The sequence below is a fragment of the Herbaspirillum sp. 1130 genome, assembly GCF_017833835.1.
Lineage (GTDB): Bacteria > Pseudomonadota > Gammaproteobacteria > Burkholderiales > Burkholderiaceae_D > Herbaspirillum > Herbaspirillum huttiense.
Window position 1 is genome coordinate 1,666,026 of record NZ_JAFICQ010000001.1, and the last position, 54,791, is coordinate 1,720,816.

At 61.0% G+C, this 54,791-nt stretch carries 63 protein-coding genes and 2 tRNA genes (2 of these 65 cut by a window edge); 55 read left to right on the forward strand and 10 right to left on the reverse strand.

What is annotated here, in order from left to right; all coding sequences use genetic code 11:
* A protein-coding gene (locus tag JOD78_RS07330) for a permease (RefSeq protein WP_121042145.1) crosses the window boundary here: on the forward strand, window positions 1-438 show its final stretch. Its footprint begins 621 nt before the window's first position; 438 of the gene's 1,059 nt are visible here — the last part of the coding sequence; its start codon lies beyond the left edge, outside the window; the stop codon is at window positions 436-438.
* A gap of 6 nt (window positions 439-444) precedes the next feature.
* Here JOD78_RS07330 and mnmH read toward each other — a convergent pair whose 3' ends face one another.
* The 3 genes from mnmH to JOD78_RS07345 all read right to left on the reverse strand — a co-directional run bounded on the left by mnmH (window position 445) and on the right by JOD78_RS07345 (window position 3,274).
* Window positions 445-1,536: a tRNA 2-selenouridine(34) synthase MnmH gene (mnmH, locus tag JOD78_RS07335; protein WP_209566996.1), complete on the reverse strand. Its 1,092-nt coding sequence runs from the start codon at window positions 1,534-1,536 to the stop codon at window positions 445-447.
* Window positions 1,536-2,570, reverse strand: coding sequence for a selenide, water dikinase SelD (selD, locus tag JOD78_RS07340; RefSeq protein WP_134136117.1), 1,035 nt, complete (start codon window positions 2,568-2,570; stop codon window positions 1,536-1,538). Before selD ends, mnmH begins: the two co-directional genes overlap by 1 nt.
* Before the next feature lie 422 nt (window positions 2,571-2,992).
* The gene (locus JOD78_RS07345) at window positions 2,993-3,274 is read right to left on the reverse strand and encodes a hypothetical protein (RefSeq protein WP_209570745.1); all 282 of its coding nucleotides are present in this window, start codon (window positions 3,272-3,274) and stop codon (window positions 2,993-2,995) included.
* A gap of 242 nt (window positions 3,275-3,516) precedes the next feature.
* Between JOD78_RS07345 and JOD78_RS07350 the strand changes: the two genes are divergently transcribed.
* The 34 genes from JOD78_RS07350 (at window position 3,517) to JOD78_RS07515 (ending at window position 31,549) form a co-directional block, all read left to right on the forward strand.
* Entirely contained in the window at window positions 3,517-3,732 is a 216-nt protein-coding gene (locus JOD78_RS07350) for a Com family DNA-binding transcriptional regulator (RefSeq protein ID WP_209570746.1), read from the forward strand.
* Window positions 3,677-4,417, forward strand: coding sequence for a site-specific DNA-methyltransferase (locus tag JOD78_RS07355; RefSeq protein WP_209570747.1), 741 nt, complete (start codon window positions 3,677-3,679; stop codon window positions 4,415-4,417). The genes JOD78_RS07350 and JOD78_RS07355 overlap by 56 nt, the downstream gene beginning before the upstream one ends.
* Before the next feature lie 74 nt (window positions 4,418-4,491).
* A complete protein-coding gene (locus tag JOD78_RS07360) occupies window positions 4,492-5,487 on the forward strand; it encodes a hypothetical protein (protein ID WP_209570748.1) in 996 nt (331 codons plus the stop codon).
* Window positions 5,484-7,079, forward strand: coding sequence for a hypothetical protein (locus tag JOD78_RS07365; RefSeq protein ID WP_209570749.1), 1,596 nt, complete (start codon window positions 5,484-5,486; stop codon window positions 7,077-7,079). The genes JOD78_RS07360 and JOD78_RS07365 overlap by 4 nt, the downstream gene beginning before the upstream one ends.
* Window positions 7,069-7,308 carry a hypothetical protein gene (locus tag JOD78_RS07370; protein ID WP_209570750.1) on the forward strand — a complete coding sequence of 80 codons (240 nt, stop codon included), beginning with the start codon at window positions 7,069-7,071 and terminating at the stop codon, window positions 7,306-7,308. Before JOD78_RS07365 ends, JOD78_RS07370 begins: the two co-directional genes overlap by 11 nt.
* The gene (locus JOD78_RS07375) at window positions 7,295-8,635 is read left to right on the forward strand and encodes a portal protein (protein ID WP_209570751.1); all 1,341 of its coding nucleotides are present in this window, start codon (window positions 7,295-7,297) and stop codon (window positions 8,633-8,635) included. Before JOD78_RS07370 ends, JOD78_RS07375 begins: the two co-directional genes overlap by 14 nt.
* The gene (locus tag JOD78_RS07380; RefSeq protein ID WP_209570752.1) at window positions 8,635-9,699 is read left to right on the forward strand and encodes a hypothetical protein; all 1,065 of its coding nucleotides are present in this window, start codon (window positions 8,635-8,637) and stop codon (window positions 9,697-9,699) included. Before JOD78_RS07375 ends, JOD78_RS07380 begins: the two co-directional genes overlap by 1 nt.
* 174 nt (window positions 9,700-9,873) lie before the next feature.
* Complete coding sequence (locus JOD78_RS07385) at window positions 9,874-12,387, forward strand: phage protease (RefSeq protein WP_209570753.1); 2,514 nt, start codon at window positions 9,874-9,876, stop codon at window positions 12,385-12,387.
* Window positions 12,388-12,465: 78 nt separating this feature from the next.
* Entirely contained in the window at window positions 12,466-12,831 is a 366-nt protein-coding gene (locus tag JOD78_RS07390) for a hypothetical protein (RefSeq protein WP_209570754.1), read from the forward strand.
* A gap of 16 nt (window positions 12,832-12,847) precedes the next feature.
* Window positions 12,848-13,477, forward strand: a complete 630-nt coding sequence (locus JOD78_RS07395) for a hypothetical protein (protein WP_209570755.1) — start codon at window positions 12,848-12,850, stop codon at window positions 13,475-13,477.
* Window positions 13,474-13,956: a hypothetical protein gene (locus JOD78_RS07400; RefSeq protein WP_209570756.1), complete on the forward strand. Its 483-nt coding sequence runs from the start codon at window positions 13,474-13,476 to the stop codon at window positions 13,954-13,956. The genes JOD78_RS07395 and JOD78_RS07400 overlap by 4 nt, the downstream gene beginning before the upstream one ends.
* Window positions 13,953-14,552, forward strand: a complete 600-nt coding sequence (locus tag JOD78_RS07405; RefSeq protein WP_209570757.1) for a hypothetical protein — start codon at window positions 13,953-13,955, stop codon at window positions 14,550-14,552. The genes JOD78_RS07400 and JOD78_RS07405 overlap by 4 nt, the downstream gene beginning before the upstream one ends.
* Window positions 14,549-14,743, forward strand: a complete 195-nt coding sequence (locus tag JOD78_RS07410; RefSeq protein ID WP_209570758.1) for a hypothetical protein — start codon at window positions 14,549-14,551, stop codon at window positions 14,741-14,743. Before JOD78_RS07405 ends, JOD78_RS07410 begins: the two co-directional genes overlap by 4 nt.
* Window positions 14,744-14,782: 39 nt before the next feature.
* Window positions 14,783-16,264 carry a phage tail sheath C-terminal domain-containing protein gene (locus JOD78_RS07415; protein WP_209570759.1) on the forward strand — a complete coding sequence of 494 codons (1,482 nt, stop codon included), beginning with the start codon at window positions 14,783-14,785 and terminating at the stop codon, window positions 16,262-16,264.
* Window positions 16,265-16,321: 57 nt separating this feature from the next.
* On the forward strand, window positions 16,322-16,672 hold the full coding sequence (locus JOD78_RS07420; RefSeq protein WP_209570760.1) for a phage tail tube protein: 351 nt from the start codon (window positions 16,322-16,324) through the stop codon (window positions 16,670-16,672).
* Between the two features lie 2 nt (window positions 16,673-16,674).
* On the forward strand, window positions 16,675-17,007 hold the full coding sequence (locus JOD78_RS07425) for a hypothetical protein (RefSeq protein ID WP_209570761.1): 333 nt from the start codon (window positions 16,675-16,677) through the stop codon (window positions 17,005-17,007).
* 109 nt (window positions 17,008-17,116) lie between these two features.
* Window positions 17,117-19,375: a phage tail tape measure protein gene (locus tag JOD78_RS07430; protein ID WP_209570762.1), complete on the forward strand. Its 2,259-nt coding sequence runs from the start codon at window positions 17,117-17,119 to the stop codon at window positions 19,373-19,375.
* Between the two features lie 43 nt (window positions 19,376-19,418).
* Window positions 19,419-20,309, forward strand: a complete 891-nt coding sequence (locus tag JOD78_RS07435; RefSeq protein WP_209570763.1) for a hypothetical protein — start codon at window positions 19,419-19,421, stop codon at window positions 20,307-20,309.
* 285 nt (window positions 20,310-20,594) lie between these two features.
* Window positions 20,595-20,837, forward strand: coding sequence for a hypothetical protein (locus JOD78_RS07440; RefSeq protein WP_209570764.1), 243 nt, complete (start codon window positions 20,595-20,597; stop codon window positions 20,835-20,837).
* Window positions 20,838-20,893: 56 nt separating this feature from the next.
* Window positions 20,894-22,156 (forward strand): DNA circularization N-terminal domain-containing protein, encoded by a 1,263-nt coding sequence (locus tag JOD78_RS07445; protein ID WP_209570765.1) that lies wholly within the window; start codon window positions 20,894-20,896, stop codon window positions 22,154-22,156.
* A complete protein-coding gene (locus tag JOD78_RS07450; RefSeq protein ID WP_209570766.1) occupies window positions 22,149-23,327 on the forward strand; it encodes a phage baseplate assembly protein in 1,179 nt (392 codons plus the stop codon). Before JOD78_RS07445 ends, JOD78_RS07450 begins: the two co-directional genes overlap by 8 nt.
* On the forward strand, window positions 23,317-23,865 hold the full coding sequence (locus JOD78_RS07455) for a phage baseplate assembly protein V (RefSeq protein WP_209570767.1): 549 nt from the start codon (window positions 23,317-23,319) through the stop codon (window positions 23,863-23,865). The genes JOD78_RS07450 and JOD78_RS07455 overlap by 11 nt, the downstream gene beginning before the upstream one ends.
* Window positions 23,862-24,323 (forward strand): phage GP46 family protein, encoded by a 462-nt coding sequence (locus JOD78_RS07460; protein WP_209570768.1) that lies wholly within the window; start codon window positions 23,862-23,864, stop codon window positions 24,321-24,323. The genes JOD78_RS07455 and JOD78_RS07460 overlap by 4 nt, the downstream gene beginning before the upstream one ends.
* Entirely contained in the window at window positions 24,316-25,383 is a 1,068-nt protein-coding gene (locus JOD78_RS07465) for a baseplate J/gp47 family protein (protein ID WP_209570769.1), read from the forward strand. Before JOD78_RS07460 ends, JOD78_RS07465 begins: the two co-directional genes overlap by 8 nt.
* A gap of 1 nt (window position 25,384) precedes the next feature.
* Window positions 25,385-25,975 carry a putative phage tail protein gene (locus JOD78_RS07470; protein WP_209570770.1) on the forward strand — a complete coding sequence of 197 codons (591 nt, stop codon included), beginning with the start codon at window positions 25,385-25,387 and terminating at the stop codon, window positions 25,973-25,975.
* A gap of 107 nt (window positions 25,976-26,082) precedes the next feature.
* On the forward strand, window positions 26,083-27,231 hold the full coding sequence (locus JOD78_RS07475) for a hypothetical protein (RefSeq protein ID WP_209570771.1): 1,149 nt from the start codon (window positions 26,083-26,085) through the stop codon (window positions 27,229-27,231).
* A 10-nt stretch (window positions 27,232-27,241) separates the two neighbouring features.
* Window positions 27,242-27,424: a hypothetical protein gene (locus tag JOD78_RS07480; RefSeq protein WP_209570772.1), complete on the forward strand. Its 183-nt coding sequence runs from the start codon at window positions 27,242-27,244 to the stop codon at window positions 27,422-27,424.
* Between the two features lie 50 nt (window positions 27,425-27,474).
* Window positions 27,475-27,849 (forward strand): hypothetical protein, encoded by a 375-nt coding sequence (locus JOD78_RS07485; protein ID WP_209570773.1) that lies wholly within the window; start codon window positions 27,475-27,477, stop codon window positions 27,847-27,849.
* A complete protein-coding gene (locus JOD78_RS07490; RefSeq protein ID WP_209570774.1) occupies window positions 27,846-28,133 on the forward strand; it encodes a hypothetical protein in 288 nt (95 codons plus the stop codon). The genes JOD78_RS07485 and JOD78_RS07490 overlap by 4 nt, the downstream gene beginning before the upstream one ends.
* Complete coding sequence (locus tag JOD78_RS07495; RefSeq protein WP_209570775.1) at window positions 28,117-28,590, forward strand: lysozyme; 474 nt, start codon at window positions 28,117-28,119, stop codon at window positions 28,588-28,590. Before JOD78_RS07490 ends, JOD78_RS07495 begins: the two co-directional genes overlap by 17 nt.
* Window positions 28,587-28,934, forward strand: a complete 348-nt coding sequence (locus JOD78_RS07500) for a DUF6527 family protein (protein WP_209570776.1) — start codon at window positions 28,587-28,589, stop codon at window positions 28,932-28,934. The genes JOD78_RS07495 and JOD78_RS07500 overlap by 4 nt, the downstream gene beginning before the upstream one ends.
* Window positions 28,931-29,200 (forward strand): hypothetical protein, encoded by a 270-nt coding sequence (locus tag JOD78_RS07505; RefSeq protein WP_209570777.1) that lies wholly within the window; start codon window positions 28,931-28,933, stop codon window positions 29,198-29,200. The genes JOD78_RS07500 and JOD78_RS07505 overlap by 4 nt, the downstream gene beginning before the upstream one ends.
* 277 nt (window positions 29,201-29,477) lie before the next feature.
* Complete coding sequence (locus JOD78_RS07510; protein ID WP_209570778.1) at window positions 29,478-29,762, forward strand: hypothetical protein; 285 nt, start codon at window positions 29,478-29,480, stop codon at window positions 29,760-29,762.
* Window positions 29,759-31,549, forward strand: coding sequence for a hypothetical protein (locus tag JOD78_RS07515; RefSeq protein WP_209570779.1), 1,791 nt, complete (start codon window positions 29,759-29,761; stop codon window positions 31,547-31,549). Before JOD78_RS07510 ends, JOD78_RS07515 begins: the two co-directional genes overlap by 4 nt.
* Before the next feature lie 88 nt (window positions 31,550-31,637).
* Here the strand turns inward: JOD78_RS07515 and JOD78_RS07520 are convergent, their stop codons facing one another.
* Complete coding sequence (locus tag JOD78_RS07520; RefSeq protein ID WP_209570780.1) at window positions 31,638-32,393, reverse strand: hypothetical protein; 756 nt, start codon at window positions 32,391-32,393, stop codon at window positions 31,638-31,640.
* A 127-nt stretch (window positions 32,394-32,520) separates the two neighbouring features.
* Here JOD78_RS07520 and JOD78_RS07525 point away from each other — a divergent pair, with 127 nt between their 5' ends.
* The 17 genes from JOD78_RS07525 (at window position 32,521) to JOD78_RS07605 (ending at window position 44,483) form a co-directional block, all read left to right on the forward strand.
* The gene (locus JOD78_RS07525) at window positions 32,521-32,715 is read left to right on the forward strand and encodes a hypothetical protein (RefSeq protein WP_209570781.1); all 195 of its coding nucleotides are present in this window, start codon (window positions 32,521-32,523) and stop codon (window positions 32,713-32,715) included.
* A 127-nt stretch (window positions 32,716-32,842) separates the two neighbouring features.
* Window positions 32,843-33,304 (forward strand): phage regulatory CII family protein, encoded by a 462-nt coding sequence (locus tag JOD78_RS07530; RefSeq protein ID WP_209570782.1) that lies wholly within the window; start codon window positions 32,843-32,845, stop codon window positions 33,302-33,304.
* Between the two features lie 149 nt (window positions 33,305-33,453).
* A complete protein-coding gene (locus JOD78_RS07535) occupies window positions 33,454-33,660 on the forward strand; it encodes a hypothetical protein (protein ID WP_209570783.1) in 207 nt (68 codons plus the stop codon).
* Between the two features lie 156 nt (window positions 33,661-33,816).
* Entirely contained in the window at window positions 33,817-34,488 is a 672-nt protein-coding gene (locus tag JOD78_RS07540; RefSeq protein ID WP_209570784.1) for a tyrosine-type recombinase/integrase, read from the forward strand.
* Entirely contained in the window at window positions 34,481-34,726 is a 246-nt protein-coding gene (locus JOD78_RS07545) for a hypothetical protein (protein ID WP_209570785.1), read from the forward strand. The genes JOD78_RS07540 and JOD78_RS07545 overlap by 8 nt, the downstream gene beginning before the upstream one ends.
* A 2-nt stretch (window positions 34,727-34,728) precedes the next feature.
* Window positions 34,729-34,974, forward strand: a complete 246-nt coding sequence (locus tag JOD78_RS07550; protein ID WP_209570786.1) for a hypothetical protein — start codon at window positions 34,729-34,731, stop codon at window positions 34,972-34,974.
* Window positions 34,971-35,192: a hypothetical protein gene (locus JOD78_RS07555; protein ID WP_209570787.1), complete on the forward strand. Its 222-nt coding sequence runs from the start codon at window positions 34,971-34,973 to the stop codon at window positions 35,190-35,192. The genes JOD78_RS07550 and JOD78_RS07555 overlap by 4 nt, the downstream gene beginning before the upstream one ends.
* Window positions 35,193-35,208: 16 nt before the next feature.
* Window positions 35,209-35,757, forward strand: coding sequence for a hypothetical protein (locus tag JOD78_RS07560; RefSeq protein WP_209570788.1), 549 nt, complete (start codon window positions 35,209-35,211; stop codon window positions 35,755-35,757).
* Between the two features lie 10 nt (window positions 35,758-35,767).
* A complete protein-coding gene (locus JOD78_RS07565) occupies window positions 35,768-36,007 on the forward strand; it encodes a hypothetical protein (protein WP_209570789.1) in 240 nt (79 codons plus the stop codon).
* Window positions 36,004-36,354 (forward strand): hypothetical protein, encoded by a 351-nt coding sequence (locus tag JOD78_RS07570; protein ID WP_209570790.1) that lies wholly within the window; start codon window positions 36,004-36,006, stop codon window positions 36,352-36,354. The genes JOD78_RS07565 and JOD78_RS07570 overlap by 4 nt, the downstream gene beginning before the upstream one ends.
* A gap of 19 nt (window positions 36,355-36,373) precedes the next feature.
* A complete protein-coding gene (locus JOD78_RS07575) occupies window positions 36,374-38,311 on the forward strand; it encodes a DNA cytosine methyltransferase (protein ID WP_209570791.1) in 1,938 nt (645 codons plus the stop codon).
* Window positions 38,295-38,621 carry a hypothetical protein gene (locus JOD78_RS07580; RefSeq protein WP_209570792.1) on the forward strand — a complete coding sequence of 109 codons (327 nt, stop codon included), beginning with the start codon at window positions 38,295-38,297 and terminating at the stop codon, window positions 38,619-38,621. The genes JOD78_RS07575 and JOD78_RS07580 overlap by 17 nt, the downstream gene beginning before the upstream one ends.
* Window positions 38,618-38,860: a hypothetical protein gene (locus JOD78_RS07585; protein WP_209570793.1), complete on the forward strand. Its 243-nt coding sequence runs from the start codon at window positions 38,618-38,620 to the stop codon at window positions 38,858-38,860. The genes JOD78_RS07580 and JOD78_RS07585 overlap by 4 nt, the downstream gene beginning before the upstream one ends.
* A gap of 5 nt (window positions 38,861-38,865) precedes the next feature.
* Window positions 38,866-41,619 carry a toprim domain-containing protein gene (locus JOD78_RS07590; protein WP_209570794.1) on the forward strand — a complete coding sequence of 918 codons (2,754 nt, stop codon included), beginning with the start codon at window positions 38,866-38,868 and terminating at the stop codon, window positions 41,617-41,619.
* Window positions 41,620-41,675: 56 nt separating this feature from the next.
* Window positions 41,676-42,233, forward strand: coding sequence for an ASCH domain-containing protein (locus tag JOD78_RS07595; protein ID WP_209570795.1), 558 nt, complete (start codon window positions 41,676-41,678; stop codon window positions 42,231-42,233).
* A gap of 385 nt (window positions 42,234-42,618) precedes the next feature.
* Window positions 42,619-43,677, forward strand: coding sequence for a tyrosine-type recombinase/integrase (locus JOD78_RS07600; RefSeq protein ID WP_209570796.1), 1,059 nt, complete (start codon window positions 42,619-42,621; stop codon window positions 43,675-43,677).
* A gap of 314 nt (window positions 43,678-43,991) precedes the next feature.
* Window positions 43,992-44,483: a hypothetical protein gene (locus tag JOD78_RS07605; RefSeq protein ID WP_209570797.1), complete on the forward strand. Its 492-nt coding sequence runs from the start codon at window positions 43,992-43,994 to the stop codon at window positions 44,481-44,483.
* Here the strand turns inward: JOD78_RS07605 and JOD78_RS27905 are convergent.
* The 4 genes from JOD78_RS27905 to JOD78_RS07630 all read right to left on the reverse strand — a co-directional run bounded on the left by JOD78_RS27905 (window position 44,396) and on the right by JOD78_RS07630 (window position 47,679).
* Window positions 44,396-45,787: a hypothetical protein gene (locus tag JOD78_RS27905; RefSeq protein ID WP_245201997.1), complete on the reverse strand. Its 1,392-nt coding sequence runs from the start codon at window positions 45,785-45,787 to the stop codon at window positions 44,396-44,398. The two genes, JOD78_RS07605 and JOD78_RS27905, sit on opposite strands and share 88 nt — an antisense overlap.
* A gap of 216 nt (window positions 45,788-46,003) precedes the next feature.
* Window positions 46,004-46,079: transfer RNA gene (locus JOD78_RS07620), tRNA-Asn, on the reverse strand.
* A 180-nt stretch (window positions 46,080-46,259) separates the two neighbouring features.
* Window positions 46,260-46,335: transfer RNA gene (locus JOD78_RS07625), tRNA-Asn, on the reverse strand.
* Between the two features lie 126 nt (window positions 46,336-46,461).
* Window positions 46,462-47,679 carry an amino acid aminotransferase gene (locus JOD78_RS07630; protein WP_121042151.1) on the reverse strand — a complete coding sequence of 406 codons (1,218 nt, stop codon included), beginning with the start codon at window positions 47,677-47,679 and terminating at the stop codon, window positions 46,462-46,464.
* Between the two features lie 433 nt (window positions 47,680-48,112).
* Here JOD78_RS07630 and uvrB point away from each other — a divergent pair, with 433 nt between their 5' ends.
* Together uvrB and JOD78_RS07640 are read left to right on the forward strand one after the other, a co-directional pair.
* A complete protein-coding gene (gene uvrB / locus JOD78_RS07635) occupies window positions 48,113-50,194 on the forward strand; it encodes an excinuclease ABC subunit UvrB (RefSeq protein WP_034334595.1) in 2,082 nt (693 codons plus the stop codon).
* Window positions 50,195-50,270: 76 nt separating this feature from the next.
* A complete protein-coding gene (locus tag JOD78_RS07640) occupies window positions 50,271-51,068 on the forward strand; it encodes a uracil-DNA glycosylase (protein WP_121042155.1) in 798 nt (265 codons plus the stop codon).
* A gap of 24 nt (window positions 51,069-51,092) precedes the next feature.
* Here JOD78_RS07640 and JOD78_RS07645 read toward each other — a convergent pair whose 3' ends face one another.
* Together JOD78_RS07645 and JOD78_RS07650 are read right to left on the reverse strand one after the other, a co-directional pair.
* A complete protein-coding gene (locus tag JOD78_RS07645) occupies window positions 51,093-53,108 on the reverse strand; it encodes a methyl-accepting chemotaxis protein (RefSeq protein ID WP_134136119.1) in 2,016 nt (671 codons plus the stop codon).
* 462 nt (window positions 53,109-53,570) lie between these two features.
* On the reverse strand, window positions 53,571-53,825 hold the full coding sequence (locus JOD78_RS07650) for a hypothetical protein (RefSeq protein ID WP_039785006.1): 255 nt from the start codon (window positions 53,823-53,825) through the stop codon (window positions 53,571-53,573).
* A 103-nt stretch (window positions 53,826-53,928) separates the two neighbouring features.
* On the opposite strand from JOD78_RS07650, the gene JOD78_RS07655 reads away from it, so the two are divergent.
* Window positions 53,929-54,791: the 5' portion of a LysR substrate-binding domain-containing protein gene (locus tag JOD78_RS07655; RefSeq protein ID WP_034335739.1), read on the forward strand. The gene runs 76 nt beyond the window's last position; only the first 863 of its 939 coding nucleotides appear in the window; the start codon lies at window positions 53,929-53,931; the stop codon falls past the right edge of the window.

Genomic DNA, 54,791 nt, shown 5'->3' on the forward strand with positions numbered 1-54,791 from the left:
GCCGCCGCCGAATATGAACCGATGGACGATGGCCGTCATTTCCTGGTGCGTTGGGGCAGCAAGCTGTGGCAACTGTTCTGGACCACGGCACCGGTCTACATCGTGGTGGTGCTGGCGCTGGGTGCGGCCCGGGTGTGGCTGTTCCCGCAGGTCGATGCCAGCATGGGCAACAGTCTGCTGTGGATCGTGGCGCTGGCGGTAGTGGGCACGCTCTTCGTGATTCCGACGGCCGCCGAGATCCCCATCGTGCAATCCATGCTTTCGCTGGGCATGGGCGTGGGGCCGGCCGTGGCGTTGCTGATGACCCTGCCCAGCATCAGCCTGCCGTCGCTGCTGATGCTGCGCAAATCCTTCACGCCGCGCGTACTCACGACCGTCACCCTGCTGACCATGCTCATCGGCGTGGTCAGCGGGCTGGTGGCGGTGGTGCTGCTGTAAATTGATTCAGGGCCGATACTGGCGCAGGAAGCCGACCACCTCGGTCTGCTGCCCTGCGAACAGCAGGCGGGAGCGCTTGGACTCCCGCTGGAAGGCATAGATGGGATCGTAGTATTCCGCCAGCAAGGCATCGATCCAGGCGCGGTGCAGGTCGACCACGCCGTCTTGTTCCTGGCGCGCCAGCGCCGTTTCCATCATCTGCAGCAGGCGGCGGTAGCGCTGGTCGCCGAGGCGCTTGACCAGCTTGCCCAATGCAGCAAGCAGATGCGCGCGATAGCGTTCAAACCCGTGGCGCGGATCCAGCGCCACGTATTCCTCGCACAGGCCACTGACGTAATCGCGCAGGATACGTTCCACGCGCCCTTCCCTGCTGTCTTCCAGCCACACCATGGGCAGGCTCTGCATGCGCTGGTGCAAGGCCAGCGGCAAGGCGCAGGCACCGATCAGGCGGCTCTCGTCTTCCAGCGCAAACCAGTGATGGCCCTGCGCTTGCAGTTTGATGAGGGCAATGGCCAGACGGTGTTCGAAATCGATGGGCGCAGGCTGCGGGCTGGCGCGCTTGCCGAAACTGGAGCCACGATGATTGGCGCAAGCCTCCAGGTCCAGCGCGTTGTCGAGCTGCAGCAGCACGTCGGTCTTGCCGCAGCCGGTCATGCCGCCCACCACCACAAAGGAACACTCGGCCAAAGCCTGATCGATGGCTTCCATCAGGAAGTGGCGCAGCGCCTTGTAACCGCCGGCCACGCGCGGATAGGCAATGCCGGCTTCGCTCTTCAGCCACTGCTGCGTGATCTGCGAGCGCAGGCCGCCGCGGAAGCAATACAGGCAGCCTTCCGGATGCTCTTTTGCGAACGCCGCCCAAGCCGCAATCCGTTCGTCCTTCACCGCTCCGCTGACCAGTTGATGACCCAGTTCGATGGCGGACTGCTGGCCTTGCTCCTTGTAGCGCAGGCCGACCTGATGCCGCTCGCTGTCGTTCATCAGCGGCAGGTTCACCGCAGTCGGAAAGGCACCCTTGCCGAACTCCACCGGTGCCCGGGCATCCAGCATGGGCGTATCGGCGAGAAAGAGTTCGCGGCTGGGCTGCAGATCGGCCATCAGAGCACCTCGACCGCGTAACGCTGTCGTTCCACCAGTTCGCCGATGGGGGCCAGTTCCAGTCCGAGGGCAGCGGCGGTGGCCAGGAATTCCGGATTGGCTTCGGGCCGCACCGCTACCAGCAGGCCGCCGCTGGTCTGGGGATCGCACAGCAGGTTCTTCTGGGCTTCGCTGAGCGGGCTGATCTTGCTGCCGTAGCTCTCGACATTGCGCCCGGTGCCACCCGGCACGCAGCCTTCAGCCAGGTAGTAAGGCACGCCTGGCAGGCTGGGCACCAGCGCGTGCTGGATGCGTGCGCTCACGCCGCTGCCTTCGCACATTTCCACCAGATGGCCCAGCAGGCCGAAGCCGGTCACGTCGGTCATTGCGGCCACGCCCGCCAGCTTGCCGAAGCGGCGGCCGGGCTGGTTGAGCTGGCACATCCAGTCGCGCGCCGTGCCGACGTCTTCGGGGCGCAGCTTGCCCTTCTTTTCTGCGGTGGTGAGGATGCCGATGCCCAGCGGCTTGGTGAGGTAGAGCAGGCAGCCGGCACTGGCGGTGTCGTTGCGCTTCATGTGGCGCTTCTCGACCACGCCGGTCACGGCCAGGCCGAAGATGGGTTCCGGGGCATCGATGGAATGGCCGCCGGCCAGCGGGATGCCGGCCGCGTCGCAGGCGGCGCGGCCACCGCGCACGACTTCGCGTGCCACTTCCGGCGGCAGCACGTTGACCGGCCAGCCGAGGATGGCGATGGCCATGAGCGGATCGCCGCCCATGGCGTAGATGTCACTGATGGCATTGGTGGCGGCGATGCGGCCGAAGTCGAAGGGATCATCGACGATGGGCATGAAGAAATCGGTGGTCGAGACCACGCCACGCTCTTCATCGATGGCATAGACCGCAGCGTCATCGCGCGAGGCATTGCCAACCCAGAGTTTGGGATCGAGATGCTGGGCACCGCTGCCGGCCAGGATGACTTCCAGCACCTGCGGCGAAATCTTGCAGCCGCAACCGGCGCCATGGCTGTATTGGGTCAGACGAATGGGGTCGCTCATCGGAAAGTCCTGGCTGATCGGGGGGGATGCCGATTCTAGCAGCGTTTAATTGACAGGAAGTGAAACGGAAAAGGCCGGTAGCGACTGCTACGAGATGAAGACACGCTGGGCGAAGCAGATATCTGGTGAGCTAAAACCCAGCTCAACTGTGCTCGTTTCCAGCGCAGTGCGTGAGCATCACAAGATACGAAGCCAAAAACAAAAAAGCCCCGCAAGAAACTTGCGAGGCTTTCGTATTCTGGCTCCCCGACCTGTTCACACAACGAACCAGCCGGCCGCAATTTATTCGCATTCCATTGCCACAGAAATTCCACAGTTTGAGCGCAGCATGATGAAGATTTTCACGAGAGCGCGATAAGACCCCTCATCAATCACCCAATACCAGTGCGACATTCAGACGCGCAGCCCCCGTCCTAAGCACTCTACGAATCGCCCGTTCCGCGTTTTGCAGGCCTCGGCCAAGCCTCCTTCACCTCCTCCTTTAGCTCGCTTTTAATCCACGACAGAGTGCCCGGCGCATCGGGAAAATAGAGGTATTCGGCATGCTTCACATCCCAGTAGCGCTGGTTGATGAAGAACTTAAGACGGCGAATTTCCCACAGAGCAATTCTCATCTCGGGGGACTTGCTCTGCTCCCAGAGCAGACGCAGCTCAGCAGAGTTCAAGGGGTGAAGGTCGGGCGGAAAGTTGGGAGGGAGCTTCATGGGATGTAAACTACTGTATTTTTAAACAGTAGTCATCAGCCCCCCCTGTGTTTGCCCCGTTATCGGGGCTATTCTTGGACGTCGGCCTCAAAGGCCAATCCGGCAGGAGCCGGGAAAAGGACGGGCGATCGATGCAAGTGTTGCAGCACCGGCATCAACCACCTCCCGCTGAAACCGCCAGCGTTTAGCCAAGGCCCGTCACCGTCGCGACGGCAGCCGAAGCCTAACACAAGGCTCGTATCTTGAAAGAAATTCGATGCGCTAATTGCAATAAAAAACTTGCCACAGGTGAATATATTCACTTGAACATAAAATGCCCCCGATGCGGGGCATTCAATCATTTGAGCACCACGCGTGCCGAATATGAGCGCCACGGAGCGTCTAGCAGAAAGGACCTGCTCGATGACCTCACCGCGCGTTCGCAAAGCCACTCAACTCGTCCGCCTCCCCGGCGCTGAACTTCATCGCGGGGACTGCCTGGCAGTCCTCCCAACCTTATCTCCTGGCTTTGACGCCATCGTCACTGACCCTCCCTACTCCAGCGGTGGCCAGTCCAAGGGAAGCCGTGCCGCGTCCACCGGGCAAAAGTATTTGAATACTGGTGGCACGGCCTTTCCTGACTTCGCGGGCGACAGCAAGGATCAGCGCAGCTATCTCCACTGGTCTGCTCTTTGGATGGCCTTGTGCTACGACAAGCTCAAGGACGGCGGCCTGGCCATCGTCTTCACCGACTGGCGCCAGCTGCCTGTAACTAGCGATGCCTTCCAAGCAGCGGGTTTCACCTGGCGCGGGGTCGGCGTCTGGGACAAGGGGAGCAGCAGCCGCCCCTATAAGGGCGGATTCCGCGCGCAGACAGAGTTCTTCGTGTGGGGAAGCAAAGGCATGCTGGCCGGCGACACCTACTCGCCGGGTGTCTTCAACGTCCAGCAACAACGCGGCGGGAAACTTCACCAGGTCGGGAAGCCTTTGCCTCTGATGGACGCGCTGTTGAAAGCCTGCGGCCCTCGGGTCTTGGATCCGTTCATGGGCAGCGCCACCACCGGTGTTGCGGCGATCGCCCAAGGCAAGCACTTCACTGGCATCGAATTGACCGAGCACTATTTTGATGTGGCGGTCGAACGCATCCGGAGCAAGGACGCGTAGGTCCGCTCCCCCCCTCCTTATGTATTGACGGAGGGGGCACACTGGCTCAGTCACCAGTACTGCATCTGAGCCCAGTGTCCAAACGCAACCAAAATCAAGCCCTCAACGAAGTTACCTTCCAATGTGGCTGCGGGAAATTCAAAGCCGCGCCGGATCGGATCGAGGACGCGCCCGAGGATGAATATCATCCCTGGCGCTATTTCGCTGAATGCCCGCGCTGCGGTAGCGAGAGCACCCAGGCAGCGTGGGAACGCGCTTTGCTCAAGGCATGGATCAATTCCACCGGGCCCAAGACGGCAGCAGGAAAAGCCGCCAGCGCGTCCAATCTAGAGGGCCATCCGACGAAGGAAGAATCCCTGCGCACCCGCTTCAATGCCATGAAGCACGGCGCATCCGCGAAGGTCGCCACCTACTTCCCTGCACGCCCGGGGAAATATGCCCTCTGCAACACCTGCGATGTAGACCGCATCTGGTGCCGACAGCAGCCCTGCTGCGTCAAGCAGACGCAGAACTTCATGCTCCACCAGGCAGCTTTCGAGCAACGCAAGCCAGGCGTACTGCAAGGTATGTATTCAGAGATGCAGGCGGCGGTCTATTCCATCCTGCAGCAGATCATCCTGACGATCATCAACGATGGGGTGAAAGTCGAGCGCCCCGAGTTTCATTTTGATGCGAACGGCACGCTTGCACTGGCCCGTTACACCGACGAGTATGGCGAGCAACGGACCATCACTGAAATTTCAGCTCACCCGCTCCTCAAGCCTCTGACTGACTTCCTGAGCAAGAACAACCTGACGCTCGCGGACATGGGCATGACCAACAAGGTGGTCGACGAAGAGGATATCTTCCCCGGGCACCTCGGCGGCTCCACCGCTGCACCAGCGATCAGCGTCGACGAGTATCAACGCAGGAAGCTGGAAGCCCTGGAAGACCTCCGAAACAAGGTCATGCGGGCGAACGCGTCGACTGCCGCCGATCCCATCCTGCTGGAGCATGAAGCAGAAAATGCCGGTGTCCAGGCACGGGGATCGGTCGATGTGATCGATGTCCAGGCCGTTGAGAAAAAATGACCGGCCAGCGCGTTTCATCGCGGCAGCGCATCACCGTCTCAAATCGAGCGGAGGTGGAGATTCACCGTTACAAGGATGACCACGCGCTGTGGCATAAGCATGTGCATGGCGTGGACTTGGACCCGGTGCAGATCTTGAAACAGATCGAGATGGACGAGCACCGCAACACGGTCGACTATTCCTGCCGCCGCGGCCGAAAGACCTCCGCCAAGGAAATGTATGCACTGAAATTCCTCGCGTGCCACCCTCACCAGGAGGAAGGCATCTTCGCTCCGCGCCAACAGCAGTCTCAAGCGAATCTCCGGTACCACCTGGAGGCCATCGAGCGCTCACCTATTCTCAGCGCCTACATCAACTACAAGAACGGACGTCCCCAGAAGTCCGACACTAAGTACGAATTTTTCAATAAGAGCCGTGCGCAGGCATACGGGATCATGTCCCAGATTGACGGCGATGGCCTCTCGCTCGCGTCCCTGGAAGAGATCGACGATATGCCCGCCGATCGCCTCTACTCTCGCCTCTTCCCTATGCTGGCCGGCACACAGCGCCTCGGCGCTCCTGATGGCACCGTCTTCGAGCCACAGATCCGCATCACCGGCGTATTCAAAGGCGCGGACACCCTCTCCGGCCTTATCGAGTCAGGGGGGTACCACGTGCTCCCGGTCGTCAATGTGTACCTCGCGCTGGAGCTCGGCATTCTCGACCAAGCCTACATTTTGCAGAAGCGCAACGAGATGCCCGGGCCGGAATACATACGGCAGTATGTATGCCGAAACATCCAGGCCCAGAACCATATCTGGGAAAAGTACATCCGCCTGGCCATGGCCATCGGCATGCAGGCACGCCTGGAAGTCTCCGGACCTCTTCCAGGGGCACGGTACAAGAAGCGCGGCAAGATCTCGTTCGGTTATGACCACACCGGCCATGGGGAAAGCCTGACGGCCTCGCGATCTGCGCTGGTCGTCACCGAGGAGCTGGGAAGCTTCATCGTGCCGATCTTTGCCCGTGCGTGGCCAGCAGGCACCGACGATAACGTGATCCGGCGCGAACTGGTCGGCCTATGGCGCTACTTCATGCCGGATCACGCGCTGGGCGATGCGTACGGGGTGGGCATGCTGACGTCGGTGAACGATGACCTTTTTCATCAGGGCCTGACCGAGATCGACCGGCGCACGATTGCCGATGGCGAGAGCAATGCGTCCGCCTGGAGGGAATGGGCCTTCGCACCGATCCGCTTCGAAGGTATGACTAAGCACAGCATGGCGTCTGCACTGCGCGCGATCTTCCACAACAGGCGGGCAGCCATACCTGCATTCGATGAAGAGGGCGAGGACGATGTGAGCAAGGACTGGCGCGACCTCATCCGGCAGCTGGGGAACATCAAGGAGGTAGCGAACCAGACCGGCAGCTACCCCAGCTACAAGCAGGTCGATACAAAAATCGGCGACGACTTTTTCGACGCATTTTGTGCTGCCCTCTGGGGCCATATGACAGCCGGCGCGGCAGAGGTGCAGACCATCATCAGCGGTATTCAACGCACACGCGACGAACTGCTCGGAGTATCGGCCGGAGGAATTCACCTTGGGCGATGAGAGCAAATATCAACAGGGGGATCGTCGCGCGCATTCCCCCTCCGCCGTGCTCACGCCGCCGTCGCCGCTGAGTGGCCGCGATATGGAGCGCGCCAGAGAGACGAAGAGCCTGGTGCATCAGCATATGCCAGAGGCTATACCGATGATCCGCGAGCTGGCCAACCTCGGAATGATCGATGGCTGGCGCTCTGTAACCTTTATCACGAAAGAAGAAAATGGGAATTTTTGACGGCTTCGTTCAGTTCTTCCGCGGGAAACTGCCCACAGAGCCTTTGCCTTCCAGCTCGGAAATTGGCATGCGTACCCGGGAGGATGCCCGGTACCGAGATCTCTACAACCAATTCTTCGTCGATCCGGAGCTGCGCGCGGCCATCTTCGATGTCCGTGCCGCTGACCGCATGGACGGCCGCATCAAGAAAATTCACAGCAGAGTGGCCAGGGACATCATCAAGGGCGGGCTGGTGCTGCAGCTTCAAGCGCCCAGTCCGGTCATCTCGCGCGAGTGGAAGGCATTCCTGTCCCGCATTGAGCTGAATCGGCCGGAAAAGCTCAAGAGCGATTGCCGGGGCATGATCATGGAGGGAAATCTCCCGCTGCAGGTGGTCATGGACGAGGGGCGTCGGATCCAGCGCCTGATCCGGATGCCAGCGGAGACCATTGTTCCCGTCGTCAATGCGGCCGGGCAATTCGCTGACGTCGCGAAAGCGTATCGCCAGCATGATTTGGTCACCGGCCGCCCCTGCGCGGACTTTGCTCTCTGGCAGCTGACGATGGTCCGCTTCGACGCCGACAACTACGACGACATGGGCAGCATGGGCCGCCCTTACCTTGACGCCAATCGCAGCACTTGGTTGAAACTGCGCATGACCGAAGAAGACATGGTCGTGCGACGGCGCACACGCGCCCCCTTGCGACTGGCTCACGTTCTGGAGGGGGCCAACCAGACCGAAATGGATCAGTACGAGGCTAAGGTGATGCGTAAGCAGAGCGAGATCACGACCGATTTCTTCATGAACAAGAAAGGGGCCGTGAACGCGATCCAGGGCGATAGCAATCTCGACCAGATCCAAGACGTCGCATTCCTGCTCGACTGCATGTTCTCCGGCACTCCGATCCCCAAGGGGCTCGCCGGCTATACGGAGGGCTTGAACCGGGACATTCTGCAGGACCTGAAGGGCGACTATTTTGACGAGATCGACAGCCTTCAAGACACCATCGCCTTCGCTTACGAGTTCACCTTCAGGCTGCAGCTACTGCTCAAGGGGATCGTGCTGGGCAACGACGAGATCAAGGTGAAGTTCGCAGAACGCCGGACCGAGACGCCGAACCAGGCCGCTGACCGGGCCCTCAAGCTCCAAGCCCTGGGCATTCCTTCCGATATGTTGTGGGAAGAGCTGGGCTTCGATGTTGCCACAGTACGCGCGCGGCGCGACGCCGCACGCGAGGAAGATGATCCATATCCAGATCCTCCAGCTGGATCCGACCGCCCCACCGTCAGCATCACCCCCGGCAATGGCCCCAAGGGCTCCTCGGCCACATCCATCTCGACGAAATAATGGCACTCACTCCCGACCAGGAAGAAGTCAAGATCGAGTCCGAACGGTCCCAGGAGGATCTGGTCGCGCTCGACCGACAGAATCGCTCGCAGCTCATCACCCTCTACGACCGAGCCATCGGCGAAATGAGGGGGCGCATCATGGCTATCGCGGGCGCACGGAACTCCATCCAGACGGAGGCCTTGGCGATGCTGATCCAGCAACTCGATAACGAGCTGCAAACACTTGCGCAGGCTCGCAACAAAATTCTGGACGACGGTATCGCTGCCGCTGCAGATCTCGGTGCCCGGCCATTCGGACAGCGCATCGGAGCATCCGCCGTATTCAATGCACGAAGCGCTGCTATTGAACGAGTTCGCACGTTCCAGGACCCGACCGGGCTCCGGTTATCAGATCGCATATGGCGGCTCGATCGCCGTGCTGACGACATCCTTCGCCAGCAGGTTCAGGCGGCGGTTGCGAGAGGTGACGGTGCAGCAAAGGCGGCCTTGGAATTTACGCAGCGGGGCATGCCTGTCCCGCCCGAGCTGGATATGGCCGCCCGTGCAGCCAGGCCTGAGCAAGTCGCTGAAGGTTTGGCGAGCAGCCTGTCCAGCGGTCCCGGCAATCCTCTCGACAACACCATGCGTGTCCTGCGCACAGAGGTGAACCGGGCTCACACCGTTGCCTATCAAGGCGCCGCCGCGGCGGATCTGGACACCATCGGTACCAAATTCATGCTTTCACCGCGCCATCCTCGCGTTGACATCTGCGATATGCACGCGCGCGCCAATCTCTTCGGACTCGGCCCCGGGGTGTATCCACATGGCCGCAGCCCGCTCCCAGCCCATCCCAACACCTTGAGCTTCGAGGTGGTGGTCTATCGCGACGAAGTCACCGACGAGGACCGGAAAGGAAAACAGACGGTCGTCGATTTCCTGAAGACGGTAGCCAGCAAGGACCGGCAAGGTATTCTCGGCGTCAACAAGAACGAAGCATTCGAGGCGGGAGATCTCCCAGCATCCCAAGTGAGATCGACCTGGCGCGCGGTAAAGAAACGTCTGGAGCGCCAGCAGGAGAAGTAACACCTCCCCCCCTACCGTTGATTTGACCACCCCCTGAAACTATCGCCTGAGTCAAAAAGTTTCGGGTGCGCCGGGTTCCCCCGGGTAAGTCTTCTCCCCACATTGCCGGGGCGGCGCACCACATTTCTACCAGGCGAATCGATGCACAACCCTCGACACATCAAACTGAGTGGCATGGCTGAAGGACCAGTGCGCGTCCTGGCCGATGTATCGGTCAGTGACCGCAACGGGAATCCCTCCTCCTGGATCACCCTCACCCGTACCGGACACTTCTCCGACCCTCGCTATGGCGAGTTCGACATCACGCACAGCATGCTGATGAAGATGGCGGAGAACTTCAACAACGGGGTCTTCGGCCAGGATGTTTTCATTGATGTCGACCACAAGCCTGGCAACGGCGCTGCAGCGCGCATCCTCGCCGTCCGCATTGAGGGCGATCGCTTCCGTGCCCAGGTCGAATGGACCCCCTACGGCATCGACGCGGTGAAGAACAAGGGATATCGGTATCTCTCGCTCGAATATCACGAGCAGTGGCGGGACAACGAAAAGCAGCTCAACCATGGGCCGGTCATGCTGGGCGCGGGCCTGACCATCAGGCCAGTCATCAAGGGCCTTGACCCTATCCGCCTTTCTGCCGGTACCGATGATGGTATTCCGGTCTTCATCCACCCCGAACTGCACTCAACCCTACTCCAGGAGCAAAAAATGAAGTATGCAGAATTGCTGCGCAAGCTGACCGATGCCCTGAAGGCACGCAAGCTGGCCGCCCCGATCATCGACAATCTGGTGGCCACGGCGACCAAGGTCATCGAACTCGCCGCCGACGAAACCGCCGCCCAGGAAATCGTTGATCGCTTCGATGCCGCTGGCCGCGAGCTGGCAGAACACGCGTCCCAGTCGGTACAGCTCTCCGTCAACATCCCGGAAGGCGTGGCACTGAGCGCTGACGATGTGAGCCGCCTGCTCGCCCAACAACTCGACGAGCGTGAGCGCCAGCGCACCGCGCAAGCTGCCAGCGTCGCAGCCAATGAGCGTTTGCTTTCCGAGCTGATCACCGCTGACCAGGGCCTGGACGAAGACACTCGTGTTCTGCTGTCCGAACAGAATCGCCCGCTGGTGGCCGGGATGACCGAGGAGCAAGTCCGTCAACTGGCCGCCGTAGCGATCGCGGGCGGCCAGCGCGAAATCGCCGCACGCCGTCTCTCGTCCATGGGCTTCCCGGCGGCCATCGGCCAAGTACACCAGCCCAACATCGTGGTCGTCCACGATGACGCCATCCGTCTCTCCGGTCAGTATCGCGAGCGCCTGGCTCTCACCGACCTCCACCGGCAAGGACGCCTGCGTCTGCTGCCGACCGAGACGACCTTCATCGAGCGCGTGCTGTCGTGCTTCGATCAGCTGCATGGTCAGGAGATCTCGACGGAAGCCAAGATCCTGGCCGGTGGCACCGTGAACATGGGCAACACCAACCTGCCGGTGGGCTTCCGCCGCGAGGTGATCCGCGAAGCCCTGTCGGACCTTCGCGTCCTGGATCTGGTGCAGACGCTGACCGATTTCCAGGCCACCACCACCACCCAGATTCCCTACGAGCTGCGCGACACCTCGGCTATCGTGAACGATGCCATCGTGTACGAAGGCAAGCCGATCCCACCGGCCGGCATCGGCCAATACATGGACACGGCCTACATCCTGCCCATGAAGCTGGCCATGGTCATCACCAACGAAGTCGTCCACTTCAGCCAGGCCTCGGCCATCAACTGGGACGCGATGGCACGCAACATCGAGTCCAACGCCCGGATCCTGCGTGAGCTGGTCTGCCGCCGCATCATGAACCATCTGCAGCGGGCATCGGACAGCTACGCCGCCGTTCCCGTGTCGGCCGAATCGTTCGCCTCGCAGCTGGATGGCACGAAGTCCACCATCAAGACGGCCAACTTCCCGATCGTACGCCAGCATCAGGACCGTGATCTCCAGGGTACCGCGATCGGCAATGCCGAGAACCCGATCACCATTGTGCTGAACGGCACCACCCTGCTGCCCTATGACGGTACCGGTGAGCAGGCGGCGGGCACCTATTACCGCGTGACCAGCTTTAACCTGGGCTATATCCAGTTCGTGAACCAGGCCGGCGCCGCCGTGACTCCCACTGCGACCAGTGCCTGCACGGCATCCTACTCGCGCGCCACGAACGTGATGAAGTTCGACCTGGATGTGCCGGCCGGTGTGACCATGGAAGTTCACCTGAATGGCCTCCTGCGCGCTGTCGGGTCTCGCAAGGCCATGATGTCCGGCCAGCGCTATGTCGAGCCGGACTTCCTGCTGACCTCGCCGGTGCTGCACGACACCATGACCAACGCGGAGCAGTTCACCGCCGCCGGCAAGCGCAACGGCAGCGACACGACCAACGACGGTGACCTGGAACGCGTGAAGAACATCCCTGCATTCGGCACCAATGCACCGGGCGTGGACCTGGGCGACGAGCGCATCCTGATCGGCCAACGCGGTCTGCTGGGCTACACCATCGCCAAGCCGTTCGTCACTGGCCAGCCCTTCGAAATGACCGACAGCCAAGGTCGTCCGATCGGCAAGCGCCAGGCCTACGGCGAGGAATACAGCGCCATCAAGGTGCCCAAGCCGGTGGCTAATCGCATGACCTCGGTGCTGGCCTACAGCGCGAGCAACCGTTAATCACGGACAACCCCGCGAGCGTAGAGGCGAAGCCCCCGGCACTGGCCGGGGGCTTTTGAGCAACCAAAGGAGAACAACATGGGTATGGTCCCGTACACGAACGAATCCGAGAAATTTGAACACCTGGGCGGCACCACTATCCCGCCGGGCGACACCCGCATGGTGGACGAAACCTTGGTACCGGGCTACGAACCGGCCGCTGATAAGCCGGCTGGCGTCGCTGAAGGCGGTGCCTCCGACGACGGTAAGGACGAGCAAGAAAAGCTGCTGGCTGCAATCACTGCGATGCTGGCCCTGAACGTGCCCGATATCCAGGCGAAGCTGCCCGATCTGAGCGACAAGGAGCTGGACGCCCTGGAGCTGGCCGAATCCGGCAGCGAAGGGAAGAACCGGACCACGCTGCTGCAGGCCATCGCAACTGAAAAGCTCGGCCGGGTGAAGTAAAGCCATGGCTGGAACGATGTCCATCGCCGATCTGCAGGAGGACCTCAAGTTTTCCTTGCGGGATTCCGCTGAAGTCTTCGACGAGGACGACGCCTTTGCACGCCTCCTGCGGACTGCAGCGATTGCCTTCAACGACGAGCGCCCCCGCACGCTATTCGCCGAGGTGAGCATCCTGATGGGCGTGGACACCTACCCAGCCCCGGCAAATATGTATCGCTACAAGGCCGGCATGTGGGGCCGCAACTGCCGCCTGCAGACCTGGGATCCCGGATGGCCTGGAGCCGCACCCGACTTCGTTGCAGTCGAGGAGGACTCGGCGAATGGACCGGTAAAGCTGCTGCGCCTTGACGCCATGCCCACCTATCTGCACCTGCAGGCTTTCGGCTCGACCTTCGGCTTCTACTACCTGGCGAGCCACCATATTGACGAGCAGGCCTCCAAGACGACGATCAGCCCGGGCGATCGCGATCTGCTGATCTTGAGGGCCCAGGCAGAGGCCATGCGGGAAATGGTAATGCGCAACATCAAGAAGCCGGTGCAGCAGCGCGACGGATTGAACTCGGCGCCGAAGAACATGACGCCCTCCGCGTTCTACGACAAGCTCATGGAAGAATGGACGCGCCGCGTCCGGAGGCTGGCAGCATGACCTCGATCAAGATCGAATTGGACCGGGCTATCCTGGGCCAGGTCCCCGGCAAGCTCTCCAACTTCAGCACGGTACTGGACAAGTTCGTGCAGCGCGCCGCCACAGAAGCTGGACGGACGATGAAGCTGGAGGCACCCAAGGCCCTCACAACCCTGACCAACAGCGTCGTCGTGGAGCGTGAGGCGAGCGGCAGCTATCTCATCCGCCCGACAGCGAACTACGCGGCCGCCGTGAACGCAGGGGCGCGGCCGCATAAGCCGCCCCTCATGCCCCTGGTCCTGTGGCTGAGATACACGAAGCGCGTTAGCGATCAGCATGAGTTGCAGCGGCGCGCGCGTGGGCTGCAGCGCGCCATCGCGCGCAATGGGACCCGTGCCAACCCGTTCCTGCAGCGCACTGCCGCTGCTTCCCAATCACGCGCAATGCAACTGATGCGACAAGGCGTTGCGCAGGCCGCCAGTGAGGCATTCTCGACATGAGCAACATCAGTCCCGAAGACAGCCTTCTCGACAGTTTTGCGGTCTCGCTGGCCAATGCCTGGCCCGACCGCCTGGTCACCCGCGCGTTAAAAGACTTTGCTGATCGGAAGCCCGCGGATCTCAAGAAGGGCATTTTTACCGTCATCGCGGATGGCCTGCCTGCTGGCGATCCCGAATTCCAATTCATGAAGTTCCTGGTCGTGGGCCAGATCGCGGTCGGCGAGAAGGAAGGCGGATCCGCCATTGAGAAAGCTGAACTGAGCATGCACCACCAGGTGCGCACCTTCATTCAGCGCATGCTACGCGGTCCGGAGCTGAAGATCGGCCCGGTCGAGCAGTCTGCCCAGCTGGAACAGCCCTACGGCTGGATCTCGATTGCCATCACTGCCGGCCCGTACGACGCCACCGAACCGCTGACCGAGGACTACCCTCTTGCCGGCCTGACCGACTTCCTTCGCTTCCGCGGGGACATCGACATCGGCCGGCCCCACCAGTCGGGCGAGGTGCAGCGACAGTGGTTGGAAGAGCCACCGAATTACCTCAACGGCGCGCCCGACGCGCAACTCGATACCGATTTATCTGGGAGCCCCACATGACCATCAAGAAAATCACGCCCGTTGGCGAAAAAATCATCCCCATGCACGACGGCAATGGAAATCTTCCCGAGGAAGGCAAGAACCTGGTGCTGAACAGCTACTGGTACCGCCTGGAGGCCGACAAGGATGTCTCCTTCGAGGACCCTGACCCGGATCTGCCCGGCGGCGAAGAGCACCACGCCGAGCAGTAAATATCTGCCGGCCTATCCGCAACCACCAAGGAAACAATCATGACCGACAACGTCAGCTTCCGTGAAATTCAGGACGACCGCCGCGCCCCTGGCGTCCTCATCGAAATCGGCACCGACCGAGCCGACACGGGGCTCCCGGCACTGCCGCACCGCATGGTGATCTTCGGCCAGAAGCTGAGCTCTGGCAACGCGACACCGAACGTCGAGACCCAGATCTTCGGCGCCGCCGATGCCCTGGCGCTGGGTGGCCGCGGATCGCTGGTGCACCAGATGGCCATCGAAGTCTTCAAGGGCTACCCCACCGCGAAGGTCACGGTCGTTGTCGCTGCAGACCTCTCCGGCAGCGCTGCGGCCACCGGTACCATCACCGTCTCCGGCACCGCCCAGGAGAGCGGCGTGATTCCGCTGTACATCGACGGGACACGTGTTCAGATCGGTGTGACCAAGGGGGACACTGCAGCGGTGGTCGCCGGAAACATCGCCACCCAGATCAATGCCAATGGGGACTTGCCCCTCACAGTGCCTGTTGCACCTACCGGCGCGGTGGTCAACATGACCGCCCGACACAAGGGCGAGACTGGCAACGAGCTGGACGCACGCGCAGCGTTCTATGCGGGCGAGAAGCTGCCGGCCGGGATCGCTCTGGCCTTCAGCGGCATGAGCGGCGGCGTCGGAAACCCCGATGTCGGCCCACTGCTCGGAGCCATCCGTGGCAAGGATCGCCTGCGCCTGGTCTGCCCCTATATCGACTCGGCGAACCTGGCCGCCATCGAGGCAGACTTCGCTGACCGGTACACCGCCGCCAAGCAGCAGGAATCGCACGTCTTCGGCTGCGTCTCCGGCTCCTATGGTACTTACAACACCTTCCTGAACGGCCGGAACAGTCCGCACTCCAGTTTCCTCCCGCGCGAGGGCAACATGCTGGCCCCTTGGCGCCTCGCTGCGCGCGCAGCCGCCCTGGCGGCGAAACGTGGCGCCAGCGATCCCGCTCGTCCCTACACCGACATGGAGATGACGGGCATCCCCGCCCCTGCAGAGGCTGACCGCTTCGACGAGAACACCAAGGAAACGCTGTTACGCAACGGTGGCTGCAGCTTCCGCTATGGTGACAACGACGGCACCATGCGCATGGAGATCGTCGCGACCACCTACAAGACCACCAGTGCCGGCGCACCGACCAAGGCCTATTACAAGCTGCAGAGCAAGTGGGGCGCGGATTATTTCCGCTTCAGCTGGCGCAACATGATCCTGACCAAATTCCCCGACTACAAGCTCGCCAACGACGGGACGAACTATGCGGCGGGTCAGGCCATCGTGACGCCCAAGGTCCTGACCATGCACACGATCGCGCTGCTGCGTGATCTCGAATTCGCGGGTCAGATCGAGAACGTGGACCAGACCAAGGCCGCGTTGTTGATGCTGCGCTCCAGCTCGAACGTCAACCAGGTCAATGCCGTCGTCTCGCCGGACCTGGTCAATCAGTTCGACATCTTCGCGGCCCGGGTTCTGTTCATCAACTAGCAATACATCTCGGCGCGCGGTGACCACCGTGTGCCCAGCGCATCTTAGGAGATAGAAATGTCGGAAATTCTCTCGCGCCAGAAGATCACGATCGATGGCATCAAATATTCGACCAAGCCGGGCAGCACGCAGGTTGACGTCGGGGGTGAAGACAACGAGCAGGTCGTCGACGAGGAGGGCAATACCCATACCTCGGGCGTCATGAAGGGCGGATCCCTGGAGACCACCATGATTGCCATCGCCGGCCTGAAGCTGCGCACCATCCAGGCCGTGCGCAACGCCACCATCGTGATCGAAGGCAACAACGGCCAGGACTACATCATGCGTAACGCGCGCTGCGGTACCGCGCGCGTGATCGCGCAAGGTGAAGTCAAGGCAACCTTTTTTGGTGATGTGGAGGAAGTTTAAAAATGGAAGATACCAACGAGATCACCCTGCAGCGCCAGTTCAAGCACGGCATGATCATCGGCAAGCAAAAGACGAAGCACATGGACTTCGTCGTGCGCGAGGCCAGCACCATGGACATGCTGGAAGCTGAGATGGAGGCGAGCACCGCTACCCCTCTCAACTTCAACACCCATATGGCCGCGCGTCAGCTGGTGCGCGTGGGTGACTACGAGGGCCCGTTCACCTTCAATATGGTTGCCAAGCTGCACCGCGATGACTGGGCCATCCTGCGCAAGGCCATCCTCGAAGTGAACGAAAAGGGGGAAGACGAGCCAGCGGTGGAGCAGACCGACTAAGGGCTGTCCTGCTGCTGGCTAAGGCCACGGGCTGGTCGGAGGCTGAGATACTCTCGATGCCTCTCCCCCGCCTGCGCTTCTACATCAATACCCTGACCACGAAGAAATCATGAGCAACAAGGAAGACATCTACCTCCGGATCAAGGCCGATGACGCCGATGCCTTCCGTGCTGTTCAGGCCTTCGTGGCCAAGACCGGAAAAGAATTCGACAAGCTTCCCAAGTCCATCGGCGCTGTCGACACCTCGGTCGGTCGGCTGACCAACCGCGTCGACCAGATGGGCCGCAGCCGCGGTCCAGATGCGCTGAACAAGGGCCTTGCCAAACTGCCCGATGTGGTGAAGCGCCTGACAGGTGGAATTGATGCCCTCTCCACAAAGGTCGACAAGCTGGGAAACAGCAACGGCCCCGCAGCCCTCTACAAGGACTTGGCCAAGCTGCCCACCATGGTGCAGCAGCTTGCCGGCAACATTGCTACCTTGTCGGTAAAGGTGGATGACCTCGGCCGCACCAGTGGTGCCAAGCAGGTGGGCCGAGATCTCAACGAAGCGAAGAACCAGGCATCGGCACTATCCCGGGCACTGGACGGCGTGAAGGCGGCAGGCCGTGCCGCTGGTGCGGTGGTCGCCGGGATCGCTGCCGGTAAGATGGTCGTCCAACCCCACATCGATCGCGCGGTCGACTACGACACCCAGCTCAGCCATCTGGCCAACGTCGCGCTGGCCGACAAATCAGTGGCCGAGCGTATTGCCGGCAAGAGGGACCTGGACTCCACCATCGTTAGCGCTCTGCGCTATGGCGGCGGCACCCGAGAGCAAGGCGTCGAGACCTTGTCACGGATCCTGGGCTCAGGCGTTATCAGCGACGGCGACGCCAAGACGATGCTGCCTTCCGTCATGCGCGGTGCCACTGCCTCCGGTGCGACGCCTGACCAGATCGCCGACATCGGTATCCGCTCTATGCAGAACTTCGGCTTTAAGGCGGAGGATCTGCCGCGGGTACTGGACATGGCGATCAAGTCAGGGAACCTCGGTGGCTTCGAGCTGAAGGACATGGCCAAGTGGCTTCCTGCGCAGATGGCCGAAGCAGCTACCCTGGGCATGAAAGGCGAGCGTGGCCTGGCACAGCTCCTCGCACTCAACCAAGCCGCGATCACGACCGCTGGCAGTACCGATGCAGCCGGCAACAACGTGGTGAACCTGCTCTCCAAAATCAACAGCAGCGACACCCAGAACGACTTCAAGAAGCAAGGCATTAATCTGACCGGCAGCTTGCAGGCGGCGGCCGGTCAGGGCATTGATCCCATCACGGCCTTTAGCATGCTGGTCGACAAGGTGATGTCCAAGGACAAGAACTACCTGGCGCTGGAGCAGCGCCGGCGTACCACCAGCAATGCCGGTGAGCGGGGCGAGATCCTGGAGAAGCAGCTCCAGCTTGCCGAGGGCACGGCTATCGGCAAGGTGCTGCAGGACAGACAGGCGCGCAGCGCGTTCTTGGGGTACAAGAAGCAGGTCGATTCCTTCAAGACCCAGGTGGACGCCACGGTGAACGGGGGCGCCGACGGCACCACGGCGGGGAACTTCGCGGTGATCAGCAGCGGCTCGGGCTTCAAGAGGTCGCAAGCGGAGAATGAAACGCTCAATGCGCAGAATACGGCGATGCAGAAGCTACTCCCTGCTTTGGACCGTTACTGGGAGGGGCTGACGAAGACCGCGCAGGAACACCCTGTGCTGACGGCGGCGATGGAAGGCGGGAAGATTGCTGTCTCTACCTTGGCGGCAAGCGCAGGCGCTGCGGCGGCCGTGCTGGCCCTATTGGGCAGGAACGCCAGCGCCGCAGCGGGCGTGGCCACCGCCAGCCGTGCCGTTGGCGCTGGGGGCATTCCCTTTGGTGGCTTCAAGGGCGCCATGAAGGCGAACGCCGCGGTGGCAGGCGCAGCGACCCTCTTGGACGTCTATGGCATCGCCAGTAACGATCAGCTCACCAGCCAGCAGAAGAAGATCGGTTACACCAGCGCGGCCGGCGGCTTGTTGGGTGGTTTGGGAGGTGCAGCGGCAGGTGCGGCCATTGGCACGATGATCTTCCCTGGCATCGGCACGCTTGGTGGTCTCTTGCTCGGCGGCGCGCTCAGCATGGGCGGCAACTACCTTGGCAGCAAGGCTGGCGAGCTGGCCGGCCAAAGTATGTTCAGCGAGCCTTCGGGTGAGAAGGTCTCCCAGGCATTGGCCGACAGCATCAAGAGCAATCCCATTCAGGGCCAGCTCGATATCAAGATCGCCATCGATGACCAGGGCCGAGCGTATGTGGCGAACAAGACTTTCCAAGGCCAGAACTTGCGCGTCGACACTGGTCCGCTTATGGCCTATTAGGATCCCGTGCCGTGGTAGGATTCTGCAAAAACGGGGGATTCTAATGAAGAAAAACATTGCACTTCTACTGGCAGTATGTATCGGCAGTGTCGTGATGGTCGCATCGGTCGCCGTCGCCATCGCTCTTGTAAAGAATGGCGTCGAGGGGAAACTTAGTACTCTTGAATTCGTTGTCGAGATGGCTAAGGCCATTGCCTGGCCAACAGCATTTGTGTTTTTCGTTACGATGTTCCAAGAAAGTATTTCTGACATCGTGCGTAAAATCCAGCGCGTCGTACTGCCTGGTGGTACAAGCATAGATATCGTTCAGGTCATCGAAAGAACGGCAGAGGCAGCTGCTGCGTTAGATTCGGAACAAGCAGCGCAGGCTATCCCAGGTGGTCCTGCGAATCGTGACCAGGCAGAACCTGCACCCTTAAGCGCTGACAGCAACCTCCCCCAAGCTGCAGCTGATTTGCCTCCGCAAGAGACAAAAATCGACGAGGCTGCTCGTCTGTCGTCGAAGGGGCAATCAGAACGCACACCTAGCACCGCAACATCGCACGAAAAAATTATCGTCTCCGAGAGCGAGGAATTTGATGAGCATACGGAGCCGCGCTCACTCCTTACCTCGCACAACCCGAATGTTGTCCTTGTTGCCATCGCGAGCGCAACCCGAGAGCTCTGGAACGCCGTCCTTCCTGATCAACAGGCTCCTCGTTCGATGACGCAACGATGGCAGATTCTTAAGTCTTCGGGCGCTCTTACAGATGCGGAACATCAATCGTTGCAAGCACTGTTCGTTTCGCGCAATAAGCTCAACCACGCTATCAACGGAGATGATGATCGGCTCACCCACGCAGCGCTTGCAGGATTCCGGAATCTGGCAGCTCGTATGTTTATTTTGCTTACGCAAAGGACCTCCTACTATCGAAAAGCAAATTCGAAGGAATAGCTTCATTAATGACGGTATTTCATTTTCGGAAAAGCGAAACTCGACAAACATTCCCATCGGGGATAATATTTGCGTCCGGTGCGTAGAAAACACCTGAATAACAAGCGGCCTGCCACCCCGAAAGCTCGTGGTATTTTTTTCGTCCCTTGATTTGATCAACGGGCGGGATGCGGCGGCACATACAAGACCCGAAAGGGGAAAAACGTCGGCCGGCTTGTTACGGTTTTCTACCATCCCGCCCACCCGCGTAGAAACGGGTGCCATGAGCCTCAACAAGGAGCAACCATGCCAGCTACCCCAGCATCTGGCAGGCCATCGCCTGCCGATTCGATCCCCGTTTCTATAAAAATTCTCTCCGACCTTCGAGGCCAGATTGCCGAGGTCCACATCGCTCTCGACAGCCTGGCCATCCTGCTCAGGCGCAGCCAAGATAACGTGGAGCACGGCTCCGGCATTCTCCTAGGGATGTTGGTGGAGAAGCTTGAGAAGGCTGACAGTGACCTGACTCAACTGGCGCTCAGCGGCTAACACAGCCCCCCCTGCCCGTGCATTGACGGAACGGGGAAACTCGACACCACTTCATCGTGCATGTCGAGATCCCCGTGGACTTCCGAGAAATTCTTCAGCCTGCTTCCTTCCGTGGCATTCCCTTTAAGGTGAAGGCTGCGGAAGTCGCCGTGGGCCGCTCGGTCGTCGTGCACCGCTTTCCTTTCCGCCGCCCATTCGGTGAAGATCTCGGCCAGGACACGACCGAGATCATCGTCGATGGCTTCATCATCGGCGACGAATACCTCAATGGCCGAAACAAGCTGATCAAGGCGTTGCTGCAGCCTGGTGCCGGCACTCTGGTGCATCCAACCTTCGGCTACCTCGACGTCAAGCTGGTGGACAAGACGCGCCTGCGCGAACAGTTCATCGAGCAGCGCGGCATGGTCAGCTTCTCCCTGAAGTTCATCGAAGACAACGACGAAGACGAACTTCTCTCCCAGGTCGATACACAGCTCGCCGTCGACGCCGCCTGTGATGCGGCCTACGCATCCCTTGAATCAGATTTCGCAGACAACTTCAGCACCGAGGGGATGCCCGGCTGGTCGATCGATTCCATCACCAGCGAGATCAACGCCGCCGCGGACAAAATTGCCAGCCTGCGCCAGCAGATCAGTTTCAACCTCACGGGACTATCATCGCTCGTCCTGGCCGGAGAACAGTTCAAATCGAACCTGGTCGGCCTTCTGGCCACGCCAAACGCCTTGGCGACGGAGTTGGGCTCGCTGGTGCGCGGGATCGTCAACCTGTTCGATTTCTCTGCAGCCCAGCAGTCGGTATTCGGCGAATCGTCAGCTGTGCGGCGGCCTATCAACCAACTCCTGGGCTTCACGTCGTATGGGTCGACCCGCCCAACGATCGCGGCGACGACTCCCGTGCGCGCCCAGCAAGCTGCCAACCAGGCGGCGGTTTTCACTCTCCTGGCCCGCGCCGCAGTCATTGAAGCGACCCGTGCATCCACGTTTGAGGTCTTCTCCAGCATGGATGACGCAGTCGAGATGCGCGACACCCTTTATGCGGCCTTGGAAGAGCAGATCCTTGCTGCATCGGATACCGTCTACCGTCCGCTGCTGGACGTTCGTGCTGCCATGGTGCAGGACATCACCGATCGTGGTGCCGATCTGGCCACCCTGGTGGCTACCACCCTGACCGCATCGATGCCTGCGTCGGTCCTCTCCTATCGTCTGTATCGTGACGTTGTCTATGGCGACGAACTGGTTGAGCGCAACCAGGCGAGCGCAGAGCTGATCCACCCGCTCTTCCTGCCGGCGTCTGTACCTCTAGAGGTGCGCCGTGTCTGATGGTATCGAGCTGATCATACGCAGCGCCGTGTACGGCGGTTGGAAGAGCGCCGCCGTGCAGACCGGCCTGGAGCAGTCATCCAGCCGCTTCAGCCTTCACGTGGCCAGCCGCTGGTCGGAGAAGGTCGACCGACGCCGCATCTACGCGGGTGATGCATTCTCCTTACGGATCGAGGGCGAGACGGTGATGCAGGGCTTCGTGGATGATGCAGAGCCTTTCGTCACCGATGAGGACTACGGCATCAATGTCACTGGCAGAGACACCACCGCAGATCTGATTGACTGCTCGGCAATCTACCGCTCGGGCCAATGGAACAATGCAAAGCTCGATCGCATCGCCCGCGACGTCGCCAGTCCCTTCAACATTCCCGTGGTGGTGGACGTCGACGTCGGTGACCCATTCCCAAGCTTCAACATCGAGGAAGGCGAGCGAGCCTTTGAAACGCTCGACCGGGCCGCGCGGATGCGAGGCGTTTTGCTCACGACCGATGGCACCGGACGCCTGATCCTCACCCGTGCCTCAACGGGCGCTGCAGTCGCTAATCTCACCCAGGGTGTTCACCGCATCAAATACGGGTCTGTCATCACCTCTTGGAAAGAGCGATACAGCAAGATCATCGTCAAGGGCCAGGGCAAGGGCAACGACAGTGAGTTCGGCGCGGCAGTCGCGCACGGATCCGCTTTTGCCGTCGACACGGCCATCACTCGCTACAGGCCCCTCGTGGTGATTTCAGAGCAGCATGGAAAGGGGGTCAACTTTCAGGCGCGCGCGGAATGGGAGCGCAATATCCGGCGCGGCCGTGGCACGCGTGGTCGATTCATCGTGCAAGGCTGGCGCAACGATGCCGGGAAGGTATGGCGCCCGAACATGCTGGTCAATGTCCAATACCCCGCATTGGACATCAGCGAGAACCTCCTCGTCGTGAAGCCGGACTTCTTCCTCGACGAGCGTCGAGGAAAGGTCACGGAGCTGCAGTTCGCGCACCCGTCGGCCTTCGAAATCATCGCCGGGGTGAAGGCCACGCGCCTCGGCCGCCGCGCCACCGGTGCCAACGGCATGGAGGTGAACAAGAGAGAAGCGCGGCACCGCGCGAAGAAGGATAAGGACGCGGTGGGCGAGATCGTAACCTTCGAGACCGGCACGTACATCGGAGGGAACCATGATCGATGAGTTGCGCCGTCTCCTAAGCCCGCTCGAACGAAAGATTCGCCTTCTTGCAAGTCGTGCCGTTCTCACGGTCCGCAGCAGCAATGCGCTCATGCAGGTGAAGGCCCTTGAAAACGAGCCCCGCGATGGAGTCGAGCTGTTCCAACAGTATGGCTTCCGCTCCGCGCCCCAGGCCGGGGCCGAAGGCATTCTCATCGCGATCGGCGGCGTACGCGATGCGGCCGTCGTGCTTTGCATGGATGACCGTCGCGTGGCTATCGCTTTGCAGGCCGGCGAGGTGGCCATGTACACGGACGAAGGCGACTCCATCCATATGAAGCGCGGCAGAATCGTCGAGGTCACGACGGAGACATTCGTCCTCAATGCCAGCAAGAAGGTGATTCTCAATTCGCCCGAGGTGAAATCCACGGGCACGATCACGGACCTGAGCCTGGGGAACAGCGTCACGGTCGACCAGCTGCGCCAGCACCAGCTTGACCATACGCACCATGTCAATGGGACCAACGCCGAGAGCAATCCACCCACGCAGGGGCTGTCATGAGCGATATCGCGACAGTCTTCGTCGACTTTACGACCGGGGCGGACTACGCCCTCGACGGCGTGCTGCTCCAGGATGACGATGGCCTGGTCACCGCTGTGGTCATGTCCCTGTTCACCGATGCTGAGGCCAAGGTGGATGACGTTTTACCCGATGAGACCAGCACAGACCGCCGAGGCTTCTGGGGTGACCTGTTCCCAACCGTAGAGGGTGACAAGATCGGCTCCCGCCTCTGGCTAAACGCTGCAGCCAAGCAGCTGAAGTCCGTGCTCCGCACAGACGAGCGATACGCGGCAGAAGCCTTGCAATGGCTGGTCGACGATGGGATCGCAGAAGGCCTGGAGATCACAGCAACCAACCCGAGAATGGGCGTTCGCCTGCTGGAAGTCAGAATCACGCGCCCTGACGGAAGCACCTTGCGCCTCCAATTCCAAAGATTGTGGGAAAACACCTATGGCTGACTTCGATATTCCCTCGCTCCGCAAACTCATCACGGATGCCGAGAGCGATATCCAGGGCGAACTCCCTGGTACCGATGCCACCATCCGGCGCCGGAATCTGAACGTGCTCGCACGCGTCATGGCAGGCTTCACGCATGGCATGTATGGCTTTATCCGGAATTTCCTCAAGCAGTGCCTACCTTGGAGCAAGGGCTTCTTGCTGCGCCAGTGGGCGGAGATCTGGGGCATCTACCAGGAGCCACCAGTGTCTGCGACAGGCATGGTTACGTTCCCTGCAGCGGATGGGAAGGGAATCGATGTCGATCAGAGGATGCAATCTGATGCAGGGCTCGAATACGCCGTCGTGGTTGCCGGCATCGCATCTGGCGGATCCGTGTTGGTCCAAGTCAAAGCGGTGACTGCCGGCGCCGCCGGCAACCTCGCAGCAAGCTCCAGGCTGACCTTGCTGACCACCGTTGAAGGGGTAACGGCTGACGGTCTCGTGGGCAGCGACGGTTTGACCGGTGGCCGGGAACAGGAGTCTATCGACAGCCTCTGGGCTCGTTTCCTTGCACGTGTTCAGAAGCCTGCCCATGGCGGGAATGCCGATGACTATGTCACGTGGATCAAGGAATCGGGCGTTGGCGCTACCAAAGTGTGGGTGCGCAGTGGCCTGGATGGGCTCGATACCGTGCAGGTCTTCTTCATCTGTGAGAACAACGCTGACAGCATCATCCCCTCCTCTGGCTTGGTGGCCCAGGCCCTCGCCTATATCCAGGACCCGAGCCGCAAGCCGGTCGCGGCCTCGGTCGGGGTGTATGCGCCGACGCCGAAGTATTTCGCTCCGACGATCCGGGTCGTGCCCAACACACCTGCGGTCAGGAATGCAGTGCTCGTTCAACTCAACGACCTCATCACCCGGGAGAGGGATCTCGGTGGGAAGCTTCTTATTTCTCATATCAATGAAGAGATCTCCCTGGCTGATGGGGAGACAGATCACACGCTGATTTCACCGACTGCGGATATTCAGTGCGCGGCGAACGAAGTGCTGGTGATGGGCACGCCACAGTGGACCGCCTGAGATGGAAACCAGAAGCCAAGATGAATACACCCAGGCGCATGCGCAGTTCATGCCCACCGGCCTCGCGTGGCCCCGCAAGCGAACATCGGTACTCATGCGCCTGGTGCGGGGACTGTCTGCCGCAGCTCCCCGCGTGGAGTCCTTGCTCAACGCCATTGCACGAGAACTCGATTCGCGCAGCGCGAGCATCTTGCTCGGCGACTGGGAAACCTTCACAGGCCTCCCCGATGAATGCACCACTGCAGAGGCCACCGTTTTCGAACGGCGCGCCGCTGTCACTTCCAAGCTTGTCAGCACCGGCGGAGCCAGCGCCGAGTATTTCATATCGATTGCGGCAGCGATGGGCCGCCCTGGTGCGACCGTCGAGGAATTCCAAGTTCGCCGCTTCGGAAGCCGACTCGGAACCCGCTTCTACGGGATCCAGTGGCGCAACGTCTGGCAGATGAGTGTCCCCGGAGACGGCTACATCCCCAGGAGATTCTCGGATCGCTTCGCCGGCCTGTTCATGCAGAGCAGCAACGGTGCGTTGGAGTGCCGCGTGTTGAAACTGAAGCCAGCCCACACCACGGTCATCTTTAATTACGAGGGATAACGATGGACTACCCCAAAAGTCGGGCAAGCGAGCTCGGTCTCTACAACGGAAAATTTACGAGCGGAATACCTGGGCTCCGGCCGGCGTCGGTCGACGATGCCGCTTTCATGAACGAACTGGTCGATTCGATCTTGGCAGTGCAGGTGGCAGTTGGCCAGGTCAATGCAGAAGGCGATGTAAATCAGCTCTTGAATGGGATCCGTGCTCTCATCCAGAAGCAGGTGATTCTTGACGACGTCGGCACCGCTGCTAACACCTATGCCGGGGCCAACACAATTCCTCTGACGACTGAAACGCTCGGTCGCGGCCGTGAGCAGCGGATCGTAATCGCCCGGAGCAACACCGGCGCAAGCACATATGCACCTGATGGTCTCACCGCGAAGAAAATTCTTAGCATCGACATGCGCCCCCTCAAGGGAGGGGAGCTGCTGGCCGGTAGCATCGCGACGCTCTCATACTCCCCGAATGCAGATGGGAATGTCGGAGCCTGGGTTCTACAGTCTTGCAATGGCGTCCCACCCTCCTCGCCCAACATCACTGGCACGGTAAGGAACGCCTGGATGAATATCGGTGCGGGGAGCACTACTGGCAGCTTCGCTGCAGATGAGATTGTGCTCGCTGCAGCAATTGGTGGTGCACATTACAACCTCGGCAACTTCAATGCAGCTTTCAATCTTGCAACCGTGGGTATTGGCGGCATGGATGCCGGAGCACCACCCGCAAACGGCTTCCTCGCTCTATATGCCGCATACAACCCCATCACGAGCGAGTCGGGAGTCTTTTGGCAAAATGCCAGTTCCTCTAAGGTGCCAGAAGTATACGGGGGCGCGAACCGGCCTTCCGGCTACACAGTCACTGCGCTATGCAGCGTCTGGCCCACGGATGCAAATGGCAAGCTTGTCGCAGGTTATCAGCGCGCGCGGAACATCAGTATCACCAGGAAAACCGTACTTACGACGAGCGTTCCCGCCCCATCCATTACGCCCATATCGATTGCATCCGCTGTTCCGCTCAATGCGGTCAGCGTTACGGGTGACTTTCAAGTTCTCGCTTCGAACTCCGCAGACAGCGCAGGTGCGTCTGTAGCGTGTTCGCCACTGGCCCTTCAAGCAGTGAACGCATCAGGCTTATATAACGTCCAGCCTCCATTCTTCGACATGCCGATCATCACAAATCGGACGCTGTACTACGGAGCCACTGTCTCCGGCAGTTCCAGTATGACCGCCATCCTGAATATCTGCGGATATTCGTTCTAAGGGCCGCACCATGAAAGTTCATGTCCAGTTCGCCGATGAAACGGCTGCCGAGATCGTCGCATTTTTCGCAACGGCTCAAGACCCAAACTTCTATCCAAACCAGGGAGAGGTCGAAACCTCTGATGATCGTTATGTCCACTACTGGAATTCTCTGCCGGCAGCGGTAAGGTCCGACCTCCCCTCGCCCAACTAGGGCGCAACAGTCCCTGTATCTGCAAGGGAAATTTATATCCAGGAGAAGTAATGTCGGACGATCAGATCAGCCAAGAACGAATACCAGTAGTCAGGGAGAGCCGCTTCTTTGACACGCGAATCAATTTACAAAATCTCATTTGGGGTCTGGCTGGCGCAGCGGCAATGATGACATTCGCTTGGTTTCAGCTCGTGGGAGATGTGCGTGAGCTGCGAGCAGACTATCGCAACAAAGAGGCGGCTCAGGACGAGCGCATGACCCGGATCGAGCAATCTGCTCAGCAAGATCGGTCCGAAAACAAAGAACGCTGGGGGCAGGTAGCGGCGGGCCTCAAAGAGATGAACGACAAGTTAGATCGGCAACGAGAAATGTTTGTTCAAAACAGCCCCATGGGGCGTCAAGAAATGAGGAGGTGGGTGAAATGAAGTCGATTTTTGCAGCTGAATGGGCCGCTATTCGCACCTGGTGGTCGGTCTGGATTGGTGCTATCTCAGCGGTCATCGTGACGGCCGTACCGATCATCGCCGATCACTGGCCCGATGTCGCTCCCGGCTTCGTCGCTCTCTTCCCGAAGCACGGCGAGCAGGTAGCGCCGGTGATCGGCCTGCTACTGACACTTGCCGCCCGCCTGATTAGCCAGCGAGCCGTAATCGAACAGGTACGCAAGATCTTCAAATCTGATGGTGGATCCAATGTTCAAGAAAAATAAATCGCTGATATCTATCGTTGGGGCGACGGTGGCGGCTGCGCTGCTCACTCTGGTTCCCAGATTCGAGGGTACCGTGTACACCACGTATCGGGACCCGATCGGCGTACTCACCTACTGCACTGGCGCGACGGAAAACGCAGCATGGGGAAAGACCTATACCCCGGCAGAGTGCCAGGCCCAACTGGAACGCGATCTAGCGAGACACGCTGAGGGGGTCATGGCATGTATTCATGTCCCTCTGTCCACCGGACAGAAGATCGCTTTCGTAGATCTCGGATACAACATAGGAACGACGGCCTTTTGTGGATCGACGCTCGCTCGGAAGGCGAATGCCGGCGATATGGCGGGTGCATGCGCAGAACTCTCTCGTTGGGTGCGAGCGGGTGGACAGGTTCTCCCCGGCTTGGTCAAACGCCGCCAGGCAGAGCGAGAGCTATGCGAGAGGAACGAACCATGAAATATCTCTCGTCAATCCTGCGCGATCTTGGGGCTGGTCGCCTCTCATTCTGGTGCCCCGGCTGTAATGACGCACATCAAATCTTGTACGGTACCGGATCAGGACCGCGCTGGGGTTACAACGGGAACGCAGACCTACCCACCTTCACGCCCAGCATCAAAGTAACGTGGTCGGAACCCAGCGACAAACCGGAGGAGCAGCTAGACGAGACCAAGGATATCGAGAAATGCTGCCATTCATTCGTGACGAATGGACAGATCGAGTTCTTGTCGGACTGCACCCATGCACTGGCGGGCACGACCGTGCCCCTCCCTTCTTTTCCACCCGGATGGGGAACATCATGACTATCACCGTAATTCTGCAGATCCTCTCCCTGGTCGCTGGCATCGCTGGTGCGCTGTTCGGATATGTGCGGCACCAGCAGGCGAAAGCCACTCAGGCCACCGCAACTGCCCGCGTCTCCGAATTGGAGAAGGCCGAGGCGAAAGCGGACGCAGCGGCCGCAACTGCCCGCGTTGACGCTGTAGCCGTACGGCAGCAGGTAGAGACGCAGAACGCAGCCAAATCCTCACAGGAGGTACAACATGAAATGGACCAATGGCGCATGTAGCGCGCTCATCGCTGGCATGGCCCTAGCGGCGTGCACCGCCGTCCCCGCTCCGCAAGCACCGGTGATAGTCACGCGGACGATCGACACATCCTGCGACCTGTTCAAGCCGATATACCCATCTTGCAGTGACGTCGTTGCGGACACGACCGCGCGCCAGATTGTTGAACACAACCAAGTCGGCGCAGCGCACTGCGGATGGAAGCCACCCACGGGCAGCCGTTGCAATGCTCCGCCAGGTAAGTAAGCCACCCTCTATCAGCCCAACAAGGAAAATCAAATGCCAAGCCCTGATATCGCCAACGGCGTGCTGAAAGGAACGATCGACGCCACCGGAGTAAAGGTGTTTGCGGTCTCAGCCTCTAGCCGCGTAAACCTGACCGCCACTCTCAAGAGCGGTGTCACAGCAACTCGCAAGATCGAATTGTCCGCTGACGGCGGCGATGAGTTCTTCCCGGTTGATTACGACGTGACTACCGCAACTATGTTGGTGCTGGCCATCGGCACCCCGATCTCCCATATTCGATTCACCGGTGCCGCAGGCGATACATGGAGCGTGCGATGAGCTTCCCCGCTAAAGCTACTTCCCTCACGCTTGATCTGATCGATAACGGTAGCTCGGTCCTTGCCGTTATTCCCAAGGGCTTGATCTATACCACGCTGCAATGGTCCCGCGTGGACGGCAACGGTGTATCGACCGACATCGCAGGTGCAGCTGGAAATGCAAATCCGTACATCAAAACCACGGCGGACCGGGGATACGACCTCTCTGCACGCGCAACTGGAGTTTCGATCGGTAGCCGTAAGACCTTGAGAATACCGGCTGTTGCGCCCGGGGCACCCACCAATGTTGTAGCCTCCCCGGGCAATGGATCGGTCACCGGCGCCTTTACTGCGCCAGCGGACAACGGCGGCAGTGCGATCACCGGCTACCAGATGAAGGCCTATCGCGCTTCGGACAATGCTTATCTGGGCAGCGCGAACGGCAGCACCAGCCCCCTGACGCTCAGTGGCCTCGCGAACGGCGTGGCGGTTTATGTGACCGTCGCTGCTGTGAATGCCATTGGTGTGGGCATGCCGTCGGCGGTGTCCAGCAGCGTCACGCCGAAACTCGCAATCGCAAGCCAAAACATTCCGAATCATGCCCTTCTCACTGTCGGCGGGAATAAAGGAATAACGACCGGCTGCATGCAGCAAGAGGCATCTGGGCAAGTTGTCGCTGTGCGTCTCTGCATTGCTACGAAGACACTGAGCAGCCAGGTGCTTCCGCAGTTCAAGGCGGTCGTCGCTACTTCCGATACCGCAGGCGGGAACAACGTGAACGACACATGGCAGCCGAACGTGAATGGCACTGCGTACCCCGCATTGGCGGACGGCCAAGGGCGCGGCTGGGTTCCAGTGACGTTCAATGGCGGCCAGCCGAACATTGTTATGCCAGCTGCTACCGGCGATAGTGCAAATACAGCTAACGCGGTAATTCGTTCTGACCGAATCGCGCTACCTTCGCGCCCGCGCAAGAGCGGCGAGACTGGTGGTCCTATGTTCCTCGCCCGCATTGAGCAAATGCTGGGTACGGGGCAATGGGCCTATGTTGCCGGCAGCTATAACCCGTATGTTGCAGCGCTGGGACAGGCTGGCATGAAGGTATGGCGCTCTTCCCGAGTGGACAACTCGGGCGTTTCGAATCTGGCGTTGAATCCGCCCGACCTGAATTCCTGGTACATGCTGCCGTTCTGGTTTGAATTCGAGTACGCACAGCCGCATATTGCGCTGATCGTCAGCGGCGACTCCAGATACTCCGGCGGAGGACACCCTGTCATCGATGGGCTTTCTTGGGCGGTGCAGCCGTTGCAAGCAGCCCAGCTTCGGCTTCCGATTGACATCTGCACGCTCGGTGCATCTGGATTTTCCAATTCGCAGTACATGAAGCTGGTTACGGACTATTTGAGTGCAGGCGGCAGCGGCACGCACGTGCTGGTGCCGGTTCACACTCCTAACGATGGAATCACCACGTCCACCCAGGGTGATGCCGCGCTGGCTCGCGTCGATTCGTTCATCAACACAATGACTGCAGCGGGCATCAAGACCATTCTTTCGACCGGCTATGCTTGCGGATACAACGGCACGGCAGAGCAGCAACGGCAGCGCATGATCCAGTGGGCCAAGGATCAAGCTACAGCGGGGCGCGTCATTCTGTTCGATAATGATCCGATCATTTCGGACACTACGACGACGCCAGGGACCGGCGTCATCAGTGCGTCTTATTTCTACAGCGGCGACAATATCCATTGCAACGGCGCAGGCAACACTGCGATGGGCAATGCATTGGCAACGCTCTTCCAAGGTTTGTGACTCAGTGGCCCGTCGAGGGCTGCATCAGCGTATAGACCTAAGCTGCGCCAGTCTTACAGTGCCCGCTTCTGAATGGAAACGGGCACTTTTATTTCAGCTTACCGAGCCCGAGTTCTGCCATTGATAGAACGACTTGGCTGACCGCCTGGCGCTTATCAGCAGACATACTGCGATAGCTACTGAGCAGGGCCCTTTCGTCTGGCGTTGACACTGCCCGCTCGCCTTTCGCTAGATTCTCGAAGAGCTTACCCGCATGCGCATATTGGACCGCATGAGGAATAAGCGCCGATGGTGAAGAGAAAAGGAAGTAGGAGCCAAGCTTTCCCGCCTCTAGGTCCCTCATCATGTCACAGCCGATCTGCAGAACTCTGTGAATTCCGAACGCAGTCGCGCGTGCAATCGTATGCGCTCCAAGCGCACCGCACACTATCTCGACGAGGCGATAGTTGATGTCGCGATATTTCTGATGGCCGGCGCTGTCCTTACCGTCCTTCACCTGCACCTGGGCCGGCTGGCTGAGCACGATGGCCACACGGCTCTCATCGGTGATCACATCCATTTCCCAACGCTCGACAAGCAGTTGGTCGAGTAGTTCGTGTGCAGATTCATCACATAGGCACGCATTGACGGAGAACGGGCTGCCCCGTCCTTCCAGCAGCCAGTCGGTACGCACATTCTCGACGCGGTGAAGGTGCGCCAGCGACTCATATGAGAGGCCATTCCCCTTCATCACGTTTTCGATGCTGATCTTTGGCAGGCCGATGGCCTTGGCCCAGCCGTGGAGCGCTCTTCCCGCCGCAAGGAATTCAAGGCGTTGTGCGAGCGGGGAAAGTTCTTTGTTCATAGGCGGATAAAACTCTTGCAATTCCTAATAATAGGAATACAATTCATACAAATAGGAGTCTTAAAGATTATTGAGGAATCTTTAAGACGTTGGGCGGGCTGAGTATAGCAAACGGGGATACCGAAAAATGAGCAAGTCAGCGGTAAATAGGAGCAAAAAAGTCGCGCACAGCGCAAAACCTGAATTTGTGATGGTGACCTTTGGTGTTCATCACCGCAGTTTGGGAAAACAATTCTTCAATCTCCTGTCGAGCACCGATCAGAGCGCATCGGGCCTCGCTCGCGAACTCATCGCGCGCGGAATGAAAAACTATCCGAAGTAACGAGCCTGCAGACCGTTCAAACGGTCGCGGGCTTTTCTATTTTTCCGCGCTGGATGGGCACTTCAGCACACCATCAGTGTGCCGGAGTCCAGCAATAGCGGTTTATTAATCTTTCGCTGGAATTCATATGTCGCACAAACCTTTGTTTGATGTGCAGGAGGCTTTTCGCGCCATCGTTTTGGACTACGGTGCACCGAAGCTTGCCAACCTGATGGGTATGCCGGTCGGCTCCCTCTACAACAAGGCCAACGCCAACGAGACCAACAAGCAGAAGCCGACGTTGGCCGACGCCTTGCTCGTCCAGGTCCTGACGAAGGACCACCGCATTGTCGAGGCAATGTCTGCCACGCTGGGCGGCGTGTTCATCCGCCTTCCCATCGATGAGACGGTTTCGGATGAGGCGCTCCTTGATGTGATGTTGGAGCTCGGTGCCAAGTCAGGCGAGTTCCACCAAGAGATCAAGGACGCACTCGAAGACGGCCGCATCAAGCCCGACGAGCACCAGCGCATCGCGAAGCGTGGCTGGAGCTACATCCGCGCGGTGATGGAATGCGTCAGTCGCATCGAGGGCATGGTCGATGACAAGTGATCACCGCCCACCACCATCGCTGCGCCGCCTCGGGGTCACTCGCGTCGAGCACCAGATCCCAGCCGGCAAAGCCGTCGATATCTCTGCGATCTTCCTGGCCCTTTTCAAGAGCCAGCTCATGAAACAGGTTTTCACCGAGAAGGCCCGCCATGAAGAGACCCGACCCGAGGCAGCGCTCGCTGCACCTGCAGATCAACCTGCGCCCACCGACGGAAGCCGAGCTGCGAGCAGCGTACGACGCCTGCGTGTTCGACAAGCAGCGTCTGCCCTTCGAGGCAGCGTTGGAGCACCGGTCGATATCGCTGGCCCTTAAAAATTTCGCCCAAGCGGCACAACTCCGGAGGAGAACTTCATGAACGAGAACAACAGCGACGGAAAGACCAGGCCGATCGACTGGCTTTCAGCCCTGGTGGCGGTGCTCCTGTTCATCACCATCGCTGGCCTGCTGGACGGCACTTTCTAAACCCACCCGCGCTGGGGAGCGCGGGCCACCCATACGCATGGAGAACCACATGCTGCGATACCTGACACCAGAAGAACGAAAGCGGCTTTTCAAGGCTGCTGGGCAGTCCAATGACATCTACGCCCGCCGCGACAGCGCCATCATTCGCGGCCTCTACTTCTCCGCCGAGCGCGTGGGGGAGTTCGCCCTGATGACGGTGGGCGATGCTGAAGCGGCCCTGGCCGATAAGTACCACTTCATCCCGAAGGAGAACCGCAAGGGCGGCAAGCGCGATCACAGCGTGTACGTCACCTTGGGGCTTTCGAAGGCACTGCGCGACCTCTTGGAGGTCCGGATCCTGATCACCGGCGAGGAGAAACCTGCCAAGACCGCCCCGCTCCTGGTGAGCCGTCAAAGCACTGACCGGCCGATGACGGTGCGCTCGATCGAGCTGCGCCTGAAGAAGTGGGCGATCGCCGCCGGCCTCACTGACAAGTTCAGCCCCCACTGGCTGCGCCATACGCGCGCCATCGACATCATGCGCCGGAGCAAGGCCGCTGACCCACGCGGCGTCGTAAAGGCTGCTCTCGGCCATAACTCCATCGCCTCGACCGGGGTGTACACCGGCGTCCTGCGTGAGGATGTTGAGAACACCCTCGACGACCTGGACCGCCATCAGGGCAACCGTATCACCCGCGCCGAGCTGCGCCGCCGCTTTGATCGGAGACACAACGATGACTGACCTTCTCGGGCTGCTGGTCCAGTGCTGGATCCTCGCCACCAGCGCCGGCTCCGTGCTCTACATGACCCGTGGTGGCGAAGAGAACCGCCGCCTTGGGTGCTTCATCGGCCTGGCGGGCCAGCCCTGCTGGTTCATGGAGACCTTTTCGTCGCACCAGTGGGGCATGTTCCTGCTGGCCATTTTCTTGTCGTATCGCTACCTGCGTGGCCTCTGGGCGCGCCCTCTTTCTGGAGTTTGACTATGACTGCCGTATCTCACGAGATCAAGCCGATCTATGGCTTGCCCCTGAAGGCCGAGGCGATCGCGCCCCGCAACCTTGTCCCTGCCCGCGTGACCATCATGCTGCATAACGATGGGCTCTTCGCTACCTCCAGCCTCAACGCCGACCAAGCGCGCGAGCTGGCCGCCGCTCTCATGAGCATGGCCCTCGCCGTCGACAAGATGAACAAGTGGCGCGTCAGCAGTCTCGTGGAGGTCTCGCAATGACCTATCGCATTGGCGTCCTGCTCGTCATCAGCAAGCGCAGCATGCTCTTGCGTCTCCTCGGTGCCTGGCTCGCCGGGGTCCTGTCCGCCTTCGTGCTGGCCGGCATGCTGCCGGTGCAGCACATTCAGACCTCGTCCGCGCGCAGCAGCTCGATCAAGCCCAGTTCCTGGTGCGCCCGACCGCCGGCGCCCTCCTCGATCACCAGCAAGTCCATCTGACCTACCGAGATCCCAAATGAAACCGAACTCGATCTATACCACCCTCGGCAACTACGTGAGCCTCACTGAGGCCACGCCAGCCGACATCCACATCATCGACATCGCGCATGCGCTGTCCCAGATCTGCCGCTTCGGTGGCCACACTCGCCAGTTCTACTCGGTGGCACAGCACAGCGTCTGCGTGGCCGACCTGCTGCCCAAGGAGCTGAAGCTCTATGGCCTGCTGCACGACTCGGGCGAGGCCTACCTGGGCGACATGGTGCAGCCCCTGAAGTGCATGCCGCACAACAGCGAGAACCGCGAGCTGGAGGTCGGCATGCTGGCGAAGATTCACATCGCCTTCGGCCTCGATCCTTATCCATCGTCGGCGGCAGCAGCGGCAATTCACGAAGCGGACCTCGTGATGCTGGCTACCGAACGGCGTGACCTCCTGGCACCGGATAGCGCACCTTGGGCGGCCCTTGCCGGGATATCGGCCCGCCGCGCTCCCATCACCCCCAAGCTCCCCTTGTCGGCAGAGGCTGAGTTCCTCCGTCGCTTCAAGGAAGTCACCGGCCAACTGTGAGGAGACGGACATGAACTTGCAATACCTCGACGAGATCGCGCGAGAGGCCTGGGCGGGCAACTACCGCCGCGTGGGGCCGCTCTCCACTGGCGAAGTGCTGTATGTCGCCCTCGCCTCCGGCCGCATGCGTGAGCTGGCTCCCCAAGATTCGATTCCCTACGCAGTTGATCGCGTTGGCCCTGAAGCGATGGAGCACATGCTTGATGTGTGGCGGTCGAGTAGCCAGCCCGCCGAAGGGAGGCAACTGTGAACGCCCGCCAGCCAGCAGAACCACCTATCAAGATTTTTGGCCTCCTCCTCCTTAATCCAGACCAGAAGGATCTGATCCAGAAGCACTGCTTTGGTGACTGCGGAAAGATTTCCCTTGCGGGCTGCATTGACGATCCGCAAACAGGAGGACTGGGGGTCTGCTGTGAAACGGTATGCCCGTGGCTCAAGGCCGAGATGGATGAACCCTACGGCAACACCATGTCGTTCGGGAAGCCCCACCAGATTTATCTTCGCGCCATCACTGACAACCCCGGAGAAACGAGCCGCACCTGCATCAGCTGCGGCGCCAGGACCAACGTCGCCGGCGAGCTGCCGTGCGGTCACTGATCTCATCGAGAACACATACATGAAGCGAGACACCTTTACAGGGATCAAGGACAACGTCCATGAGATCCGCCACTTCCACCTGTTCGGCGCTATTGGCGGCGGCGCACGTGGCTTCAGCCGGGCCAGCGCCCGCGTGGGCAACATGGTGGCCAAGTTCCGCTGCATCGGCAGCGTGGACGTCGATGCTGCCGCGAACCGAGATTTCGGCCGCCTGGTCGGAGTGCCGGCCACGACCCTGGACCTGTTCGACCTGGACCAGTATCTGGCCTTCCACGGCCACATGCCGCCGCCTGGCTGGCGCGAAGCGCTGCCCGCTGATATACGCCGAGCTGCCGGCGGCGAGCGCCCGCATATCGTGTTCCTCTCCGCACCGTGCAAGGGCTTCTCCGGCCTGCTGGCCGAGGGCAAGAGCAAGACCGACAAGTACCAGGCCCTCAACCGCCTGACCCTGCGCGGCGTCTGGCTGATGCTGGAGGCCTGGGCCGACGATCCCCCTGAGCTGATCATCTTCGAGAACGTGCCGCGCATCGCCACGCGCGGTCGGCACCTGCTTGACCAGATCGTTGCCCTGCTGCGCCAGTATGGCTACGCGACCGCTGAGACCACGCACGACTGCGGCGAGATAGGCGGCCTGGCCCAGAGCCGCAAGCGCTTCCTGCTGGTCGGCCGCCACATGGCCAAGGTGCCGAACTTCCTCTACGAACCGCCGAAACGCAATCTGTTGGCGGTGGGCGATATCCTGGGCCGCATGCCGCTGCCGGGTGATCCGGTCGGCGGACCGATGCATCGCATCCCGTCGCTGCAGTGGAAGACCTGGGTGCGCCTGGCGTTCGTGGAAGCCGGTAAAGACTGGCGCAGCCTCAACCGCCTGGCGATCGAGGATGGCCACCTGCGGGATTACCTGATCGTGCCCGAGTATCACAACGGCTTCATGGGTGTACGCAGCTGGGAAGAGCCCACCGGCACCGTGGCCGGCCGTTCCAATCCCAGCAACGGAACATTCTCGGTCGCCGATCCGCGCGCCGCTGCGGGTGCCGCTGAGTACCAGCAGTATGGCGTGCTGGACTGGCGAGAGACGTCCGGTGCGGTGATCGGTGTCAAGTCGCCTGGCCAGGGCACCTTCTCGGTGGCCGACCCGCGTCATGGCGGCCCGGCCAAGCACTCCAATGAGTTCCGGATCGTTGAATGGGACCGCGCATCGTGCGCGGTGACCAGCGCCCACGGCACTGGCCAAGCTGTCGCGGATCCTCGGCGCGCGGGCGAGTCGTATGGGAAGTATGGCGTCACGCCTTGGCAGGATCCGGCGGGCACCGTGATCAGCGGCAGCACCACCGGCCAGGGCGCCTTCGCCGTTGCCGATCCGCGTGCTGCGCGCGAGGGGAAGCTGTTCAGCAAGTATCCGGTGGCGCAGTGGGATGGTTCAAGCGGTACCGTGATCGGCGGCGATGACACCGGCGCGTACGCGATCGCCGACCCGCGCCCGGCAGGCATCCCGCAGAAGGGAGACCACTACCTGACCGGCGGGCACTATGGCGTGCTACCCATGAGCGCGCACTCGGGTGCCGTGGCCTCGGCGGCCAGCTACGACAACGGCCGCTGGTCGGTGGCTGATCCGCGCATGCCGGCGGCGGCCGACAAGCTGGTCTGCGTCATCCGCGCGCTGGACGGCACCTGGCACCGCCCCTTCACGACCCTGGAGCTGGCTGCACTGCAGTCACTGGTGGACCCGGAAGAAATGCTGGAGCTGGACGGCCTGTCTGATCAAGCCTGGCGCGAGCGCATCGGCAATGCCGTGCCGCCGGCAGCGGCCGAGGCCATCGCCTCCGAGATGGGGCGCACTCTCCTGCTGGCCTGGTCTGGCGAGACCTTCCAGCTCAGTGCGGCACCGATCTGGGTTCGGCCGGTGGCCGTGGCCATGAACGTCGCCCAGGGTGGAGATCATGGTTGCGCAGCTTGAACTGTTCCAACGGCCTCCTGCGCGCGACAGCCGCGATATCGCAAGAGAGAAAGCCTTCTCGATCGAGGTCGAGAAGGAAATTCTCGCGGTTTTTGCCTCCCGACCTGAAGAGTGGCTGTCCTATAGCGATTTCCGAGAGCTGACCGACAAGCACAAGATCCATTCTTGGTTGGGGCACGTGCTCCATCGCATCGCGCGGGAGGGGAAGCTCCAAACGTCACGGCTGTACTACGGCGCCGAGTGGCCCGGGGATCCAGACTATCGCGGCTTCGATGATAGGTACAAATGGCCAGAGGGAAACACCAAATGATCGCCACCTCCCTGAACCTGCGCTCCCTCATGGAGGAGCTACGCGTCAGTGTCGTTCCATCCTTTGGGGCCGGCTGGGAAGTGGCGATCTACTGTGACGCGGCGGAGCCGCAGGCCTGGGGCGAGGGGGAAACGCTGCTGGCCGCAGTGAACGCAGCCCTGGATGACATGCAAGAGGATCCAGACATGGAGGGGCACCTCTCTCCCGACGTCTGGGCCCGCATCAACGGATATAGATAAAAAAGATGGCATCAATCGAAGAACTTCGGAACCGCATTGACCTCCACGACCTGGCCGAAAGGCTGGGCCTGAAGCGAGGGAAAGGCGGCAACGCGAACTACCACAGCCCGCACCATGAGGACAAATCACCATCCATCGGCATTGCGAAGGATGGCCGGAGCTTCCGCGATTACAGTGCGGAAGGCCAGCCGCACGCACGCGGCTCCTGCGTCGACCTGGTCATGTGGGTCCTCGGCATCACTGAAGTCAGCGAGGCCATGCGGTGGCTTCATGACCAATATGGGATCCCGACCGAGCGCCGAGTCCAGAACACCCAGGAGGCGCGCGAGAAAAGCCTCGTGGAGCACATCGCTGATAAGTGCGTCGCCGAGGCAGCTCAGGTGCGTGAATACCTCACCAGCCGCGGCATTGCCGACAAGGTGATAGACAAGGCCATCAGCCGCAAGACTCTGGGCTTCAACAACTACGTCTCTCCTTCGAGGCCCTCTGGAGAGGTTGGCCACGGCGGCCCTGCTGCAGCCTTCATCATCCGCGACCAGCACACAGATCAGGTACGTGCCGTCGACCTACGTTACCTGGATCCCGACATCAATGGCGGCGTGAAGACGCAGTCCCAGGGTGAGAAGGATGGCGTCTTGTGGTGCAGCGACTGGCGCCGCCTGAAGCACGCCCGGAATGTCTTCATCGTCGAGTCTGCGATCAACTGCCTGTCGATCGAGACTGCCGACGAGCATGCCTTCGCCATCGCGCTTCGCGGTCTGGGCAACGTCGACCACGCGGACTGGACTTTCCTGCGCGGTAAGCAGGTGGTGCTCTGCCTGGACAACGATCAGCCGTTTGAACCGCCCCACAAGCTCGCTGGACATCGACAGGGGCCGGAGGCAGCGTGGCGCCTTGTGGAGCGTTTGGTGGCCCTGAATATCGGCGTGATGCTGGTTGACCAGGCCGACTGGAAGGATGAGGACGATGAGCCGATCAACGATGTTAACGACATGCTGCAGGAGCTCGGCGCGGACAAGCTGCGGGCGGCCCTCGATAAGCACGAATACTGGCTGATCCCTGGGCTGTCGGGCGAGGTCGGGACGCCCGGCATCAAACGCGTCTACCTGCCCGCGCACGATTTTGCGCAGTACTGGAAATTCCGTGTCCGGAAGGATTTCACCAGCTACATCGCCAAGATGGAGGAGAAGGAAGGCGAAGATGGCGTGATCAAGACGCCGATCATGGTGGATCTGGCAGGCTTCCGCGTGGCCTCTATCTCCCGCGTCTCTGTGGCCAGCGCCACCGCAACCATGACCGGAGATCCCGACCAGCAGCCCCAGGTCTACTTCGCTGTGTCGGTACAAACGCCACGGCATGGTCCGGTGCTGCAGCGGCGCGTCATGCTGGACGAGCAGCTCCACAATGTCGACGGCTGGAAGAAGTTCGGCCCGGTCTGGAACAGCGGTGCATTCTCCCGCATGGTCAACATCTTGGAGCGCACCGCGGATCTTGGCGCACGCCAAGCGGCGAACTTCGTTGGGGTCGCCTGGCGCGATGGCCAGCTGATCGTCAATGAGGGGCCGGACTGCTATTTCACTGAGCCGGAAAAGCAGTGTCCCTATCACAACCTCACCTTTCCGACCGGCGGTGACCGCGAAGCCCGCCAGGTCATTGGGGCCTTCCAGGAGACGTTCAAGCACAACGCCGCCCTCTTCCCCTTGGTCTGGGGCCTTGGCGCGCACCTGAAGGTTCTGCTGGGCTTCTGGCCTCACATGATGATCCAGTCGGACAAGGGCAGCGGGAAATCGACCCTGATCAAGCGCCTGGAGCGCGCCATCGGCATGACGATGCTGTCGGGCCAGTCGCTGACCACCGAGTTCCGCCTGCTGACCTCGATCAGCCATACCTCACACCCCATCGGCTGGGAGGAGCTGTCCGCCCGCCGTCAGGAGGTCATCGACAAGGCCGTGGGCATGCTGCAGGAGAACTATCAGTACACAGTGACGCGCCGCGGCGCGGAAATGACGGAATACCTTCTCTCGGCACCTGTGCTGCTCGCCGGCGAGGATGTCCCGGTCCGCTCGCTGCTGGGCAAGATCATCCGCACGGATCTCACCGGGAAGAAAGGGCCGCTGCTGCCTGACGATCTGCCTCGCTTCCCTGTGCGTGCATGGCTGGAATACATCACCCGGCTGCCGAAGAAGGTGGTGCTCGATAAGTACCGCGAGGTCCGCGCGACGTTCCTGGACGCATCGATCGCCAGCGGATCGGACAGCGGCGCCCTCCGCATGTCGGGCAACTATGCCGCGCTGTACCTCGCCTGGATCTACCTGTGCGACTTTGCAGGGATTGACACGGCCCAGGGCGAATTCGATAGCGATCTGTTGACAGAGATGAACAGCCACATCGGCGAGACCAGCGCCGACCGGGAGCCTTGGGTCTGGATCATGGAGACAGCTCTGTCCGAGATCGCGGCGGGCCGCTTTTCATACCCGCATTATTGGGATCGTGATCATCAAGAAGGGGGAGCCCTTTTGGTCCGGACAAGCCACATCATGGACCACCTATCTACAAGCCCGGCATTGCGCGAAAAATGGAACGGGCTGCCTGTCAAAAGCGATCGCGTCTTCAAGAAGCAGATGGAGAACGCCGGCATCATCGATGGCTCGGCAGAGCGGACGATCCACGGCCGCCGGGTATCCAACCTTCAAGTGCTCCCGCTGGAAAGACTGCTGCGCTATGGCCTGCACGGAGCCCCTCGCATCGAGCCCGCATGACCGTATCTCGCCCGGCCAGCTGGTCGGGCATTTCCTCACCCAACTATAGGACGCATATGAAGGCTTTATCCATCCGTCAGCCGTGGGCTTGGCTCATCCTGAACGCCGAACACTACGAACAGCCGAAGCGAATCGAGAACCGGACCTGGCGTGCCAAGCATCGGGGGCCGCTGCTGATCCATGCTGCTGGCCAGTACGATCATGAGGGCCACAGGGCGATCCTGGAGGCGCGCCCCGATCTGGTACACGTGATCCCTACGGAGGACCTGATCGGCCGAGGCGGCCTCGTGGGCGTCGTGGAGATGGTGGACTGCGTAGATGACAGCAACTCGCCCTGGTTCTTCGGCCCGCATGGCTTCGTGCTGGCCAGGCCTGCGTCGTTCCCGTTCATCCCCATGCCCGGCAAGCTCGGCCTCTTCGATGTCGCCGAGGAGCTAATCCTGCAGCGCGTGTCGCCCCATCTTCCAGCCTGGCCAGGACTCCCTCGGCCGCAGGCCGCTGATCAGGATATCGGCCGCCCGGACCCGTTCGCCTCGCCTGTTCCCCCGTTCCCCCTCAGCAAGGAGCCGGGCCGGGGGAAAACCTCGGCGAGGAAAGCCAGGGAGGCGCAATAGCCAATTTCTATGACGGGGGATATGGGGGCAGCGCAAAAAACCTGTGGATTCCTGTGGAAAACTCGCTAAGTCTTTGATTTTGTAGAGAACTACGTCCACAAGTTCATGCCGTTTTTCCACAGGTTAGCCCTGTTTTTCCACAAGTCAGAAAATCAGCTATTTACCCTTCTACCTTCTTTTATCTCTCTCTATCTCTTTGATTAAAAAGGAGAAGAAGAGAGAAGAGAGGGTAGGAAACGCAGAGCGAGAGATCCACAGGTGGAGGCCAAAAATCCACAGGTCACGCGGTTGCCTAAAAAATAGTTCCACAGGTTAAAGGGTGCGAATACCCCTAACCTGTGGATTGAATAGAAAATAAAACACTTTAAAATCAATTGGTTAGATCATGAATCAAGCGATCCACAGCTCCACAAGTTGCGCTGCCCCTGGTACCCCTGAGGAGAAGGCCGAGAGCGAGTACATTGCCCGCTTCCGGCGCTTCATCCGGTTCAACAAGGGGCGCGGTGCCAAGACCGTCGATATGTACTGCCGCCACCTGGCGCGCCTGGAACAGTTTCTCGGCCAGGACGGCTTGCTGGCGGCAACCGAGGAGCAGCTGGAAATGTTCACCGGCGCATGGCTCCACAAGCAGGGCGTCCAGGCCAATAGCCGGCGGCCGTACGTCGCAGCGATCAAGGCCTTCTACGAATGGGCGAAGCACCACAAGGTGATCACCCAGGATCCGGCGGAGGCCCTGCACTATCCCAAGGCCGGAAAGCGCCTCCCCTCGATGATGACCCTGGCCAATGCCGAGAAGCTGATGTGGGCACCGGACTTCAGCACGCTTCAGGGCGTGCGCGATGCAGCGATCTTGGCTCTCATGGCGGGCTGCGGCTTGCGCCGCGATGGCGTGGCCGGCCTCAACGAGTCGGCGCTCATGGCCACCGAATATGACAGCCAGGCGCGTTACATGCTCCGCACCTTCGAAAAGGGCGAGAAGGAGCGCCTGGTGCCCGTGCCGAGAGAGGCCGACATGCTGCTGCGACTGTACCTGGAGCATCCCGACCTCCAGGCCATCGACCGCAACCTGCCGAACGGGGACCGGGTGCTGTTCATCTCGTTCATGAACATGATGGTGCCGGAGCACCTGTACATCGGGGAGCGCAGGCGGCTCGCGCCGAAGGCCGTGTGGGAGATCGTGAAGAAGCATGGCCGGAAGGCTGGCATCGATGAGAAGCAGCTCCACCCGCATGCCCTGCGCCACCTGTTTGGCACCGAACTGGCCGAGGACGACATCGACCTGCTGGTGCGCCAGGAATTGCTGGGGCATGCCAAGGCCGACTCGACGAAGATCTACACCCACCTGGCCACCAGGAAGAAGTTTGCCGCGATCGACAAGTCCAGCCCCTTGGCCAAGATCAAGACTCCAGTCAACGAGCTGCTGGCGAAGCTGCGCCGCTCCTGACGAGCCCCAGATTTTTTTGCAGGATCTGCCATGCGACCCCGAGCAAACCAGACGGCGAACGAAACGTATGTTGCCACCGCCTGCCAAGACATAGGAAAGCAGTGTTTATGCGATGTTGCGCGGTGTTTCCGCAGCGCTCGAAACTACACCCCAAAACGGGCAAAATCATGAAGCCGAATAAAACTAGAACCCGATCCCCTGTCCCTCGCGAGTTTCGCATTCTGACAAAAAGCGAAGCTCAGCTATCGCTATTCCCGGATGACACCGTGCCTGCTCCAATGGAAAAGCGAAGCTCAGGCAGCGGAATTGCACACATGGTGCAGCAGATGCTGTCCCCTGCCCCTGCTGCCCCGAAGAAACTGCAGGGGGTGGGGGCTCGGCGTAGAAGGCCGCCCTCCCCCAGCGGGGGGGGTGGGTACCAAAATATCTGCAATATTTTTGAAATCGCGGGCGGGCAAAAAAAATTCGCCGACCCGCGGGTCGCCGAGCTCTACACCATGGGGATGCAGGGCTATTGGCTGGTGGTGGCCGATTATCTCGGCATGGACAAGTTCCTGGGCATGTGGCGCCTGCTGGACTCCATCGAGGCCAGCATCCCCAAGGGCAAGCGCTCCGGCGCCATGGCGCTGATGTTGCGGCCCTACGCCAACTTCGAGCGCTTCCAGAAGAATCGCTACGTGGCCACGCTGGTGGCAGATGGCCACTCGCCCAAGGAAATTCAGGCGATTGTCAAGAGGGACCTTAAGGAAAATATGACGATTTCTAATATTGGCCGCCTGGCCAGGAAGCATAAGATTCGCGCATGAAAACAGCCATCATTTATCTGCGCGTCAGCTCGGTCCAACAGGCCAAGAAGGAGCTGCCCATCGAGAGCCAGCTCAAGTTCGCCCGCAAGAAGGCCGAGGACCTCAATGCAACTGTAATCGCCACCTTCACCGACAGCGGTATCTCCGGCCGCACGGACCGGCGCCAGGACTTCCAGGCGGCCATCGCCTATTGCGAGCAGTACAAGCCGGATTTCTTCATTGCCTGGGACACGGCGCGCTTCGCGCGCAACCGCATTGATGCGGCGATGTACAAGCGGGACCTGCGCGCCCTCGGCACCGATGTCGTCTACGTCTCCGTGGATCTCGACTCGTCGACCGATGAGGGCTGGTTCATGGAAGCTCTCCTGGAGGTGATGGACGAAAACGTCAGCCGCCGGATCTCGAAGGACACCAAGCGCAGCATGATCAAGAACGCGGAGGAAGGCTTCTACAACGGCGGCAGCGTCCCGTTCGGCTACGAGACGGTCACGCTGGGCGCGCGCAAGAAGCTGGTGATCAATCCCGGCGAGGCCAGTGTGGTCCGCGACATGTTCCAGATGTGCCTGCAGGGCGTGGGCGCGACAGCAATCGCCCACAAGCTCAATGGCGTCGGCCGGCTTCAACGTGGCCGCCGCTGGAACCGCTCCAGCATCAATTTCATGCTGAAGAATGAGGTCTATACCGGGCACACCATCTTCGGAAGGCGCAAGGGCCGCGTGGTGCAGCCAGAGGAGGCATGGGTGCGCACGAAGAGCCACGAGGCCATCATCGATGAGATGCTTTTCAAGGATGTGCAGAGCTGCATCGAGGACCGGGCACCGCTCGTGGCCGGCGGCGCGCCGCGAAGCCATCATCTTCTGACCGGGATTTTCCGTTGCCACCTGTGTGGCGGCACCATGCATATCGAAAGCGGTACCGGTCGCAGCCGCACTTACCATTACTACCGATGCGGCCAGGCCAAGGCTGGCTTCTGCGAGAACTCCAAGCGGGTCAGCGCACCGGAAATGGACGAATTCGTGGCGCAGTCGATCCTGGATGAGATCCTGACAGAGGACCGGGTCGTTGCGATTATTCGAGACATCCAGACGGCGACCCAGACCTGGTGGAAAGATCGCTCCGAGCAGCGCGCCCACCTCACCGCCAGCCTGCGCGAGGCCGAGCGCCGGCAGAAGAACCTCTTCGGTATCCTGGAGCTGCACGGGGTCGACGCGCCGAACCTCGGCGACATCACCGTGCGCCTGCGCGAGATCAAAGCGGAGATCGAGGGGGCCACGCGGGCACTGGCCGACTTGGACAGTGCGCATGATCCGGAGATCAACATCAGCGAGGATATGATCGGCCAGGCCACGGCCGTGCTGCGCGCGATCATCACCGACTGCGAGGATCCGATTGTCGTGCGTCAGTTCTTCGCCAGCTTCGTGGACAAGATCGTGGTGGAGGGAGAGGCGCTGGTGATCAAATACCAGCCCCAGAAACTAATGAACCACGGTCTTTCGACCGTGGTTCACAGTGATGTTGGGTGGCTCCCCGACCTGGACTCGAACCAGGGACCTGCGGATTAACAGTCCGTCGCTCTACCGACTGAGCTATCAGGGATCAATTGAGGGCGCGATTATGAACGATTTTTTTCAGATTTACCAGAGTGTAAAACGAAAATTTTTTACATCGTTCTGCATCGTGGCGGCATAGCCCTGCCGCCCTTCGTACGAGACCAAAACACCAGCCTCACACTAATTGAAAAGGCCCCGCAATTGCTTGCGAGGCCTTCGCATTCTTTGGCTCCCCGACCTGGACTCGAACCAGGGACCTGCGGATTAACAGTCCGTCGCTCTACCGACTGAGCTATCAGGGAACAGCTGAGAAAAAGATTATGACGCGATTTTTACTTCATGTCAAACTTTTTTCAGGGAAAGGCGCATTTTTTCATAGGAGAAAGCGCCCTGCGCGGCCCCTCCGAAGACGGGGCCGCGCATGCCAATTAGAGCACCTTGGCGATGGCGTCGACCACCACGTCGATGTTCTTGGTGTTGAGCGCAGCCACGCAGATGCGGCCGGTGTCGACGGCGTAGATGGAGAACTCGTTGCGCAGGCGATCCACCTGGGCCTTGGTCAGGCCCGAGTAGGAGAACATGCCGCGTTGCTTGATGACGAAGTCGAAGTCATGGCCCGGGGCCTTTTCCTTCAGCTTGGCCACCAGCAGCTGGCGCATTTCGCGGATGCGCACGCGCATCTCGGCCAGTTCGTCTTCCCACAGCTTGCGCAGTTCGGGCGACGCCAGGGCGGTCGCGACCACCTGGCCACCGTGGATCGGCGGGTTGGAGTAGTTGGTACGCACCACGCGCTTCAGTTGCGACAGCACGCGTGCCGCTTCTTCGGCGCTGGCCGCAGCGATCGACAGTGCGCCGACGCGTTCGCCGTACAGCGAGAAGGACTTGGAGAAGGAGTTCGACACGAACAGCGGGCCGCCGGCTTCAGCGAAGCGGCGCACCACCTGGCCGTCTTCGGCGATGCCGTCGCCAAAGCCTTGGTAAGCCATGTCCAGGAAGGGCACCAGGCCGCGCGAGGTCACCACTTCAATGACTTGCGTCCACTGGTCGTCGGTCAGGTCGGCACCGGTCGGGTTGTGGCAGCAGGCGTGCAGCAGCACGACCGAGCCGGCGCTCATGGACTTCAAAGCCTCCAGCATGCCGGCGAAGTTCACGCCACGGGTAGACGGATCGTAGTACGGATAGGCGTTGACCTTGAAGCCGGCCATCTCGAACAGGGCGCGGTGGTTTTCCCAGCTCGGATCGCTGATCCAGACTTCGGTACCGGCCGGCGAGAAGTGCTTCAGGAAGTCGGCACCCAGCTTCAGGGCACCGGTGCCGCCCAAGGCTTGCACGGTGATCGCACGCTTCTCGGTCACCACGGCACTGCCGGCACCGAAGACCAGCTCCTGCACGGCGCGGTCATAGGTGGCCAGGCCGTCGATGGGCAGGTAGGTACGCGGGGCCAGCTTGGCCGCCAGTTCCGCCTCGGCTTTCTTCACGCATTCCAGCAGGGGGACCTTGCCGTTGTCGTCGTAGTACACGCCCACGCCCAGATTGGTCTTGGCCGGGTTCTGGTCGGCGTTATAGGCTTCGGTCACGCCCAGGATGGGGTCGCGCGGCGCCATTTCGATGGCGGAAAACAGGGAGGCGGAGACAGGTGCGTTCATCGTGATAACATGAAAAGTTAGCTGCAACAAAGCGCTGCAGAAGGAAATGGGTGCACAGGGAGAGATTCGGATGTGCACCTTTTTGCAACACTGCATTCTAACAAATGTGGATGGCCAATCACAGACACAGTCAGGCCCAATTGCCTGCTGAATCTGCATGACACCATGTTCTATCGACATAACCCCGATCTGCACCCACCCCGCGCCAGGCCGTCCGCCCCAGTGGATGAGCTGGCTCCTGACGCGGCTTTGCGTCCGGTTTTGCCGGCTGCGGAGGCGCAGATTGTGTCTTGAACTTCAGCATCCCGGCAGCATTTGATGAATATTCACGCCTCCACCTTGCCTGTGTGCAATGCCCCGTTTGCGGGCCTTGCCAGTTCTTCCTGCACCGTGGCGGCTCACCGGAACCCGCGCGACAAAGGCAACCCAGACCATGGCTGAACTGACCCCCATCAATACCGAGCTGGACGAGAGCAAGTTCGTCACCTTCCCCGACTCGCCCTTCAAGCTCTACCAGGTCTTCCCCCCGGCGGGCGACCAGCCGGCGGCCATCGACAAGCTGGTCGAAGGCGTCAACGACGGCCTGTTCTACCAGACCCTGCTGGGCGTGACCGGCTCGGGCAAGACCTACACCATGGCCAACACGATTGCCCGCCTGGGCCGCCCGGCCATCGTGTTCGCCCCCAACAAGACGCTGGCGGCGCAACTCTACAGCGAATTCCGCGAATTCTTCCCGCACAATGCGGTGGAATACTTCGTCAGTTACTACGACTACTACCAGCCGGAAGCCTACGTCCCCCAGCGCGACCTGTTCATCGAGAAGGATTCCTCGATCAACGAGCACATCGAGCAGATGCGCCTGTCCTGCACCAAGTCGCTGATGGAACGGCGCGACGTGGTGATCGTGGCGACTGTCTCGGCCATCTACGGTATCGGTAACCCGAACGAATACCACCAGATGATCCTGACCCTGCGCGCCAAGGACAAGGTCTCGCAGCGCGACGTCATCGCCCGCCTGATCCAGATGCAGTACACCCGCAACGAAGTCGATTTCGGCCGCGGCACCTTCCGCGTGCGCGGCGACACCATCGACGTCTTCCCGGCCGAACACGCCGAGCTGGCCGTGCGCATCGAAACCTTCGACGACGAGATCGACAGCCTGCAACTGTTCGACCCGCTGACCGGCCGGGTGCGCCAGAAGATCCCGCGCTTCACCATCTATCCCGGTTCGCACTACGTGACGCCGCGTTCGACCGTGCTGCGCGCCATCGAGACCATCAAGGAAGAGCTGGCGGAGCGCCTGGAATTCTTCCGCAAGGAAAACAAGCTCATCGAAGAACAGCGGCTGGAACAGCGCACCCGCTTCGACATCGAGATGATGACCGAGATCGGTTTCACCAAGGGCATCGAGAACTACTCGCGCCATCTGTCCGGGGCCAAGCCGGGCGACCCGCCGCCGACGCTGGTGGATTACCTGCCCAAGGACGCCGTCATGTTCCTGGACGAATCGCACGTGCTGATCGGCCAGTTGAACGGCATGTACAACGGCGACCGCGCGCGCAAGGTGAACCTGGTGGACTACGGTTTCCGCCTGCCCTCGGCACTGGACAACCGGCCGCTGAAGTTCGACGAATTCGAGAAGAAGATGCGCCAGACCATCTTCGTCTCGGCCACGCCCGCAGACTATGAAAACACCCACGCCGACCAGGTGGTGGAACAGGTGGTGCGCCCGACCGGCCTGGTGGACCCCATCATCGCCGTGCGTCCGGCCACCACGCAGGTGGATGACCTGATGCAGGAGATCAACGACCGCATCGCCAAGGACGAGCGCGTGCTGGTGACTACGCTCACCAAGCGCATGGCCGAGCAACTGACCGAATTCCTCTCCGACAACGGCATCAAGGTGCGCTACCTGCACAGCGACATCGATACGGTCGAACGTGTGGAAATCATCCGCGACCTGCGCCTGGGTACCTTCGATGTGGTGGTCGGCATCAACCTCTTGCGCGAGGGCTTGGACATTCCCGAAGTCTCGCTGGTGGCGATCCTGGATGCGGACAAGGAAGGCTTCCTGCGTTCCGAGCGCAGCCTGATCCAGACCATCGGCCGCGCGGCCCGCAACCTCAACGGCATGGCGATCCTCTATGGCGACGTGGTAACCGATTCCATGCACAAGGCCATCGGCGAGACCGAGCGCCGCCGCGCCAAGCAGCTGGCCTTCAATGCCGCCAATGGCATCGTGCCGACCGGCATCAAGAAGGAAATCCGCGAACTGATCGACGGCATCTTCAACCCGGCCCAGGCACGCACCGAAATGATGGTGGCCGAGGAGAAGCGCAACTACGAATCCATGAGCGAGAAGCAGATCAGCAAGGAGATCAAGCGCCTGGAGAAGCAGATGCAGGAACACGCCAAGAACCTGGAGTTCGAAAAGGCCGCCGCGGCGCGCGACCAGCTGCAGCTGCTCAAGCAGCAGCTCTTCGGCGCATCGGGCAGCGATTCGGCAGTGGCCTGATCCTGCAGGGAGGCCGGCCGGGCGGTATACAATGCCGCCACTTCATTCATACGGCCGTGCCTCCCCTTCATTTTCCATGTCTTCCGTTTCCGCCCTCCCCGCTCCCCTGCTCGACCTGATCCACACCGCCCATCCCTCTTGGCATGCCGCCCTGCGCGCCGGCCTGGAGGCGATCCAGCAAGCCGATCCCGCCTATCTGCCCACCTTGGCGCAGGACGATTACCTGCCCACCGAAGGCCGCCTGTTCGCAGCCTTCACGCAGCCCATGGACCAGGTGCGCTACGTACTGGTGGGCGAAGGCCCCTACCCGCGCGCGGCCAGCGCCACCGGCGTGTGCTTCATGGATGGCGCGGTGGGTTCGCTGTGGTCGGAAAAGGGCTTGTCCAAGCAGGTCAATCGGGCGACCTCGCTGCGCAATTTCATGAAGATGCTGCTGGTGGCCGAAGGCGCGCTGCAGGCGGGCCAGACCAGTGGCGATGCGCTGGCCGGCATTGCGGCGCAGGCCCAGGCCGATGTCGAAGGCAGCATCCAGACCCTGGCCGACCTGCAGGACAACCTGACTGCGCAAGGCTTCCTGCTGCTCAATGCCAGCCTGGTGTTCCGCAGCCATGTCGCCCCGGTCAAGGATGCCAAGGGCTGGAAGCCCTTCTTTGAGACGGTATTGCGTGCCCTGGCCGAGCATGGCCAGACACAGGGAAAACCCCTGCCGACCCTGGTGCTGTGGGGGAAGATCGCCGAGCAGCTGAGCGGCCTGCCGCTGGTAGCGCAATTCCCGCGCGCGGTGGCCGAGCATCCCTACAACCTCAGCTTCATCGAGCACAGCGGCATGCAGCAATTGTTTGCGCCCATGCAGTTGCTGAAGAAGCGGGCCTGAGGCGGCCCGCTTCCATTTCCTCGCTCAGAATTCTTCCCAGTCGTCGCCACCACTGCTCTTGGGCGGTGCTTTCGGTGCGGCCTTGGGCGCGGCAGGCGCAGCCGGTTCGGCCGGCAGCGCAGGCTTGCTGGCGGGCTTGGCCTTCAGCGGTGCCGGCTTGGGCGTGATGTTGACCGGTGCCGGACGGGCTGCTGCAGCCGGCGGCGGGGCTGCATGATGAACCGGCGGCGGCGTGATCGGTGCGGCCCCGCCGCTTTCATCCAGCTTGAAGCCCGCCACCACGGCAGCCAAGTGAGCCGCCTGTTCCTGCAGGGACTTGGCCGCTGCCGCTGCTTCCTCCACCAGCGCCGCGTTCTGCTGGGTCGCCTCATCCATCAGGGTCACGGCATTGCCCACTTCGGTGATGCCGGCACTCTGCTCCTGGCTGGCTGAACTGATCTCACCCACGATGTCTGTCACGCGGCGCACGCTGGAGACCACTTCATCCATGGTCGAACCGGCCTGGGCCACCAGCTGGCTGCCCGCTTCCACCTTCTGCACCGAGTCATCGATGAGCTGCTTGATCTCCTTGGCGGCCGTGGCCGAGCGCTGCGCGAGGGAACGCACTTCCGACGCCACCACCGCAAACCCGCGCCCCTGCTCACCGGCACGCGCCGCTTCCACGGCAGCATTCAAGGCCAGGATATTGGTCTGGAAGGCGATGCCATCTATGACGCTGATGATGTCGACGATCTTGCGGGAAGACTCATTGATGGAACTCATGGTGCTGACCACCTGGCCCACCACGGTGCCACCATGCACCGCCACATCCGAGGCCGACACCGCCAGCTGGTTGGCCTGGCGGGCGTTATCGGCGTTTTGCTTCACGGTCGAGGTGAGTTCTTCCATCGCCGAGGCGGTCTCTTCCAGCGAACCTGCCTGCTGCTCGGTGCGGGCGGACAGGTCCATGTTGCCGCTGGCGATTTCGCTGGAAGAAACCTTCACAGACTCGCTGGCGCGCCGGATATCGAGCAAGGTGCGCGAGATCTTGTCGGCAAAGTGATTGAAGGCGCGGGAAATTTGCGCCAGTTCATCCTTGCCGCTGGTATCGAGCCGGCGCGTAAGATCGCCGTCACCTGACGCGATTTCTTCCATCGCATTGCGCACCACGCCCAGGCGGCGCAGCAGGCGCGTGATGGTGTAGCTCAGCAGCAATGCCGCCGCGACGATGGCCACCACGGCCAGAATCACCGCCAGCGCCATCAGCGCCCCAACCGCATGCGTGGCCTCGCGATAATCCAGCGCCACCACCAGCGACCAGTCAGTGTTGTCGATGGGTTGCGTAAAGAGCAGATAGGGTACGCCGCCGATGGTCGCGCTGCCGCCCTGCTTCATGCCCGCCAGCGAGGCGGCGGAGAGATTCTGGTCCAGCGCCGACACCGGCTTCAAGGCCAGCTCCTTGTTGGGGTGGGTGATGATGAGGCCATCCTTGCCGACGATGAAGGCGAAGCTGGATGGCGTGGGCTTGATGCCGGCCACGGTACGCACCACGTTGTCGAGTTGCACGTCCGAGCCCAGCACGGCCTGCAGGGTCCCCTTGTCGCTGACCGGCTCGGCGAAGGTCACGACCAGCTTGCCGGTGGTAGCGTCCACGTAGGGGGCAGTGAGTACCGGCTTGCCGGCATCGACCGCCTGCTTGTACCAGGGCCGCGCGGTCGGATCGTAGCCGGCCGGCATCGGGTGCAGGGCCAGCATGCGCTTGTCGGGATAGCCGATGTAGGCGTCGTCAAAGGAACCTGCTTCCTGAGCCGCCGCGACGATGGGCAGGACATCGCTCTGCTTCAAGGCCTGCTTCATGGCCCCGGTGATGATGCGTTTGCTGCGCACCCACTCGGTGATGTTGGCGGCGTAGCTTTCGGTGAGCTGGCGGGTCTGGGTCGAAATGCCCTCCAGCGTATCGCTGCGGACGGTGTAGATGTTGGCACCACTGAGAACGATCATGGCCACCGCCACGATCAGTACGCAAATGACGATCAGCCGGGCACGAAGTGAAGACAACATGGCGAACTCCCCTGTAAGAAGCAATGAAGCGGAACCTGCATGAACAGCAACATATTTCTTTTCCCCGCGACAAATATAGCAGTGCTCCACTACCGCGCGATGTCATTTTTGTTAAGAGGAAAGTGTCAGGAGCGGGCAAGACGGCATGGCTTTTCAGGAAACACACGCGTAAACGACAAATCCCCGCAGCAGCGGGGATCGGGGGTGTTCAACGCAGCGTGCACCTGGCCATGTTGGGGGTGCTGTCGGCCATCAGGCCACCGTTGCGGTTAATACGGGTACTACGGAGATGCGTCGGGCAGGGTCTGCCTCTGTGGGCGACTGCTGGCTGCCTGCTGCGGCTCCGGGCATGCGGAGCCGGTCTCTTCTTCGTCGTTCTTCAGGCGCATCGGGCCTGGTCCTGCCGGGTACTGCGGTACTTCATTGCTGCGGGGGCTGCCATCAAGCTGGCCGCATCGGCATTCAGATCTGCGATTGCAGCTTCCAGACGGCGTGCAGGTGGCTGTGATCCAGCTGGCGCAGGCGCACTTCCATTTCGAAGTGGTCGGTCACGCCTTCGAAGTAGGCGGCGTCATGCAGGTCGGTAGCATCGTTGCGCACGGGCTTCAGGGCATGGGCGGCGATGACTTGCTGGACAGCAAACTTCACCAGCTCGACCAGGGAGCGCAAATTGTTAGAAAAACCGGCATCTTTTGCCAATATACTGACGTTGTTCACGATGAATTCCTTCTGTTTGACGTTTGGGTGATTGAAGAATAAGGTCGCCCCTGGCTTTTGCAAAGCAACATTTTCCGTCACCACTATAAGTTTTTCTTACAGCATGTCTTCATCCTTACCCCCGCTCAAGGCCCTCAAGGTGTTCGAAGCGGCAGTCCGGACGCGGAGTCTGACGCTGGCGGCCCATGAACTTTTCATCACCCATAGCGCGGTCAGCCAGCAGATCAAAACGCTGGAAGAGTATTTCGAACAACCGTTGTTTTTACGCCAGTCGCGTGGCGTGGAACCCACAGAAGCGGCCCTGGCCTTCTATGCCGAGGTCAAGGCCAGCCTGGACCGCATTGCGCTGGCGGCCGAACAGCTGTCGCTGGCCGGCAAGAGCCGCGTGGTGCGCCTGATCGCCGCGCCCTCGGTGGCCATGCGCTGGCTGATTCCGCGCCTGTCGCAGTTCCAGATTGACAACCCGCGGATCGAGGTGCGCGTCACCACGACCATGTCGGAGTATTTCGAGGATGTGAAGGATCCTTTCGACGTGATCATCTGGCGCAGCCCGCTGGAGCGCAGCGGCTACGACTGCGTGCGCTTCCTGGATGACGTGTCGGTGCCGCTGGCCTCGCCGCACTTCCTGGAGACGCACCCGATCCGGGTCCCGCGCGATTTCGTGGAGGTGCCGCTGATCCACCTCTCCAGCCGGTCAGCGGCCTGGTCGCAGTGGCTGGGCAAGGCCGGGGTGGCGGTGCGGCGCAAGATGCCGGGGACGGTCTATGAACATTCCTTCCTGAGCCTGCAGGCGGCTGCTACTGATCAGGGGGTGGGCATGGGCACGCTGGCGCTGGTGGATGACGATCTGGCCGCAGGCCGGCTGGTGCGGCTGTTTCCGGAGATCGTGCTGCACGGGGAGGGTTACCACATGCTCTATCGCAGCAGCGCCGACACCAATCCGGCACTGAAGACTTTCATCACGTG

Excerpts from the sequence above, each read along its gene's own strand:
- mnmH (WP_209566996.1), bottom strand. The coding sequence starts at position 1,536 with ATGGCCGATCTGCAGCCCAGCCGCGAACTCTTTCTCGCCGATACGCCC.
- selD (WP_134136117.1), bottom strand. The coding sequence starts at position 2,570 with ATGAGCGACCCCATTCGTCTGACCCAATACAGCCATGGCGCCGGTTGC.
- JOD78_RS07345 (WP_209570745.1), bottom strand. The coding sequence starts at position 3,274 with ATGAAGCTCCCTCCCAACTTTCCGCCCGACCTTCACCCCTTGAACTCT.
- JOD78_RS07355 (WP_209570747.1), top strand. The coding sequence starts at position 3,677 with ATGACCTCACCGCGCGTTCGCAAAGCCACTCAACTCGTCCGCCTCCCC.
- JOD78_RS07365 (WP_209570749.1), top strand. The coding sequence starts at position 5,484 with ATGACCGGCCAGCGCGTTTCATCGCGGCAGCGCATCACCGTCTCAAAT.
- JOD78_RS07375 (WP_209570751.1), top strand. The coding sequence starts at position 7,295 with ATGGGAATTTTTGACGGCTTCGTTCAGTTCTTCCGCGGGAAACTGCCC.
- JOD78_RS07380 (WP_209570752.1), top strand. The coding sequence starts at position 8,635 with ATGGCACTCACTCCCGACCAGGAAGAAGTCAAGATCGAGTCCGAACGG.
- JOD78_RS07385 (WP_209570753.1), top strand. The coding sequence starts at position 9,874 with ATGGCTGAAGGACCAGTGCGCGTCCTGGCCGATGTATCGGTCAGTGAC.
- JOD78_RS07390 (WP_209570754.1), top strand. The coding sequence starts at position 12,466 with ATGGGTATGGTCCCGTACACGAACGAATCCGAGAAATTTGAACACCTG.
- JOD78_RS07395 (WP_209570755.1), top strand. The coding sequence starts at position 12,848 with ATGTCCATCGCCGATCTGCAGGAGGACCTCAAGTTTTCCTTGCGGGAT.
- JOD78_RS07400 (WP_209570756.1), top strand. The coding sequence starts at position 13,474 with ATGACCTCGATCAAGATCGAATTGGACCGGGCTATCCTGGGCCAGGTC.
- JOD78_RS07405 (WP_209570757.1), top strand. The coding sequence starts at position 13,953 with ATGAGCAACATCAGTCCCGAAGACAGCCTTCTCGACAGTTTTGCGGTC.
- JOD78_RS07410 (WP_209570758.1), top strand. The coding sequence starts at position 14,549 with ATGACCATCAAGAAAATCACGCCCGTTGGCGAAAAAATCATCCCCATG.
- JOD78_RS07415 (WP_209570759.1), top strand. The coding sequence starts at position 14,783 with ATGACCGACAACGTCAGCTTCCGTGAAATTCAGGACGACCGCCGCGCC.
- JOD78_RS07420 (WP_209570760.1), top strand. The coding sequence starts at position 16,322 with ATGTCGGAAATTCTCTCGCGCCAGAAGATCACGATCGATGGCATCAAA.
- JOD78_RS07425 (WP_209570761.1), top strand. The coding sequence starts at position 16,675 with ATGGAAGATACCAACGAGATCACCCTGCAGCGCCAGTTCAAGCACGGC.
- JOD78_RS07430 (WP_209570762.1), top strand. The coding sequence starts at position 17,117 with ATGAGCAACAAGGAAGACATCTACCTCCGGATCAAGGCCGATGACGCC.
- JOD78_RS07435 (WP_209570763.1), top strand. The coding sequence starts at position 19,419 with ATGAAGAAAAACATTGCACTTCTACTGGCAGTATGTATCGGCAGTGTC.
- JOD78_RS07440 (WP_209570764.1), top strand. The coding sequence starts at position 20,595 with ATGCCAGCTACCCCAGCATCTGGCAGGCCATCGCCTGCCGATTCGATC.
- JOD78_RS07455 (WP_209570767.1), top strand. The coding sequence starts at position 23,317 with ATGATCGATGAGTTGCGCCGTCTCCTAAGCCCGCTCGAACGAAAGATT.
- JOD78_RS07460 (WP_209570768.1), top strand. The coding sequence starts at position 23,862 with ATGAGCGATATCGCGACAGTCTTCGTCGACTTTACGACCGGGGCGGAC.
- JOD78_RS07465 (WP_209570769.1), top strand. The coding sequence starts at position 24,316 with ATGGCTGACTTCGATATTCCCTCGCTCCGCAAACTCATCACGGATGCC.
- JOD78_RS07470 (WP_209570770.1), top strand. The coding sequence starts at position 25,385 with ATGGAAACCAGAAGCCAAGATGAATACACCCAGGCGCATGCGCAGTTC.
- JOD78_RS07475 (WP_209570771.1), top strand. The coding sequence starts at position 26,083 with ATGAACGAACTGGTCGATTCGATCTTGGCAGTGCAGGTGGCAGTTGGC.
- JOD78_RS07480 (WP_209570772.1), top strand. The coding sequence starts at position 27,242 with ATGAAAGTTCATGTCCAGTTCGCCGATGAAACGGCTGCCGAGATCGTC.
- JOD78_RS07485 (WP_209570773.1), top strand. The coding sequence starts at position 27,475 with ATGTCGGACGATCAGATCAGCCAAGAACGAATACCAGTAGTCAGGGAG.
- JOD78_RS07490 (WP_209570774.1), top strand. The coding sequence starts at position 27,846 with ATGAAGTCGATTTTTGCAGCTGAATGGGCCGCTATTCGCACCTGGTGG.
- JOD78_RS07495 (WP_209570775.1), top strand. The coding sequence starts at position 28,117 with ATGTTCAAGAAAAATAAATCGCTGATATCTATCGTTGGGGCGACGGTG.
- JOD78_RS07500 (WP_209570776.1), top strand. The coding sequence starts at position 28,587 with ATGAAATATCTCTCGTCAATCCTGCGCGATCTTGGGGCTGGTCGCCTC.
- JOD78_RS07505 (WP_209570777.1), top strand. The coding sequence starts at position 28,931 with ATGACTATCACCGTAATTCTGCAGATCCTCTCCCTGGTCGCTGGCATC.
- JOD78_RS07510 (WP_209570778.1), top strand. The coding sequence starts at position 29,478 with ATGCCAAGCCCTGATATCGCCAACGGCGTGCTGAAAGGAACGATCGAC.
- JOD78_RS07515 (WP_209570779.1), top strand. The coding sequence starts at position 29,759 with ATGAGCTTCCCCGCTAAAGCTACTTCCCTCACGCTTGATCTGATCGAT.
- JOD78_RS07520 (WP_209570780.1), bottom strand. The coding sequence starts at position 32,393 with ATGAACAAAGAACTTTCCCCGCTCGCACAACGCCTTGAATTCCTTGCG.
- JOD78_RS07525 (WP_209570781.1), top strand. The coding sequence starts at position 32,521 with ATGAGCAAGTCAGCGGTAAATAGGAGCAAAAAAGTCGCGCACAGCGCA.
- JOD78_RS07530 (WP_209570782.1), top strand. The coding sequence starts at position 32,843 with ATGTCGCACAAACCTTTGTTTGATGTGCAGGAGGCTTTTCGCGCCATC.
- JOD78_RS07535 (WP_209570783.1), top strand. The coding sequence starts at position 33,454 with ATGAAGAGACCCGACCCGAGGCAGCGCTCGCTGCACCTGCAGATCAAC.
- JOD78_RS07540 (WP_209570784.1), top strand. The coding sequence starts at position 33,817 with ATGCTGCGATACCTGACACCAGAAGAACGAAAGCGGCTTTTCAAGGCT.
- JOD78_RS07545 (WP_209570785.1), top strand. The coding sequence starts at position 34,481 with ATGACTGACCTTCTCGGGCTGCTGGTCCAGTGCTGGATCCTCGCCACC.
- JOD78_RS07550 (WP_209570786.1), top strand. The coding sequence starts at position 34,729 with ATGACTGCCGTATCTCACGAGATCAAGCCGATCTATGGCTTGCCCCTG.
- JOD78_RS07555 (WP_209570787.1), top strand. The coding sequence starts at position 34,971 with ATGACCTATCGCATTGGCGTCCTGCTCGTCATCAGCAAGCGCAGCATG.
- JOD78_RS07560 (WP_209570788.1), top strand. The coding sequence starts at position 35,209 with ATGAAACCGAACTCGATCTATACCACCCTCGGCAACTACGTGAGCCTC.
- JOD78_RS07565 (WP_209570789.1), top strand. The coding sequence starts at position 35,768 with ATGAACTTGCAATACCTCGACGAGATCGCGCGAGAGGCCTGGGCGGGC.
- JOD78_RS07575 (WP_209570791.1), top strand. The coding sequence starts at position 36,374 with ATGAAGCGAGACACCTTTACAGGGATCAAGGACAACGTCCATGAGATC.
- JOD78_RS07580 (WP_209570792.1), top strand. The coding sequence starts at position 38,295 with ATGGTTGCGCAGCTTGAACTGTTCCAACGGCCTCCTGCGCGCGACAGC.
- JOD78_RS07585 (WP_209570793.1), top strand. The coding sequence starts at position 38,618 with ATGATCGCCACCTCCCTGAACCTGCGCTCCCTCATGGAGGAGCTACGC.
- JOD78_RS07590 (WP_209570794.1), top strand. The coding sequence starts at position 38,866 with ATGGCATCAATCGAAGAACTTCGGAACCGCATTGACCTCCACGACCTG.
- JOD78_RS07595 (WP_209570795.1), top strand. The coding sequence starts at position 41,676 with ATGAAGGCTTTATCCATCCGTCAGCCGTGGGCTTGGCTCATCCTGAAC.
- JOD78_RS07600 (WP_209570796.1), top strand. The coding sequence starts at position 42,619 with ATGAATCAAGCGATCCACAGCTCCACAAGTTGCGCTGCCCCTGGTACC.
- JOD78_RS07605 (WP_209570797.1), top strand. The coding sequence starts at position 43,992 with ATGGTGCAGCAGATGCTGTCCCCTGCCCCTGCTGCCCCGAAGAAACTG.
- JOD78_RS27905 (WP_245201997.1), bottom strand. The coding sequence starts at position 45,787 with ATGCGCACTGTCCAAGTCGGCCAGTGCCCGCGTGGCCCCCTCGATCTC.
- JOD78_RS07630 (WP_121042151.1), bottom strand. The coding sequence starts at position 47,679 with ATGAACGCACCTGTCTCCGCCTCCCTGTTTTCCGCCATCGAAATGGCG.
- uvrB (WP_034334595.1), top strand. The coding sequence starts at position 48,113 with ATGGCTGAACTGACCCCCATCAATACCGAGCTGGACGAGAGCAAGTTC.
- JOD78_RS07640 (WP_121042155.1), top strand. The coding sequence starts at position 50,271 with ATGTCTTCCGTTTCCGCCCTCCCCGCTCCCCTGCTCGACCTGATCCAC.
- JOD78_RS07645 (WP_134136119.1), bottom strand. The coding sequence starts at position 53,108 with ATGTTGTCTTCACTTCGTGCCCGGCTGATCGTCATTTGCGTACTGATC.